Source organism: Pseudoxanthomonas sp. J31 (assembly GCF_000510725.1).
Lineage (GTDB): Bacteria > Pseudomonadota > Gammaproteobacteria > Xanthomonadales > Xanthomonadaceae > Pseudoxanthomonas.
Genome location: NZ_AZNZ01000007.1, coordinates 110,461 through 165,123, shown reverse-complemented (window position 1 = coordinate 165,123; position 54,663 = coordinate 110,461). Strand labels below are relative to the sequence as shown.

Sequence of the window (54,663 nt, the reverse complement as noted above, 5' to 3'; positions counted from 1 at the left end):
AGCCGTGGCCGCCGTGCTACTCGCCGCCGGCCACCGCGCCGACGCCGGTGGTCTGGCCGCGCAGGCTGGCGCGGTAGTGCTCGGCGATCACGTGCGACACGCACTGGGTCACGCGCTTGCCCATGGGGATGTGCAGGAACTCGTTCGGGCCGTGGGCGTTGGAGTGCGGGCCCAGCACGCCAGTGATCATGAACTGCGCGCCGGGGAACTTCTCGCCGAGCATGCCCATGAACGGGATCGAGCCGCCTTCGCCCATGTACATGGCCGGCTTGCCGAACGCGGCCTGCGAGGCCGATTCGATCGCCTCGGTCAGCCACGGCGACTGCGCCGGGGCGTTCCAGCCGGTGGAGGCCTTCTCCAGCTCCAGCTCGACGTGGGCGCCGTTCGGCGGATCCTTCAGCAGCACCTCCTTGAGCAGCTCGCCGGCCTTCTTGCCGTCCAGGGTCGGCGGCAGGCGCAGCGACAGTTTCACCGCGGTGTACGGGCGCAGCACGTTGCCGGCCGAGGCCAGCGGCGGCATGCCGTCCACGCCGGTGACCGACAGCGCCGGGCGCCAGGTGCGGTTGAGCACCAGCTCCGCCGGGTCGTCGGACATGGCGCTCATGCCCTTGAGGAAGGGGAACTTGCTGAAGACCTCGTCGCGCAGGGTCTCGGCGACCTTGCGCGCCTGCTCCACGCGCTCGGCCGGGACCTCCACGTGCAGGCCCTCGAGGATGATGCGGCCGGTGTCCTCGTCCTCGATCCGCGACAGCAGCTGGCGCAGCAGGCGGAAGCTGGAGGGCACCACGCCGGAGGCGTCGCCGGAGTGCACGCCTTCGCTGAGCACCTTGACCGTCAGGTTGCCGCCGGCCAGGCCGCGCAGCGAGGTGGTGCACCACAGCTGCTCGTAGTTGCCGCAGCCCGAATCCAGGCACACCACCAGCGAGGGCTTGCCGATGCGCGCGGCCAGGTGGTCGACGTAGGCCGGCAGGTCGTAGCTGCCGGACTCCTCGCAGGCCTCGATCAGCAGCACGCAGCGCGCGTGCGGGATGTTCTGCTCGCGCAGGGCCAGGATCGCCGCCAGCGAGCCGAAGATCGCGTAGCCGTCGTCGGCGCCGCCGCGGCCGTAGAGCTTGTCGCCGCGCAGCACCGGCTTCCACGGACCCAGGTCCGGATCCCAGCCGGTCATCTCCGGCTGCTTGTCCAGGTGGCCGTACAGCAGCACGGTGTCGTCGCCCGACTCGGGGCCGGTGGCCGGCACTTCCACGTAGATCAGCGGGGTGCGGCCTTCCAGCTCGACCACTTCCACCTGCAGGCCGGGGATCGGCTGGGCGCGCGCCCAGGACTCCATCAGCTTCACCGCCGCGTCCATGTGGCCGTTGGCCTTCCAGTCCTTGTCGAACATCGGCGACTTGTTGGGGATGCGGATGTACTCGACCAGCTGCGGGACGATGTCGTCGTCCCACTTGGCGCCGATGAAACGCGCTGCGGCGGCGGGGTCGAGGCGTGCGATGTCCATGGAAACTCCGGGAAAAATTGGATGGCGCCATTCTACGCCCCGGCGTGGGGCGGGGATTTCCTACAGATGAATGCAGCATTCCCGGTCAACGCAATGCGCTGCGCGGCGATGGCGGCCGCCCACGGCCCGGTCCAGACTGCGGCTACCGGGAACCGGCCGGCAGGACGCCAGCCCCCGGGTGCCATCCAACCGCTACAAGGGAGTGTCGCCATGAAGTTCCTTTCCCATCCGCGTCCGCTGCTGCTGACGCTGCTGCTGATGGTGGCCGCGGTGTTCACCGCCTCGGCCGCCGACAAGGTCGACATCAACACCGCCTCGGCCGCGCAGCTGGAGGCCGTGCTGGTCGGCATCGGCCCGTCCAAGGCCGAGGCCATCGTCGCCCATCGCAAGGCCAATGGTCCGTTCAAGAGCGTGGACGAGCTGGCCCTGGTCAAGGGCATTGGCCTGAAGACGATCGAGCGCAACCGCGACCTGATCACCGTCGGCGCGCCGGCGAAGGCGGCCACCGCTCCGGCCAGGCCCGCCGCGGCCCCGGCTGCAGGCAAGGCACCGGAGCAGGCGCCGGCGAACCCGGCGGTGGCGCGACGCTGAGCACGCCTGCGCCGTGGCGCGGCGCAGGTGTCCGATGTCCGGGCGTCGCAGGGAGGCGCCGTCCGGAAACTGCACGCCAGGCAAGGCGTCAGTGCAGTTGGCCGTCCGCGCCGCACAGGGAGGTGCGGCCGGGCGGCATCTTTTCGCTTGCCTTGTCCGGTGGGGAAGCACCGCCGGGCTGCGATCCGCTGCCATGCGCAGCCGGTGCTGCGGCACAATCGGCGCATGCCCGATTTCGGTCCCGCCAGGCACCTGCCGGCCCACGAGTACGTCCGCGAGCGCTGGCACAACGGCGCCGGCTGGACCCGCCGCATCCTGCGCCTGCCGGCGGAGGGCAACTGGGACCTGAGCCTGTCGATTGCCGATATCGAGGAGGCAGCGGCGTATTCGTCCCTGCCGGGCGTGGAGCGCGAGCAGGTGCTGCTGTCCGGCGACGGGCTGCGCCTGGAATTCGCCGATGGCGGGCAGGCGACCCTGCTGCCGCCGCACCAGCGGTTGCGCTTTGCCGGCGACCGGGCCGTCACCGGGATCCCGCTGGATGGCCCACCCGTGCGCGCCTTCAACGCGATGTGGCGCCCGGACGTGCTGGAGGTGGACCTGCTGCACCGGCCGCTGGTGGGCGGCATGTTCTGCTTCTGCGATGCCGCCACCGCCTGGGCCGTGTACCTGCTGGGCGGGCGGGCGCGGGTGGGCGCGGACGGCGTGGAGTTCGACCTGGAAACCGGCGACAGCGCCTGGCTGGCCGCGCCCGCGCGGCAGCGCTTCCTGCTGGACGGGGCTGGCGAGGCCTTGCTGCTGCGCGTGCGCCGGGCCGGGGCCGCGGCGGCGGCTCAGTAGACGTCGCGGCGGTAGCGTCCCTGCTCGCGCAGGGCGTCGCGCCGTTCCGCGCCCAGGATCGTGGCCAGGGCCGTGTCCACGGCGGGGGCCATGGTGCCGGCACTGCCGCAGACCAGGATGGTCGCGCCCGCGTCCACCCAGGCGGCCAGTTCGGCGGCTGCGGCGCGCAGGCGGTCCTGCACATAGGCGCGGTCGCCCTCGCGGGAGAAGGCCAGGTCCATCCGTTCCAGCCAGCCCGCCTCCTGCCAGCGGCGCAGCTCGTCGCCGAAGAACAGGTCGCAGGCCGCGTTGCGTTCGCCGAACAGCAGCCAGTTGCGGCGCGCGCCGGCGGCGATGCGCGCGGCCAGGTGCGCACGCAGGCCGGCGATGCCGGTGCCATTGCCGACCAGCACCAGCGGGCGGTCCGCGGCCGGCGGGTGGAAGCCGGGGTTGCTGCGCAAGCGCAGGTCCACGGTCCCGCCCACGGGGACGTGGCGGCACAGCCAGCCGCTGCCCAGGCCGGGCGTCCCGTCCTGGCGGTACATCTCGCGCACCAGCAGCTGCAGCCGGCCCTCGGCCGGGATCGAGGCGATCGAGTATTCGCGGTGCGGGAGGCGCTGCAGGCGCGCGGCCAGGGCCTGCGGGGCCAGCCCGCGCACGCCGTCCGGATCGGGCAGCACGCTGCGCGCAAGCAGGCCGGCAAGCGGCTGCGGACCATCGCCGGCGTCCACCTGCGCGGTGCCATCCAGGCCCGTGGCCGCCAGCCACGCGGCAACCTGCTGTGGCGGATGGCCGGGGCCGATCTCGGCGATGTCGCCGGGCTGCCAGGCCGGCAGCGCGCCGGAGGCCGGCTGCAGCGACAGCGCATGCACCGGGCCGCCCTGGCTGCCGGGGTTGAGCAGCTGGCGCGCGGCCAGGCGCCACGGGTGGTAGGCCGGTGCGCTCCAGTCCGCGGCCGCGGCATCGCCGCCGATGCGCGCCACCTCGTACTGCCAGCGGCGCAGCGCGGCCTCGTCGGCGTTGTCCACCTCCACCCGGTCGAACAGCGGGCGCGCGCCGCGGTCGCGCAGCCACGCGTCCAGCTGGCGGCCGAAGCCGCAGAACGCGGCGTAGTTGCGGTCGCCCAGGGCCAGCAGCGCGTATTCCAGGTGGGCCAGGTCGCGGTCGTCCATCCGCCGCAGGAAACCCAGGGCATGGTCGGGCGGATCGCCCTCGCCGGTGGTGCTGGCCACGAACAGGGCACGGCGGGTCGCGGCCAGTCGCGTGGCGTCGACCTGGTCCAGGGGCAGCACCACCACTTCGCGACCGCCCGCGCGCAGCATCGCGGCGCTGCGCTCGGCCAGCGCGGAGGCAAAACCCGTCTGGCTGGCCCAGGCCACCAGCACCGCATCGCCGCCGGTGGAGGCCGCGCTCGCCGGCGCCGCGGACCTGCCGTTGCGCAGGCAAAGCGCGGTGGCCAGCAGCCAGGCGGCGGCGATGGCGGCCGCCAGCCAGCGGCGGTGCGCGGACGGCGCGGCCGGCCACCAGTCGTCGCCATGCAGCGGCAGCAGCAGGCACGCGCCGAGCAGCAACAGGGCCAGCAGCGCCAGCTGGCCGAACAGCGCGGTGCGGCTGGAGCCGGAGGCGGGATTCATGCGGCCAGGTGGCGGCGGAATGCCGGGGTCATCGTTTCCACCGGGCCGGTGGGGGTGCGGCTGACGAAGCGCGCGGCCAGGCCATGCTCCCCGGCGAAGTGCAGTCCGGCCTCGGCGCCCATCACGGTCAGCGCGGTGGCCCAGGCATCGGCGTACATGGCGTCGGCGGCCACCACGGTGACCGCGGCCGCGGCCTGGTGCACCGGCGCGCCGCTGCGCGGGTCGAAGGTGTGGGAATAGCGCTGGCCGGCGTGCTCGAAGTGGTGCCAGCGATCGCCGGAGGTGGCCACTGCCGCGTCCTCCAGCGCCAGCACCCGCGGCGGCAGCTGCGCCACCGGGGTCTCCAGGTCGGGTTCGGCTTCCACCAGCACCTGCCAGGCGTTGCCGTCGGGCTTGCGGCCGTAGGCGCGGATCTCGCCGCCGACTTCCACCAGGGCCGCGGCCACGCCGCCGGCACGCAGGCGCTCGGCCGCCAGGTCGGCACCGAAGCCCTTGGCGATGGCGGAGAAGTCCAGGGCCAGGCCGCCAGGCTGCAGCAGCTCGCGGCCGCCGGCGCGGCGTTGCAGCCGCTGCCAGCCGGTGCGCGCACGGGTTTCGGCCAGCAGCTGCGGCGGTGGCACCCGCGGCGGCCGCCCGCCGGCGCCGAAGCCCCACAGTTCCACCAGCGGGGCGACGGTGGGATCGAACGCGCCGCCGCTGGCCCGGGCCACGTCCAGGGCCGCCTCCAGCACCCGGGCGAAGGCTTCCGGCAGCGCCTGCCAGCTGCCGGCCGCGGCGCGGCGGTAGCGGCTGATGTCCGAATCCGCTTCCCAGGTGCTCATCTGCGCCACCACCTCGTCCAGCGCGCCCTGCACGATGGCGTGCAGGGCGTGCAGGTCGGTGGAGGCGCGCACGGCCACGCGCGCGCTCCAGGACGTGCCCATGGTCTGCCCGCCGAGGCTGGCCAGGCCCGCGGCGGCAGCCGGCTGCGTGGTGCCCATGGACCGGCGCTTACTGCGGCAGGACTTCCAGGGTCGCCACGTACACCAGGCGGCGCTTGCTGGCCTTCGGCACGCGGGTGTTGCCGTCCTCGGTCGACGCTTCCAGCCAGTAGCGGCCCGGCTGCGGGAAGGTGATGGCGATGCTGCCGTCCTGGCCGCTGGTCGCGCGGATCTCTTCCTGGGCGTTGCGGTAGCGGGTGTCGCCGCGCACCACCTCGACCTCCAGGCCGGCGGCCGGCTTGCCGTCGACGTGCAGGACGAACTTCGCCTCCTCGCCGGCGAACAGGTCGTTCGGATGGGTCACCGGCACCAGCTCCAGGCCCTCGCCCAGCGGCCTGATGTCGGTGGTGCGGCCGTTGGTGACGAAGGTCTCCACCCGGCCGAGGGTCTCGGTGACCTGCACGTTCTGCGCGTCGGCCGGGATCTTCGCCGCCAGCTCCTCGGGCCTGGCGTTGCGCAGGAAGCCGCCGCGCGGCGCGCCCGGGCCGGTCACCGGCTTGCCCTCGGCCCTGGCCTTCGCCTTGGCCGCCAGGCTCTCGGCGGTATCCCAGCTGGCCGACACGCCGCGGTTGACGTTGGCGATGCGGTACGTGCCTTCCTGCTGCAGGTGCAGGTCGAAGGTGCTGCGGTACTTGCCGGTGCTGGCGTTCTGCAGCGGCACCTGGCTGCCGTCCGGGGCGGTGGCGACCACGTTGTCCAGGCGCATCGGCACGTGGTCGGGGAAGAACAGCTGGTTGGAGACGGCGGCGTCGAAGGTCACCCACACGTCCTGGCCGGCGACCGTGGCCTGCGAGGGCACGAGCCACTGCTTGTGCGCGGCGGCGGAGAAGGGCAACGCCAGCGCCAGGGCGAGGACGAACGCATGTTTCTTCATCGTTGGGCTCCTTGGATTCACTTGATCGCCAGGCTGACCGCGCCGAGCTCGCTGCTGCCCTGGGCCTTGCCGGACTGGGCGCCGCGGGCCGGCCAGGTAAAGGGGATCTTCAGCAGCTCGCGGCCGCCGACTTCGCGCACCGCCTCCACCACCAGGGTGTATTCGCCGGCGGACAGCTTCTTCAGCTGCGGCGCGTTGGCGTCGACCCTGATCGTGTGCCTGCCGACCGGGCGGGTCGGGCCGGTGACGCCGTCCACCGGCAGGTCGAGGTTGCGCCCCGACTTGCGCCACCACTGGCGCAGGTCCGGCAGCCACTTGGTGCCGTGGCCCTCGGCGGTGTCCTTCAGCTGGTACCACACGGCCAGATCGGCCGCGGCCTTGCCGTCGGCGCCCTCGATCCACACCGCCACGTAGGGGCGGTGGTACTCGGCCACGTTGAGCTTGGGAATCTCCACCGAGACTTCCAGCTCCGCGGCGTAGGCCGGCAGGGTCAGCAGCCCGGTCACCGCGAACAGCAGCTTGGCGCGCATCGGTCGTACCTCGTCAATGGATGAAGATCAGGATCAGCAGCAGCGGCACCACCAGGCCCAGGCCGACCAGCGGCCAGGTCATGCGCCGCTGCCGCGCATGCAGGTGCAGCAGGAACAGGCCGGTGACGCAGAACACCAGGCAGGCGATGGCGAACACGTCGATGAACCAGCCCCAGGCCGGCCCGGCGTTGCGGCCCTTGTGCAGGTCGTTGAGGAACGAGACCAGGCCGCGCTCGGTGCGCTCGAACTCGACCTCGCCGGTGGTGCGGTCGATGCTCAGCCAGGCATCGGCACCGGGCGAGGGCATGGACAGGTAGGCCTCGTCCTGCGACCACTCCGCCGGCCGCCGCCCCGCGCCGACCGACAGTTCCTCGGCCAGCCACGCGGCCACCGCCGGAGGCAGCGGCGCGTTGCCTTCTTCCGGCGCGTCTGCCAGCGCCTGCAGCAGCGGTTCCGGCAGGCGTGCGCTGCGGTTGTCGACCTGCGGCGCGGCCTCGATGCGCGCGGCGTGGTTGAGGGTGATGCCGGTGGCGGTGAACAGCAGCATGCCCACCAGGCACACCGCCGAGCTGATCCAGTGCCACTGGTGCAGCGTGCGCAACCAGAAGCCGCGCCTGCGCTGGGCGGTCACGGGGTCGTTGCGGGTCGGAGTTGCGGGCACGTCTGCAGGGGGTCGGGGAAGGCAGGGGAGTATAGCGGTCGAGAACGATTCTCATCGGTTAACGCTCGCGGGGCCGGATGGTTGACCCAGGCCCCGCCCGCTCAGAACTGCACGTTGAGGCTCATCCAGACGCTGCGGGCCTTGTCCTTGTTGTTGTAGTCGTCCAGGTACAGCACCTCGTTGGTGCCGTCCTCGTACACGCCGTCGCCATCGAGGTCGCGGAACTCGGTGGCGTAGGTGGTGAAGTCGCGGTCCAGCAGGTTGTTGATGCGGGCATTGAGCGTCACCGCCTCGCTGATCCGCCATGCGCCGCCCAGGTGCAGCACGGTGTAGTCGCGGTAGTACAGCGGCTCCTGGGTGATGGCGTGGAGGCCGCGGTAGCGCTTGCCGCGCGATTCGGCCGCCAGGAACAGGCTGAGCGCATCGCTGACCTGCCAGTCGAAGGTGGCGTTGGCCATGTGCCTGGCGCTCTCGCCCAGCGGCAGCCCGGCCTGGGCGCCGCTGCGCTGTTCGCTGTCGGTCCAGGTGTAGTTGCCGCGCAGGGCGAAGGCCTCGCCGACCTGCCAGCGGCCGGCCAGCTCGGCGCCCTGGATCACCACCTTGTCGATGTTCACCGTGCGGGTGCTGTTGGCGTAGCCCAGGCCGGCGTATTCGCCGGTGTCCGAGCAGGCCAGGGCCAGGCCGTTGCCGCAGGGCTGCGAGGAGATCTTGTCGTCGAAGGTGTTGCGGAAGACGGTGGCGTTGAAGTCGTGGCCGTCCGGGTGCTGCCAGTAGGCGGCCAGCTCGTAGCTGGTGCTGGTTTCCGGCTGCAGCGCCGGGTTGCCGAACATCGGCGAGGTGCCCTGGCCGCCGAAGCCGACCACGCCGTCGTACAGCTGGGTGGTCTTGGGCGTCTTGAAGCCGGTGCTGGCCCCGCCCTTCAGCGTCCAGGCCGGGCTCACCGTGTACACCGCGTACAGGCGCGGGCTGACGTGGCTGCCGAACACCTCGTGGTCGTCGTAGCGGATGCCACCGGTCAGCGAAAGCCGCTCGACCGGCTTCCAGGTGTCCTCGGCGAACAGTGAGTGCATGTTGTGTTCCTGCCTGCCGCCCGGGCGTCCGGCCTCCATGCCGAAAACGCCGTCGGTCAGCTCGCCGCGCACGACCTGGGTGCCGACCACGGCCACGTGTTCGCCAGCGGCCTGGAACGGGATGTCGAGCCTGGCGTCGAGGGTGTACTGGCTGCTTTCCAGGGTGCGCGGCGGGCGCGGCAGGTAGGCCAGCAGCTGCCGGTACTGCTCCGGCGAAAGGTTGGCCTGCATGATCGCCAGCTTCTGCGCTTCGGACTGGTTGTTCCAGGCATTGGCGTTGCGGAAGCCGATCGCCGCACCCGGGGCGCAGTAGCCGCCGGCGCCGACGCTGCCGCCCAGGTTGGTGCAGGCGGCGTTCCACAGCTGCTGCAGCTGCCGGCGCTCGGCCACGGTGAAGGGCAGGGTGCGGCCCCTGTTGTCGGTCTCCACGTAGGCCAGCGAGACCAGGCTGTTGCCGAAGGACCAGCTGCCCTCGTGGGTCAGGGCCCAGCTGTCGCGGGTGAATTCCTGGGTCGGGGCGTATCCGGCGCGCGGTTCGATGCGGCCGTTGTTGCCGATGCGCAGCATCGCCCCGTGGTTGTCCACGGTGCCGACAGGGTATTCCTCCACGCCCTCGTCGTTGGTGCGGATGGCGTTGTCGTATTCCTGGCGCGAGGTGTCCACGTCCAGGGTGAGGCCCTGGCTGTCGGTCGGGGCCCAGGCCAGGCTGATGCCGCCGGCCTTGTTGGTGTTGTCCACCGTCTTGCCGCCGCCGCCGAAGCCGAGGGCGCGGCTGTGGCGCTCGCCGGACGGATCGGTCACGTCGCCGTAAACCGGGTTGGAGGCGTCGCGCCTGTACCAGCTCCCGCGCACGGACAGGTCCAGTTTGCCGGGCAGCAGCGGGCCGGTGAGGTGGAAGTCGGCGGTGGAGTCGTCGCCGTAGGCGTGGTCGGTCTCGAAGGTGCGGCCCAGGGTCAGCGAGCCAGCCCAGGTGTCCAGGCCCTTGCGGGTGATGATGTTGATCACCCCGCCCATGGCGTCGGCGCCGTAGAGGGTCGACATCGGGCCGCGGATCACCTCGATCCGCTCGATCGCGTCCAGCGGCGGGATGTGGTTGAACTGGTTGCCGCCAAAGTTGTTGGGGTAGATGTCGCCGTGGTTGTTCTGGCGGCGGCCGTTGATGAGGACCAGGGTGTAGTCCGGGCCCATGCCGCGCATGGAGATCGTGCCCTGGCCGGTCTTGTCGCGGGTCTCGCCGATATCCACGCCTTCCAGGTCGCGGACCGCGTCCAGCAGGGTGATGTAGGGGCGGCGGGCCAGGTCCTCGCGGGTGATGACGCTGATGCTGGCCGGAGCGTCGACGATCTTCTGCTCGAAGCCGGTGGCGGTCACCACGACGGCGTCGAGGTCCTTGGCCGCCGGCGCGGGGGCCGGATCGGCCAGCGCCGCGGGAGCGGCCAGGATCGCGGCCATGGCCAGGGGCAGGGTGGCGGGACGGGACGGGAGCAGTCGTTTCGGCATAAGGGTGGTCTGGTATGTGCCTGGGTGGGCGCATGCCTGGGCGCGGCCGGGACGGCCCGGTGGCGCGTGGGTCTGCAGGAAATGGGGGAGGCGGCCGCCCGGGACGGGTGGCGCCGGGGCATCAGGCCGTGGGCGGGGCCTGGCCGGGGTGCAGGGCCAGCGCGGGATCCGGGTGCGCGGGTCCGGCCGTGCGGGCGGCGGCGGGGCAGGGGCCGGCGGTGCGCGCACGCGCGACGGCCAGGCCTGGCCACGGCAGGGCGGCAGCGTCGCCGGAGACGGTTTGCGCGGAGCCGGTCGGGCGCGGCTTCCTGGCCGGGGCGCGGCGGTGCTCGCCCCGGGTGTCCGGGACGTCCGGGGCGGCATCGACAGCGTGTACCGAAGGGGCGTGGTGCGGGGGAAGGCTGGCGTTGCCCGGGCGGAGAAGGAGGCCGGTGGCCAGCACCAGCATGGCCAGCAGCGCGGTCAGCACCGCCACGGCCGCCGATCCGCTGCGCGGATGCGGCGGAGCCGCCACGGACGGGCGGGCCTGGACGGAGTGCTGGAGCCTGTTCACACATTTCCCCGATGCGCGGCCCTGAGCCGACCGTGGCATCTTAAACGGGAATGGTTCTCAAATGCAACGGAAAACGGGTCCCGTCTGGCTCAGGTTTCGGCCCATTGCCGCAGCAGGTTGTGGTACACGCCGGTCAGCTGCAGTACCGCGGCCTGGTCGGCGCCGCTGCGGCGCAGGGCCTGGATCGAGCTGTCCAGCTCGAACAGCAGGCGGCGGCGGCCGTCGTCGCGGACCATGCTCTGGATCCAGAAGAACGAGGCCAGGCGCGCGCCACGGGTCACCGGGTTGACCTGGTGCAGGCTGGTGGACGGGTACAGGATCAGGTCGCCGGCCGGCAGCTTCACCTCGTGCTCGCCATAGGTATCGCTGACCAACAGCTCGCCGCCGTCGTATTCCTCCGGGTCGCTGAGGAACAGGGTGCAGGACACGTCGCTGCGCAGCTGCTCGCCCTGGCCCAGGTCCATCACCGCGCCGTCGACGTGGAAGCCGTAGGTGCCGCCGCCGGCGTAGCGGTTGAAGCGCGGCGGCAGGTACTTGAGCGGCAGCGCGGCGCTGAAGAACAGCGGATGCTTCGCCAGGGCGGTGAGGATGGCCTCGCCCAGCTCGCGTCGCAGCGGCGAGAACTCGGGCAGCTGCTCGTTGCGCTTCACCTGGGCGCCGAGGTGGCCGACGGTCTCGCGGCCGTCGGTCCAGTCGGCCTGTTCCAGCTTGCGCCGGAATCCGGCGACCTGGTCCCTGGTCAGGACTTCGGGGATATGCAGCAGCATGGCTTACTCCGGTGCATGGGCCGCGACCAGTGTGCGGATTTCGGGATGGGGCGAGGTGGCCAGCTCCGGCCGGATGCGTTCCAGGAACGCCGGGCTGCCATGGGCCAGGGCCTGGCGCAGCAGGGCCACCGCGGCGGCGACCTCGCCCTGATGCAGCAGGATCGAGGCCAGGTTGGCCTGGCCGCGGAAATCGCCGGCCTCTGCGGCGCGGCGGTACCAGTCCAGCGCGGCCTGCGGGTCCGCCGGCACCACGCGGCCTTCCTCGAGGTAGCGGGCCACCAGGTTCATCGACTTGGCATGGCCCAGCGCGGCGGCGCGCGCGTACAGGGCGTAGGCGCCGGCTTCGTCGCGGGGCAGGCCGCGGCCGGTGGCCATCAGGTTGGCCAGGTTGTACATGCCCCAGTCCAGGCCCAGCCCGGCCGCGCGCCGGTACCAGACCGCGGCCAGGGCCGGGTTGGCGGGCGTGCCTTCGCCCAGCTCGTGGCAGCGGCCGAGCATGTTCATCGCCAGGGCGTCGCCGTTGTTGGCGGCCACCTGGTACCAGAGCACGGCCGCCTCCGGGTCGCGCGCGGTGCCGCGGCCTTCCACCAGCATCTGCGCCAGCAGGGTCTGCGCCGCCACCGTGCCGGCCCTGGCCAGGCGGGCGACCTCGGCAAAGGCCTGTTCCGGGGCGTCCTTCAGCAGCCCGGCCAGGGCCTGGGCGTCGAAGGCGGGCGGTGTGGCGCTGGCGGGAGGCGTGTCCATCGGACGGGGGGCGGCAAGTGGCCTGCCGCCCCGCGGGCATCAGAACTTCACGTTGAAGGTCAGGGTCGCCGCGCGGCCCGGCGCGATGCTGGCGTAGTGCGAGGCGTAGGCGCGGGTGAAGTACAGCTCGTCGGTCAGGTTCTGCAGGTTCAGCTGCAGGGTGTAGCGCTGGCCGAAGGCATAGCTGGCCATGGCGTCCCAGCGGGTGTAGCCGGGGATCCACTTGCTGTTGGCCACGTCGCCGTACTGCTTGCTGGAGTAGGTGGCGCCGCCGCCGATGGTCAGGCCGGAGGCGAAGCTGTAGGTGGTCCACAGGTTGGCACTGTGCTCGGCCACGTTCGGGAACACGTTGCCGTTGTACGGCGAGGGCACGTAGACCCCGCCGGGACAGGTGCGGCCAGGCACGGCGCAGACGTAGCCGTTCTCCACCAGTTCGGCGTCCATCCAGGTGTAGCCACCGGACACGTTCCAGTTGTCGGTCAGCCTGCCGTTGAAGCCCAGCTCCACGCCGTCGACTTGCTTCTTGCCGGCGTTCTGCGTGGTGCCGTTGGCGACGGTGATGCGCGCGTTGTCCATCACCGTGTGGAACGCGGCCGCGGTAAGCGACAGGCGGTCGTCGAGCAGGTTCCACTTCAGGCCCAGCTCGATGTTCTCGCTTTCCTGGGGCTCGAGGTCCTGGATCGCGGCGCTGAGGCCGTCGGAGCCGTCGCCGCCGTCCATGCCCGGGGGCGTGGACGAAGTGCCCCAGGACAGGTAGATGCTGCCGTTGCGGGTCGGCTTGAACACCACGCCGGCCTGGTAGTTCAGGTAGTCGGATCCGTGCCGCAGCACGGTCGGCGCGGCGTTGGCCGACGGGGTGACCTGCACGGTCCGGAAGTCGTCGTAGCGCAGGCCCAGGTTGAGCAGCCAGGACGGCGAAAGCTCGATGGTGTCGAACAGGTAGAGCGAGGTAGTCTCGGTGTCCTGGCGCACGTCCAGCGCGCGGTTGCTGCGGGTCACCGTCTGCCCGGCCGACCAGGGGTCGTCCGGGTTGGGATGGCGGAAGTCGGTGCAGTTGTAGCCGGTGGCCGCGCCCGTGGTCGGGCAGCTGGTGTCGCCGGTCAGGAAGTTGTTGGTGCCCGGCGCCAGGATGTAGTTGCCGCGGCGCGTCTTCTCGTCGCTGTACTCGATGCCGGCGCTGTAGCTGTGGACCAGCGCGCCGGTGCGGAAGCTGCCGGTCAGGCTCAGCTGGTCGGCCAGGGTGCGGGTGGTGGTGTCGCGGCTGTTGGTGCGGCGCCACAGGGTGCCGTACAGCAGCGGGTTGCCCTTGCTGTCGTCCGGCTGGGTCCACAGGTAGTCGTTGCGGGTCTCGCCGTAGCGCAGGACCTGGCGCAGCTTGTGCTCGCCCAGGGCGAAGCTGGCGTCGACCGTGGTGATGTCGGCGCGGGTGCGCTGGAAGTCGCGGTCCTTCAGGCCGTAGTAGTTGCTGCGGTCCGGGACCAGCGGGCGGCCGTCGCCGTTGAGCACGGCGTTGGCGCCGGACAGCGGGTTGGAGTACGGGAAGCCGCCGGCGTCGGGCAGGTCGTCGGTTTCCAGGTGGTAGTGCGACAGGATCAGCTGGGCATCGCCGTTGAGGCCGAAGGCGAACGAGGGGGCCACGCCCCAGCGCGAGACGTTGGCCGCGTCGCGGCCGGGGATGTCGGCATCGTGGCGCATCAGGTTCAGGCGCGCGGCGCTGCCTTCGCCGATCTGCACGTTGGCGTCGACCGTGCCGCGGCGGTAGCCGTCGCTGCCCACGCCCAGGCCGATGCTGGTTTCGTCCTTGAGCCTGGGGGTCTTGCTGACCAGGTTGATGCTGCCGCCGCCGGAGTCGCGGCCGCCGTAGGCCGAGCTGGGGCCCTTCACCACCTCGACCTGCTCGAGGTTGAACACCTCGCGGGTCTGCGAGCCCACGTCGCGCAGGCCGTCGATGAAGGTGTTGCTCTGCGCGTCGAAGCCGCGGATGAAGGGGCGGTCGCCGGTCGGGTTGCCGCCTTCGCCGGCGCCGAAGGTGATGCCCGGCACCAGGCGCAGGGCGTCCTGCAGGCTGGTGGCGCCGGTCTGCTCCAGCAGGCCCTGGGGAATGATCGAGACCGACTTGGGCGTGTCCACCAGGTCGGCGGTGAACTTGGACGAGGACGGGTTGAACCAGCTGCCGCGCACGTCGACGCGGTCCAGGTCGGTCGCGGCCGGTTCCGGGTTGGCATCGGCCGGGGTGGCGGCCTGCGCCGGCACGGCGAGCATGGCCAGCGAGGCGCCGGCCAGGACCGAGGCGCCGGGCAGGGCGGAGGTGGAACGTGGGACCGGGTGCTTGCGGGACTTGATGTAGGACACCGATGGATCCTTGGGGACAGGGGGTGGCAGGACGCGCATGGCGGCGGCGGTACGCGGAACGGGGCGGTACGCACCGGCTGGCGGCGGCTGCCGGAATCGGGGAGGGAAGCGGATGGCGCCTGCCGCGGGGCGACCGGCGGTGCGGGCGCGGGCAGTGCAGGCTCAGGCCTGCTGGGGTGGCGCGCCGCCACGCGGTGGCCGGTACCACGGCCGGCTGGCGGCCGGGAACCGGGCCGCGGCCGCCGGTACGGCCCTGGCCGGGGGCGTGGGGGAGGCGGAAGGCTGAGGCAGGGCGGCCGGCTCAGCGCCGGCCGGGTCCGCCACCATGGCAACCGGGAGTGGCGGCAGCAGGCCCGGATCCCCGCCGTGCGCGGGGGCGTGCATGCAGGCGCGCACGAGCAGCGCCAGGGCATGGGCCTGCGCCTGGCCCGCGCTCGCGGCAGCCGCGGCCATGAGGATGGCGGCCAGCACGCCGGCGCGGGCCAGCGTGCGCAGGGGGCGGCAATGGGACTGGATGCGGCGCAAGAGGGCGGGACCGGGAAGGTTGTCCCGCCATCTTAATGAGATTAATTCCCATTCACAAGGTGAATAGGCGCGATTCGTCAGCGGTCGTCGCGGGTCCAGATGCCGGTGGCGTCCAGCTTCACCGGGAACTTGGGGACCGGGGAGTAGGCCGGGGCGCACAGCGCGCGGCCGTCGCGCAGGTCGAAGCGGGCGCCGTGCAGCACGCACTCGATGCTGCCCTCGGCCGGATCCACCGAGCCGGCGGACAGCTCGTAGTCCTCGTGGCTGCAGCGGTCCTCCAGCGCGTACAGCTGGCCGTCGAGGTTGACCACCAGGATCGGGGTATCGGTGACTTCGTCGAACACGGTGCGCATCTCGCCCGGCAGCAGCTCGCCCGGTGCGCAGACGAAGGTCCAGGTCTCGCTCATGCCGCCACCCCGGCGTGCAGCGGCTTCTCCAGCACCTCGAAGCGCAGGTCGTCGCGCAGCGGGATGCCGAAGCGCTCGTCGCCGTAGGGGAAGGGCTTGTGGATGCCGGTGCGGCGGTAGCCGCGGCGCCCGTAGTAGGCGATCAGGCTGTCGCGCACGTCGATCACGGTCATGCGCATCACCGGCAGGTCCCAGTCCTCGCGGGCGATGCGCTCGGCCTCGGCCAGCACCGCCTTGCCCAGGCCGCCGCCCTGCAGCTCCGGGCGCACCGCGAACATGCCGAAGTAGCCGGCGCCGTCCTCCTCGGCCACGTGCGCGCAGGCCAGCAGCGCGCCGCCGCGCTCGGCCAGCAGCACGATGCTGCGCGGGCGGGCGAGGTCGGTGGCGAGGACGTCCGGATCGATGCGCGGGCCGTCCAGCAGGTCGGCCTCGGTGGTCCAGCCTTTGCGGCTGCTCTCGCCGCGGTAGGCGGAGGTGACCAGTTCGACGATGGCGGGGATGTCGGCGTGGGTGGCGTGGCGGAAGGTCAGTGCGTCCATCCGCGCATTCTAGGCCGGGGCGTGCCGGCCGGCAGCCCGCGGGCGGCCGTGCGCGGCGGCCCGGCGGACGGAGCAACGGGCCGGGCGCCGCCGCTCAGGCGAGCAGGCGGCGGGTCTTTTCCAGCGCGGCGACGAAACGGTCGATCTCCTCGTGCGTGTTGTAAAACGCCAGCGAGGCGCGCAGGGTCGCGGCCACGCCGTAGTACTGCAGCAGCGGATGGGCACAGTGCTGGCCCGAGCGCACGGCCACGCCTTCCAGGTCCAGCAGGGTGGCCAGGTCGTGCGCGTGCGCGCCCTCCACGAGGAACGAGATCACCGCGGCCTTGCCCGGCGCGGTGCCGAAGATGCGCAGGCCCGGGATGGCCTGCAGCGCCTCGGTGGCGTGCGCCAGCAGTTCGGCCTCGCGCGCGGCGATCGCGTCCATGCCGATCGCGTCGAGGTAGTCGATGGCCACGCCCAGGCCGACGAAGCCGGCGATGTTGGGGGTGCCGGCCTCGAACTTGTGCGGCGGGTCGTTGAACACCGTGCCGTCGAAGCTGACCTCCTTGATCATCTCGCCGCCGCCGATGAACGGCGGCATCGACTCCAGGTGCTCGCGCCGCGCCCACAGCGCGCCGGTGCCGGTGGGGCCGCACATCTTGTGGCCGGTGACGGCGTAGAAGTCGCAGCCGATGGCGGCCACGTCCAGCTTCAGGTGCGGCGCGGCCTGGGAGCCGTCGACCACGGTGACGATGCCGCGGCGGCGCGCCTCGCGGCAGATCTCGCGCACCGGGTTGACCGTGCCCAGCACGTTGGATACGTGGGCCACGGCCAGCAGCTTCACGTCCGGGGTCATCGCGCGGTGGAGGCCGTCCAGGTCGAGGCTGCCGTCGGGCAGGATCTCGGCGACCTTGATCTTCGCCCCGGTGCGCTGCGCCACCAGCTGCCAGGGGACGATGTTGGCGTGGTGCTCCATGCGCGACACCAGGATGGTGTCGCCTTCCTTCAGCCGCGGCAGCGCCCACGAGTACGCCACCAGGTTGATGGCGAAGGTGGTGCCGCTGCACAGCACGACCTCGTCGGCGCGCACGTTGAGGAAGCGCGCCAGGCGCGCGCGCGAGGCCTCGTACGCCTCGGTGGCCTCGGTGCCAAGGGCGTGCACGGCGCGGCTGACGTTGGCGTTGTGGCGGCGGTAGAACTCGTCCTGCGAGGCAACCACCGGCAGCGGCTTCTGCGAGGTGTTGGCATTGTCCAGGTACACCAGCGGGTGGCCGTGGACCTCGCGCATCAGCAGCGGGAAGTCGGCCCGCACCCGCTCCCAGTCCACCGCGCCGGGGTGGCCGGGCAGGGCAGCGTCGTGCACGGCGGGGATCCCGTTCATGCCGCCACCCCGCCGCCCAGGGCAGTGGCCAGCGCCGCGTCGAGGCGGTCCAGCAGCAGCTGGCGCAGGCCCTCGTCCTCCAGCGCGCCCAGCGGCTCGCGGCAGAAAGCCACGGTCAGCAGGCGCTGCGCCTCGGCCAGCGGTACGCCGCGCGAGCGCAGGTAGAACACCGCGTTGGCGTCGAGCTGGCCGACGGTGGCGCCGTGCGCGGCCTTGACCTCGTCGGCGTCGATCACCAGCACCGGCTGGATGTCGATCTCGGCGTCGGCCGACAGCAGCAGGTTCTTGTTGGACAGGCTGGCGTCGGTGCCGTCGGCGCCGGGGCGGATGTTGATCCCGCCGTGGAACACCACCCGGCTGCGGCCGTCGGCGATGCCGCGCCAGAGCAGGTCGCAGGCGGTGTCGCGGGCGATGTGCTCGATGCCCAGGCGGGTGTCGACATGGCGGCGGCCGCTGCCCAGCAGCACGCCGTTGGCGGTCAGGCGGGCGCCGTCGCCCTCCAGGCGCACGTTGAGTTCGTTGCGGCTGAGCCCGGCGCCCAGCTCCAGGTCGAAGCGGCGGTACTGCGCATCGCGCGCAAGCACCGCGTCGGTGCGGGCGAAGCGGGTGGCCCGGGCGGCGTCGGCCTGGACCCGGACGTGGCGGACCAGCACGCGCTTGCCGGCATGCAGGTGCAGCACGTCGTTGGCCAGGTGGGCGTGGTCGCCGGCGCCGAGCTGGTGCTCGACGATGTCCAGCGCCGCGTCGTCGCGCAAGTCGATGAAGTGGCGCAGGTGCCAGGCGCGGTCGCCGTCCTGCGGCACGCCCACGAACACCAGGTGCAGCGGCGCGGGCAGGCGCACCCCGGCGTCCAGCCGCACCACCGCGCCGTCCTCGGCCAGGGCGGCGTTGGCGCGGGCGAAGACCTCGTCGCGGCGCTCGTAGCGGCGCAGCAGGAAGTTGGCGTCGCGCGGCTGCCCGCGCTCCAGTACCTGCGACAGCGCCTCCACGCTGGCGCCGTCCGGCAGGCCGGACAGGTCGCTGCGGGCGGCGTCGAAGCGTCCGTTGGCGAACACCAGGCGCGGGGCGGGAATACCTTCGACCAGTGCCGGGTCGAACGCCGGCGGGGTGGTATCCGCCGGGGCGAAGCTGCGGCGCTCCAGCGCGCGCAGCGGGGTGTACTTCCAGGCTTCCTCGCGCGGGCCGGGCAGGCCGTCGGCCAGCAGCGCCTCCAGCGCGGCGCGGCGGCCCGGGCCCAGTTCCTGCGCCTCCGGCGCGCGCAGGGCATCGAAGCCCTGGCGGAACGATTCCAGCAGCGCGGCCATTACGCCACCCGTTCCGGGGCGACCCGGTCCTTGAGCCAGGCGTAGCCGTGCTTCTCCAGTTCCAGCGCCAGTTCCGGGCCGCCGGTCTGGACGATGCGGCCGTCGGCCAGCACGTGGACCACGTCCGGCTTGATGTAGTCCAGCAGGCGCTGGTAGTGGGTGATCACCAGGAACGAGCGCTCGGCGGTGCGCAGGGCGTTGACGCCGTCGGCCACGGTCTTGAGCGCGTCGATGTCCAGGCCCGAGTCGGTCTCGTCGAGGATCGCCAGCTTCGGCTCGAGCACGGCCAACTGGAAGATCTCGTTGCGCTTCTTCTCGCCGCCGGAAAAGCCCTCGTTGACGCCGCGGTGCAGCAGTTCGTCCTTCAGGTGCAGCACGGCCAGCTTCTCGCGCACCAGCTTGAGGAACTGCATCGAGTCCAGCTCGTCCTGGCCGCGCACCTTGCGCTGGGCGTTGAGCGCGCTGCGCAGGAAGTAGGTGTTGTTCACGCCCGGGATCTCCACCGGGTACTGGAAGGCGAGGAACAGGCCGGCGGCGGCGCGCTCCTCCGGCTCCAGTTCCAGCAGGGCCTGGCCGTCGAACTCGACCGAGCCGGCGGTGACCTCGTAGCCGTCGCGGCCGGCGAGGATGTTGCCGAGCGTCGACTTGCCGGCGCCGTTGGGGCCCATGATGGCGTGCACCTGGCCCGGCTTCACCTCCAGCGAGAGGCCCTTGAGGATTTCCTTGCCGGCGACGCTGGCGTGGAGGTTTTCGATCTTGAGCATGGGATTGGGGATTCGGGATTGGGGATTCGGTATTCGGGATTGGATCCGGAAGGCGCCGGGGGCCGGAGGAAGGGGACACTCGCGCGGTCCCCGGCTCCCCGGATCGACCCCCGGAAGCGGCGGCCTCAGCCGACGCTGCCTTCGAGCGAGACTTCCAGCAGCTTCTTGGCCTCCACCGCGAACTCCATGGGCAGCTCGCGGAAGACCTGCTTGCAGAAGCCGTCGACGATCAGCGAGACCGCGTCCTCCTCGGAGATGCCGCGGCTGCGGCAGTAGAACAGCTGGTCCTCGCTGATCTTGGAGGTGGTGGCCTCGTGCTCGACCGTGGCGCCGGGATTCCTCACCTCGATGTAGGGGAAGGTGTGGGCACCGCACTGCTTGCCGATCAGCAGGCTGTCGCACTGGGTGTAGTTGCGCGCGCCGTCGGCGTTGCGGTCGACCTTCACCAGGCCGCGGTAGGTGTTCTGGCCGCGGCCGGCGCTGATGCCCTTGGACACGATCTTGGACTTGGTGCGCTTGCCGACGTGGACCATCTTGGTGCCGGTGTCGGCCTGCTGGCGGTGGTGGGTCAGGGCCACGGAGTGGAACTCGCCCACCGAGTCGTCGCCCAGCAGCACGCAGGACGGGTACTTCCAGGTGATGGCCGAGCCGGTCTCCACCTGGGTCCAGGTCACCTTGCTGCGCGCGCCGCGGCATTCGGCGCGCTTGGTCACGAAGTTGTAGATGCCGCCGCGGCCTTCCTCGTCGCCCGGGTACCAGTTCTGCACGGTCGAGTACTTGATCTCCGCGTCGTCCAGCGCGACCAGCTCGACCACCGCCGCGTGCAGCTGGTTTTCGTCGCGCATCGGCGCGGTGCAGCCCTCCAGGTAGGAGACGTAGGCGCCTTCCTCGGCCACGATCAGGGTGCGCTCGAACTGGCCGGTGTGGCCGGCGTTGATCCGGAAGTAGGTGGACAGCTCCATCGGGCAGCGCACGCCCTTCGGGATGAACACGAAGCTGCCGTCGGAGAACACCGCCGAGTTGAGCGCGGCGAAGTAGTTGTCGCCGTGCGGCACCACGCTGCCCAGGTACTTGCGCACCAGGTCCGGATGCTCGCGGATGGCCTCGGACATCGAGCAGAAGATGATGCCCTTCTCGGCCAGCTCCTTGCGGAAGGTGGTGCCCACGGAGACCGAGTCGAACACCGCGTCCACGGCCACGCCGGCCAGCTTGGCGCGCTCGTGCAGCGGCACGCCGAGCTTGTCGTAGGTCTCGATCAGCTCCGGCGGCACCTCGTCCAGCGACTTGTACTTCGGGCCCTTGGGCGCGGAGTAGTAGCTGATGGACTGGAAGTCGATCGGCGCGATCTGCAGCTTGGCCCAGTTGGGCATGGGCATCTGCAGCCAGCGGCGGTAGGCCTCAAGGCGCCATTCGGTCATCCAGTCCGGCTCCTCCTTCTTGGCCGAGAGCTGGCGGATGACGTCCTCGTCCAGGCCCGGGGGCAGGGAATCGGACTCGATCGGGGTGACGAAGCCGGCGTCGTAGCGACGGCCCAGGCGCTCGAGGATCTCGGCGTTCTGCGGCGCGGCTTCGGCGGTGGGGGTCTGCATGTCGGTGGCCATGGGGCTGCCTGGGGAATTCAGCTGGCTACCTGCACGGCGATCTGCCGGCGGGTGGCGGTGGAGGGGGGAGGAAGCGGGCGCAGCATCTGCGCCAGGGTCACGCCGCGCAGGGCATCGGCGACCACGTCGTTGATCAGGCGCCAGTTGGAGCGCACGCCGCACTGGTGGGCGATGCCGCACTGGTTGCTGCCGGCCTGGCTGCACTCGGTCATCGCCAGCGGGCCTTCCATCGCCTCGACGATCTCGATCAGGGTGATGCGGTCGGCGTCGCGGGCGAGGCGGTAGCCGCCGCGAACGCCGCGCAGGCCCTCGACCAGTCCGGCCTGGGCCAGCGGCTTGAGCAGCTTGCTGACGGTGGGTTGTTCCAGGCCGGAGTGCTCGGCCAGCTCGGCTGCACTGAGCACCTCGCCGGGACGGGAGGCCATGACGGTCAGGACGACCGTGGCGTAATCAGTCAGCTTGGTGACACGGAGCATGGCAGAGGGCCGGGTGAAAACGTACCGAAATTGTACGCTTTCGCCCGCCCCGAGGCCAAGCCGGCACGGGTGGAACGCTTCAGCGCGGGTTGTCGGCGCCTGGCGCAGGCCCGGTCCCAGGTAGGGCGGGGGCGGCGCCTTCCCCGGCGGCAGTGCATCGGGGGCCGGCAAGCCGGCCGCGCCGGGGCTGCGGAGGTAGCGGTAGATCGCGCGGCGGTCCTGCCCGTCCATGGCGCGCACGGCGATGTCCGGCATCATCGGACGGGTATGCAGGTGGGCGGGCTTGGGATGCGCGGCGGCATGGGCGAGAATCGCGTTCCAGTCGCCGCCCCGGAACGTCCATGCCCCGCAAGATCGTCGCCCGCAAGTCCCCCATCCACGGCAATGGCGTGTTCGCGGTGGAGCCCATCCGCAAGGGCGAGCGCATCATCGAGTACAAGGGCCTGCGCCGGACCCACGCCGAGGTCGACGCCGACAGCGCCGGCGACGTCGAGAGCGGGCACACCTTCCTGTTCACGCTCAACGACGACTACGTGATCGACGCCAACCACAAAGGCAACGACGCGCGCTGGATCAACCACAGCTGCGACCCGAACTGCGAGGCCGTGGTGGTCGAGCACGAGGGCGACGACCGCAGCAAGGACCGCATCTTCATCGAGGCGATCCGCGACATCCGCCCCGGCGAGGAGCTGACCTACAACTACGGCATCACCCTGGCCGAGCGGCATACGCCGCGGCTGAAGAAGATCTGGGCCTGCCGCTGCGGCTCGCCCAAGTGCACCGGGACCATGCTCCAGCCCAAGCGCTGAGGCGGGGTCACTCCGACGCCGGCAGCGCCGGGTCGCGGTCCAGCAGCACGTAGAGCTGGCCGTCGCGCACGCCGGCCGCTTCCACCTGCACCCCGCCCAGCAGGGCCGCCAGCGGCGGCTCGATGCGGTACACCGGCTCGCTGCGCGCGTAGTCGGCCAGCCAGGCGTTGAGCAGGCCGCGGGTGCCCTCGTCCAGGGCCAGGCCGGCCTGCGCGGGGCGGAAGTCCTCGATCGCTGGCTGCTCCAGGAAGAACGCCTTGCGCGCCGGGTCGTAGCGCAACGCGCTGCTCAGCTGCACCCGGCCGACCGGCGTGGGGGTGCCGCCGGCAGTGGCCGCGGCCAGGTCCAGGCCCAGGCGCATGCGCGTGCCCGGCGGCAGTTCCAGGCGCGGGTTGGACACGGTCAGTTCGAGCAGGCCGCCGAGGGCGCTGTGCCGTTGCGGGAACCGGCCCTGGAGGAAGGCCTGGGCGTCGGCCGCCTGCACGCTGACCTGGCGGCCCTCGAAACGGGGCGCGGCCAGCGCCGGCGGCAAGGCCAGCAGCGCGGCCAGCAGGACGAGAAGAGGGCGGGACAGGCGCATCGCGGATTCCTCGCGGATCGGAAGCACCATCCTGGCGCGGCGCGGTGAACCGGTCGTTAGCAGCGCACCGCCGGCGCGACGCTCAGCTCTCCTCGCGCGGATCCAGTCGCGCCAGCAGGCGCGACAGCGGCGCGGGCAGGCCGTCGAGCAGGCCATCGGCCACCGCCGGGTGGCGGCGGACGATGCCGTCGAGCAGGCGGGCGCCGATCACCAGGGCGGTGCGTTCGTCGGCGCTGAGGCCGGGGAGGCGCTGGTTGGACTCGATCACGCGCATCCAGTCGTCGCAGCAGGGCTGCTCGAACTCGATCGCGCAGCGCCCCTGGCACGGCAGTCCGCCGTTCTCCACCGGGGTCACGGTGATGCGGTAGCGCTGTGGGGATGAAGCCATTGTTGCGGGGTCCTGAAGGGGGTGTGGCCACGATAGGCCTGCCGCCACCCGGGAACGAGGCCCCTGGCCACGATGGACCGTTCCACCGCCTCAGCGCGGCGCTTGCCCCGCGCGCAGCCGCGGCAGCGGGTCGACCGCCCCGCCGCGGCCGTAGATCCCGTAGTGCAGGTGCGGCGGGGTGCCGCGCGCGTTGCCGCTGTCGCCGACGCTGCCCAGCACGGTGCCGGCCTCGACCAGGTCGCCGGGTGCCAGGCCCGGCGCCCAGTCCTCGAGGTGGGCGTAGTAGTGGGATTCGTTGCCGGGCCCGCGCACCCAGACCTGGCGCCCGCCAAGGCCGCGCTCGCGCACCGCGGTGACGATGCCGCGGGTGGTGCTGGCCACCGGCGTGCCGCGCGGGGCGAAGATGTCCGCGCCTTCGTGGCGGCGGCCGGTGCCGCGCGGCGCGCCCCAGGTCGGAGCGATGCTGCCGGCGGCCACGCCCTGCACCGGGACCGGCAGCGCCTGTGGCGCCGGTTCGCGCGCCAGTTCAAGGGCCAGCCGCGCGCGCTGCACCGCCGGGTGCTGCCAGGCCCAGGCCAGCGCCAGGCCCAGCACGGCCAGCCAGAGCAGGGTCCAGGCAAGGCCGGCCAGGCGCCGGGCGCGGGTGGGGCGGTGCGATCCCATGCGCCGAGCATGGCCCGGCGCGCGTGCCCGCAATGGCAAGGCCGGCGCCAACGAAAACGGGGCGGCCTTGCGGCCACCCCGTCGGAAGAAGCTGGTAAGCCCGTCGCGCCGATCAGGCGGCAGCGTCCTTGAGCTTCTTCAGCGGGCGCACCTTGACCTTGACCGAAGCCGGCTTGGCGGCGAACCACTGCTCTTCCTTGGTGAACGGATTGATGCCCTTGCGGCGCGGCTTGGCCGGGACCTTGACGGCGGTGACCTTGAACAGGCCCGGCAGGGTGAAGCTGCCGACGCCCTTCTTGCTGATCGCGCCGGAGACCGCATCCTCGACGGCGGCCAGCACGGCCTTGACGTCCTTGGCGACGACGCCGCTGGTTTCGGACAGGTGCTTGATCAGGGCGGACTTGCCCAGGACTTCCTTCAGCGGGGCGGCCTTCTTCGGAGCAGCGGCAGCCTTCTTCGGAGCAGCAGCCTTCTTCACTGCGGTCGTCTTCGCCGCTTTGGTCGCGGCCTTCTTGGCGGCCGGCTTCTTGGTGGTCTTCGCCATAAATTTCCTGTTCCGTACGTATTGGATGGTGGGCCGAGAGCATCGGCACGGCGAATGTAGGCGATGCGCGGGGCGTCGCCAAGAGGAAAAGCGCGGAAAAGCGGCAAAAAATGCCGCCTGGCGGACGGACGGAGCGCCCCGGGGCGGGTCAGCCCCCGGCCGGCGCCCCCGCGCGGCGGGCCTGCTTGCGCTCGGCGACCTTCTGCCCGGCCTCGCGCTCGCGCGCCGCACGCACCATTTCCCCCAGCCAGCCGGCCAGGACCTCGGTATAGGCCTGCTGCTCGGGCTTGCCGGAAAAGGCGTGGTCCGCGCCGGCGATGCGGCGCTTGGTCAGGGAGCGGGCGCTGGAGAACGCGGCGGCGTAGTTCTCACCGACCATGTGCGGCACGGTCTGGTCGTGCTCGGCCTCCACCAGCAGCACGTCGCCCTGGAAGTCGTGGCAGGCGCGCAGGGCGCGGTTTTCCTGCCAGGGTACGCGGCGGCGGCGGAACGCGGGCAGGTCGGGGTCGGCGTGCAGCTGGCGCTTGGGCAGTTCCCAGCCCTCGTCCTTGTAGATCGCCGGCGAGCGCAGGGCCAGCCAGCGCACCGGGCGCAGCCCGGTCAGCAGGGTCGACAGGTAGCCGCCGTAGCTGATGCCGACCACGGCGATGGCCGACGCGTCCACGTCCGGGCGCGCGGCGAACCAGTCGTAGGCGGCGACCAGGTCGGCCAGGTTCTGCGGGCGGCTGACCGTTTCCCACTGCGCCGCGGTTTCCTCGTGGCCGCGCAGGTCGAAGGTCAGGCAGACGCAGCCGATGCCGGCGATGCGGCGGGCGCGGCCGAGGTCGTGGTCCTGGCTGCCGCCCCAGCCGTGCACGAACAGCACGCCGGGAAGCGCGGGCGGCGGCGACAGCACGGTGCCGCGGACGACCTCGTCGTCGACCCTGATGTCGACCGGGTCAAGGCGGATTTCCATGGACCACAGCGTACTTCAGCACCGGTCCACGTCTTGCGAACGGATCGTGGAAGTGGACCTGCGCATGCGGCGGCGGGCGGTGGGCCAGGTCGTGGCTCTCGTGGCAGGAGGCGGTGAGCGCGCCGCGCGGCACGCGCCCGGACAGGAACGCGTCCAGCGCCACGACTTCCGCCGGCGAGGCCCCGCCCAGGCGCCAGGACTGCTCCAGCACGCCGCAGCGCCAGCGGCCGCGGGCGTCGCGCCCGGCGATGACGTCGTAGTTGCGGCGCGAGGCGTAGAAGCCCGGGTGCACCTCCGCCACCGCGGCGTCGTAGCGGCGCGCGCAGTCCAGGGCCTCGCGCTGGAGTGCGTCGCCGGCCACGGCCTCCAGCGCCTCGTAGCCGCCGGTGACCACCTGCAGGCGCGAGCCGGTGTAGACCTCAAGGCCCTCGCGGTCCGGGGCCTGCTGCTGGGTGCCCAGGTAGGACAGGACCAGGCCGGCGATGCGGACCTGGCCCACGCTGCAGGTGGTCGCCTCGACCAGGTCCTGCTCCAGCACCATGCCGTGCTGCTGCAGCTGCAGCAGGTCGAGCGCGGCCACCGCCTGTTCCAGGTGGTCGGGGTGCTCGACCCGCTGCTGCCCCTGGCCGCCGCGGGCCTGGGCCGGCTTCAGCCGGATCGCGCCGCCGCGCGCCAGCAGCTCGCGCCCGGCGCTGCCGGCCGAGTGCGGGCAGAAGGCGCTGAAGCCGTCCAGTACCACCGGGCGCAGGCGCTCACCCAGCTCCGCGCGCCAGCCCTCGGGGGCCGAGGCGCACTCGCGCGGCAGGCCGTGGGTGATCACCTTGCTGGCGATGAAGGCGTGCGGGACCACCCCGCCGAACAGGTCGTCCTCGCCAGCGATGCCCAGCCGAGCCGCCTGGGCGGCGGTAAGGGTGTCGTCGGGCACGAAGTAGGGGCGCAGCGCCGGCGGATGCGCGGGGTCGTACTCGCCGGCGTACTCCCAGCCGGCCAGTTCGGCCAGGCGCCGCGCCACCCAGGCCTGCGAGGCGCGTTCGTGGTCGCTGCGCGGCTGCCCGCCCGCGCACACCGTGACCACCGCGCGACGGCACCGGTTCGTGGGGGAAGGCATGCCGCTGGCTCTCCGCGGAAGGACGCAGGCAAGCTGCGGCCTTCGCGGTGAAACGGGCGCGAAGGATCGCCGCCCCGCTGCCACGGCGCGTGCGCGGGGTCGTGAAGCGTGCCTGTGTCCGTTTCCGGCGCTGGACCACGGGCACAAAAAAGCCGGGGCATCGTTGATGCCCCGGCCCGACCGCGGCTGAGGGAGGGATCAGCCAGCGAGTGCGAACAACACGCCCCATGCCGGCAGCGTGGCCTGGCCGCCATCGATGCCGACCGCGGCGTAGCCGGGGATGGCCTGCGGCTGCCACTGGCCGTCCGGCAGCGACAGCGTGGCGGCGTTGGCGGAAAGGTTGAACGCCGCCAGCATGCGCTGGCCCTCGTGCTCGCGCACGAACGCCAGCACCGGCTCGGCGGTGTCCAGGAAGCGGATCGAGCCGCGCACCAGGGCCGGCTGCTGCTTGCGCCAGCGCATGAAGGCGCGGAACGCGTGCAGCACCGAATCCGGGTCGGCTTCCTGGCGCTCCACCGCCAGGGCGCGGTGCTCGTCCGGCACCGGCAGCCATGGCTGCACCGGGCTGAAACCGGCGTCGGGCGCGTCCTTCCACGGCATCGGCGTGCGGCAGCCGTCGCGGCCCTTGAAGGTCGGCCAGAAGGTGATGCCGTAGGGGTCGCGCAGCGCCTCGAACGGGACGTCGGCCTCGGGCAGGCCCAGTTCCTCGCCCTGGTAGATGCAGACCGAGCCGCGCAGCGAGCAGACCATCGCCGCCAGCATGCGCGCTAGCTGCGGCGGGGCTTCGGCGCCGCCCCAGCGGGTGACCGCGCGGCGCACGTCGTGGTTGGACACGGCCCAGCACGGCCAGCCCTCGGTCATTGCCGCTTCCAGGCGCTCGACCGTGCCGCGGATGTAGCCGGCGCTGAAGTCGTCCACCAGCAGCTCGAAGCTGTAGCCCATGTCCAGGCGCTTGCCGGAGGTGTACTCGGCGGTGGTGGCCAGCGAGTCCTCCGAGGAGATCTCGCCCAGGGTCACCACGCCGGGGTACTGGTCCATCAGCCGGCGCAGGTCCTCGAGGAAGCCGATGTTCTCCGGGCGGGTGTTGTTGTAGTAGTGGTACTGGAACGCGTACGGGTTGTCCGGGCTGAAGCCGCGGCCCACGCGCTTGTCCGCCGGCTTGGGCGGGTTGTCGCGCAGCTGCGCGTCGTGGAAGCAGAAGTTGATCGCGTCCAGGCGGAAGCCGTCGACGCCGCGGTCCAGCCAGAAGCGCACGTTGTCCAGCGTGGCCTGGCGAACTTCCGGGTTGTGGAAGTTCAGGTCCGGCTGCGAGGACAGGAAGTTGTGCAGGTAGTACTGGCAGCGGCGCGGCTCCCAGCGCCAGGCCACGCCGCCGAAGATCGACATCCAGTTGTTGGGCGGGGTGCCGTCTTCCCTGGCATCGGCCCACACGTACCAGTCGGACTTGGGGTTGTCGCGGCTCTGCCGGCTTTCCAGGAACCAGGGGTGCTGGTCGGAGGTATGGCTCAGCACCTGGTCGATCATCACCTTCAGGCCCAGGCGGTGGGCCTTGGCCAGCAGGCGGTCGAAGTCGTCCAGGGTGCCGAACAGCGGGTCGACGTCGCGGTAGTCGGCGATGTCGTAGCCGTAGTCGGCCATCGGCGACTTGAAGAACGGCGAGATCCAGATCGCGTCCACGCCCAGCGAGGCCACGTAGTCCAGCCGCTCGGTGATGCCCGGGAGGTCGCCGATGCCGTCGCCGTTGGTGTCGAGGAAGCTGCGGGGGTAGATCTGGTAGATGACGGCGCCGCGCCACCACTGGGTATCGGACATACGGGAACCATTACGGATGGGAAGCCGCACCGACGGGCGCGGCGGGGATGGAGGGCCGGGGTGGGCAATCCCTTGCCCGGGCCACCGGCGGTTCCGGTCGCGGCAGGGCTTGCCCGGCGCGCTTCCATTGGCCGCGGCTATGGTAGTGGCGCCCCCTCGCGGCCGAGCGGGGGCGCATACGTATTCATCGGGAGCGCCTTACAGCGGCACGAACCGCACGGCCTGGCCACCGCCGCGGCCCAGGCGCAGCTCCAGCACGTCGCCGGCGCCGACTTCGCGGGTTTCGTGGACGAAGGCGAAGGGCTTGTGCTCCCAGTCCGCGCCGTCGCCGTCGCGATAGATCTCGGCGCGATAGCGGCGGCCGGCATCGAGGAAGGACAGTGGCGCCTGCAGCACGCGCGGGGTGTCGTCGCCGACCGCGCCGAGGAACCACTCCCCGCCGCCGCGCGCCTTGCGTGCCAGCACCGCGTACTCGCCGACCGAACCGTCGACCATGCGGCTTTCCTCCCAGTCCACCGCCACGTCGCGGATGAACTTCAGCGCCTGCGGCTGCCTGGCGTAGTGCTCGGGCAGGTCGGCGACCATCTGGATCGGGCTGTACAGGACCACGTACAGCGCCAGCTGCTTGGCCAGGGTGCTGCGCAGCTTCTGGCCGTTGCGGCCGACCAGGCTGACGATGCCCGGGGTGAAGTCCATCGGCCCGGCCAGCATGCGGGTGAACACCAGGGTGGCCTCGTGCTCCGGCGGGTTCGGCGGATCGGCCCAGGCGGCGAATTCCATGCCGCGCGCACCCTCGCGCGAGACCCAGTTCGGGTACGTGCGGCGCAGGCCGGTGTCCTTGATCGGCTCGTGGGCGTTGACCGCGATCTTCCGCTCCGCCGCGGCCTGGACCACGCGCAGGTGGTGGTTGCTCATCCACTGGCCCTCGTGCCACTCGCGCACCACCGGGCCGCCAGGCTGGTCCTGGCGCTGGATGTCACCGGCGTCGCAGACGTAGCCGGTCTTGACCACGTCCACGCCGTTGCGCGCGTACAGGTCGAAGGCCGCCTCCAGCTGGCGTTCGTAATGGCTGACCGCGCAGGCGGTTTCGTGGTGGCCGATCAGGTGCACGCCCTTGCCGGCGGCGTACTTGGCCAGTTTCGGCAGGTCGAAGTCCGGGGTGGAGCGGGTGAAGTCGAAGCCCCAGCCGTTGGCGAACCAGTTGCCGTCCCAGCCCGGGTTCCAGCCTTCCACCAGCACGCCGCGGAAGCCGTTCTTCGCGGCGAAGTCGATGTAGCGGCGGGTATTGGCGGTGGTCGCGCCGTGCCTGGGGCCGGTGCCCCAGGTCTCCTTCTCCAGGTGCAGCGACCACCACACGCCCACGTACTTGGCCGGCTTGAACCAGCTGACGTCGCCGATGGCGTTGGGCTCGTTGAGGTTGAGGATCAGGCTGGACTCGACCAGGTCACCGGCACGCTCGCCGATCTGGATCGTGCGCCACGGGGTGGCGAACGGGGTGGTGCGGTTCACCGCGCCGCCCTCGCTGGACGGGGTCAGCGCGGCGCGCAGCACGTTGCCGTCGCCACGGGCCAGGTTCATGCCGGCGTAGTCGACCAGCGCCGCCTCGTGGATGGAGACGTGCAGCCCGTCGCCGGTGCGCAGGGTCAGCGGCGTCTGCGCGGTGCCGATCTCGCGCAGCGGGGTGCGCGAGTACAGGTATTCCTCGCGGTTCCATTCGAACGCGGGGATCCACCAGGCGGTGGTGTTGTCCGCATCGGCCAGGGCGAACTCGGTCAGCTCCTGGCGGATGCGCACCTGGCGCGGTCCCGGCTCGGCCGGGAACTCGTAGCGGAAACCGACGCCGTCGTCGTAGACGCGGAACACCACGTCGATCCGCCGTGGCGGCTGGCCCGGCTCGGCCGGACGCTCGGCGAAGCGCGCGCGCAGCTCGTTGTAGCGGTTGCGGGTCAGGCGGCGCTCGCCCCAGGGCTGCTCCCAGGTCTCGTCGAAGCTGCGGCTGGAGTGGTCGATCAGCTCCAGGTTGCGCTCCAGGCGGCCGTCGCCAAGCAGGAAGCCCAGGCGCGAGGAGGCGATCACGGGCTTGCCACGGCGTTCGACGCGGTAGGCCAGGCGGTCCTCGTGCTGGGCTTCGATGGTCACCGCCAGCACCTGGCCGGGGGACTCGATCCGTGCCAGGTCGCGGGCGTGGAGGGGCAGGGCGGCTGCTGCAAGGAGCAGCAGGGCGAGCAGGGCGCGGGGGCGGCGCGGGAGACGTCGTGCGGGCATGGGGGCTTACTCCAGGACGTAGACGAGGACGGTGCGCGGCGGCACGGTGAAGCGGCCGCGCGCGGGTTCGTGGCCTGCTTCGCGCACGCGTGGATCGGCGGCGTGCGGGCCGCGCTGCAGCGGATGCAGGCGCCAGCGCTGGCCGCGCAGCTCCGGCAGTTCCAGTACCTGCGCCTGCGGCGAGGCATTGAGCAGGTAGAGGATGCCGGCGAAGCCGGCGCCCGGATGGCCGCGGCCGTCGAGCAGGCCGGCGACCACCAGCGGGTTCTGGCCAGGGCCGCTATTGGGGAAGCTGAGCCGGCGCGCGACCTCTTCGGCGGTGCGCAGCCGGAACAGGCTGGAGCTGGCGCGGATTGCCAGCAGCTCGCGCAGGGCGGCGCGGGCGAAGGCGATGTCTTCCGGGGCCGGGCGGATGGAGGGATCGGCCAGGCGCGGCGCGATCCACGGCCAGTCGGCTTCGTTGCCGCTGGCCGGCGGCAGGCCGCTGCCGAAGAAATTGTCCCCGCCGCTCCAGTCGATGCGGTTGAACCAGTCGCCGGAGTCATAGCTGTTGCGGTCCATGGACTTGGAGCGCAGCAGGTCGATGCCGGCGTGGAAGTAGGCCACGCCCTGGCTGAGCGCGGTGGTGGCCATGCCCAGCACCTGCACCCGCGCCCGCTCGCTGGCCGGCGTGCCGGCGGGCAGGCGGTAGGCGTTGAGGTCGTAGAGGGTCTCGTTGTCGTGGTTCTCGACGTAGTTGACCACCTCGCCCGGTGCGGGGGCATAGCCGGCCGGCTGGCCGTTGTAGTCCACCTCGTGCAGCGGGCGGGGGCCGTCGACGGTATCCAGCACGTAGTCACGCAGGGTGCCGGCCAGGCCGGCACGGACCAGGTCGGCTGCGCGCAGCAAGGCGGCGCGGCTGGCCACCGGGTCGTCGCCGGCAGTGGCCTCGTTCGGCGCGTAGCCGAGGCCGTTGAGCCAGCCCTGGCGCGCCAGCTTGTCGCGGCCGCTGTCGCCCGGGCCGCCGCCGCGCAGGGCATCGCGCGCGCGGTCGCTGAAGGTGCCGATGCCGCTGCCGCCCAGGGACAGCTGCGAGGCCTGGACGAAGCGGGCGCCATCGGCCACCTCGCCGAAGTTCCAGCCCTCGCCGATCAGCGGCACGTGGCGGCCGGCGACGGCGTCGACCCGGCGCTGCAGGGCTTCCATCGCCGCGCGCGGCTGGTGGCCCATCAGGTCGAAGCGGAACGAGTCGATCCGGTAGTGCCGCACCCACAGCCCGGCCGAGTCGATCATCAGCCGCGCCATCATCGCGTGCTCGGTGGCGGTGTTGCTGCAGCAGGTACTGGTCTCCACCGTGCCGCTGGCGTCGAGGCGGTGGTAGTAGCCGGGCACGATGCGGTCCAGCACCGAGCCGGGGTCCTGGCCGGCGGCATAGGTGTGGTTGTAGACCACGTCCATGCCCACGCGCAGGCCCAGGGCGTGCAGGGCCATGACCATGGCCCGGAACTCGCGGATGCGCACCGCGCCGTCGGACGGATCGGTGGCGTAGCTGCCCTCGGGCGCATTGAAGTGGAACGGGTCGTAGCCCCAGTTGAAGCAGTCGCGCGCGGCTTCGGCCATCACCGCGGCCTGCTGCAGCGGGCTGTCCGCCGGTGCATCGGGCACCTGCGGGGTGGTGCAGCCGGCTTCGGGCACGGAGGCGAAGTCGTACACCGGCAGCAGGTGCACGTCGGTCAGGCCGGCCCGGGCGAGGGCGCGCAGGTGGGCCATGCCGGCGCTGCCGGCGGCGGTGAACGCCAGGTAGCGGCCGCGCAGCGGTTCCGGCACGGTGGCATCACCGATGGAGAAGTCGCGCACGTGCAGTTCGTACACCGACATGTCCACCTGCGCCTGCAGCGCGGGCGGGCGCGGGGCCTGGTCCCAGCCGTCGGGCTTGAGCGCCGGGTCGTCCAGGTCGGCCACGTAGCTGCGGCGCGAATCGGTGCCGAGGCTGGCCGAGTACGGATCGGTGACGCGGTTGCGCACCAGGCCGGTGCCCGGCACGTACACGTCCACCAGCCAGGTGTAATAAGCGCCGCGCAGGTCCTGCGGCAGGCGCGCGGTCCACATGCCGGTGGCCGGATCGGCCGCGACGGCCACGCGGCGGGTGGCCGCGGCATGGTCGCCGGGGTACAGGCACAGCGAGACCTCGCGCGCGGTCGGTGCCCATACGCTGAAGCGGGTGCCGTCCGGCGCGGGGTGCGCGCCGGGCATCGGCGCATCGACCGCGGCGGCATACAGGTCGTCCAGTGCGCCGGGCAGCTGGATCCGGGTGGCGTCCAGCACGCGGCCGCGCGGGTCCTCGCGCACCAGCAGCAGGGCCTGGCGGTAAAGCGCGCGCAGGGCCTGGTCGTCCAGGTCCAGGGCCAGGGTGGCGCCGGGGGCGACATGGCGGAAGCGCCGTGCGACCGTTTCCGCCACGGTGGCGCCGGCCAGCGCTACCTGGCCCTCGGCGCCGCGCACGCGCTGGCCGGGGATGGCCTGCGGCAGCACCTTGCCGTGGTAGAGGCGGTAACGGCCAGGGTCCGGGGCGCCGGGCCAGCGCAGGGTGCGCCGGTCCAGCCAGATCGCGCGTGCGTCGGGAACGGTGCCGGCCTCGGCGGCGAGGACCACGGCCTCGCCGGCGTCGCAGGCTGCGATGGGCAGCACCGCCGCATGCGCGGGCAGGGCGGCAAGCAGCAGGGCACAGCCGCCGGCCGCGCCAAAGGCATGGAACATGGCGCGCACGGTGCGCCGCCGCAGGCTTCGTAGCATCGCCCCTCCCAGAACGCTCCGCGTCCACGGCAGCCGGCCGCGGCGCGAGGGGCCGCACTATCCCACGGGTGCAGTGCAGCATGGGCGCACATGCCGATGAATACGTATGCATGCGCTGTCCGCCGCGTACGGCCGCCGCCTACCATGCCCCGGTACCGCCGGCCGGCGGATCGCGACGCAACGGTTCCCGGAGGGGGGATACAGCGTGATTGAACGCAAACCACGCCTGTCGTTCTGGCAGATCTGGAACATGTGCTTCGGCTTCCTGGGCATCCAGTTCGGGTTTGCCCTGCAGAACGCCAACGTCAGCCGCATCTTCCAGACCCTGGGCGCGGACATGGAGCAGGTGCCGGGGCTGTGGATCGCCGCACCGCTGACCGGCCTGCTGGTGCAGCCGGTGGTGGGCTATCTCTCCGACCGCACCTGGACCCCGCTGGGCCGGCGCCGCCCGTACTTCCTCGCCGGCGCGGTGCTGGCGACCCTGGCCCTGTTCTTCATGCCGCACTCCCCGGCGCTGTGGATCGCCGCCGGCATGCTGTGGATCCTCGATGCCTCGATCAACATCTCGATGGAGCCGTTCCGCGCCTTCGTCGGCGACCAGCTGCCACAGGAGCAGCGTGCCAGCGGCTACGCCATGCAGAGCTTCTTCATCGGCGTGGGCGCGATCGTGGCCAGCCTGCTGCCGTGGCTGCTGGCCAAGGCAGGCGTGGCAAACACCGCCGGCCCGGGCGAAGTGCCGGACACCGTGCGCTACGCGTTCTACGTCGGCGGCGTGGTGCTGCTGGGCGCGATCGGCTGGACCGTGCTGCGCACCCGCGAGTACCCGCCGGAGGACCTGGCCCGCTTCGAACAGGCCGAGTCGCCGGAGCCGGCCCCTGTCATGGCCTCCGTGCCCGGCCCGCTGCCGGCGCTGGCCTGGCTGGTGGCCGGCCTGGGCCTGGCGGCGCTGATCGCGGCCAACGGCTGGGACCGCATGCTCTACGTGCTGGCCGGCATGGCCGCGGCCTACGGCGTGCTGCTGCTGGTGGCGCGGGTGCTGCCGGCCGGGAGCATGCTGCCGGCCATCGCCGCCGACCTGCGCGCCATGCCGCGCACCATGCGCCGCCTGGCCGTGGTCCAGTTCTTCTCCTGGTTCGCCCTGTTCGCGATGTGGATCTACACCACCGCGGCGGTGGCCGGCACCCACTTCGGCAGCAACGACCCGACCTCGGCCGCCTACAACGAAGGCGCCAACTGGGTCGGCGTGCTGTTCGCCGCCTACAACGGCTTCGCCGCGGTGGCGGCCATCGCCATCCCATGGCTGGCCGCACGCATCGGCCTGCGCGGCACCCACGTGCTCAACCTGTGCCTGGGCGCGCTGGGCCTGCTGTCCTTCCTGTGGGTGCGCGATCCGCAGTGGCTGCTGCTGTCGATGGTCGGCGTGGGCTTCGCCTGGGCCTCGATCCTTTCCCTGCCGTACGCGATGCTGTCCGACAGCCTGCCGGCGGCCAAGATGGGCGTTTACATGGGCATCTTCAATTTCTTCATCGTGATCCCGCAGCTGGTCGCGGCCAGCCTGCTGGGCTTCCTGCTGCGTGCGCTGTTCGGCGGCCAGCCGCTGTGGGCCCTGGCCCTGGGTGGCGCCAGCCTGGTGCTGGCCGCGGCCTGCGTGCTGGCGGTGCCGCGCACCGCGGAGGCGCGCGCATGAATCGCTTCCTGCACAAGGCCCTGCTGGGCACGGCGCTGGCGGTCGCCGCCGCACCGGCCTTCGCCCAGTCCATCTACGGCACCCGCGAACCGTTCGCCAGCGAGGCGGTGTACTTCGTGATGACCGATCGCTTCGTCAACGGCGATCCGGCCAACGACCACCGCGACCAGGGCGGCGAGCACCACACCTTCGACCGGCCGCTGGAGCCCTGCGACGGCGTGGTCGGCAACGTCGGCTACCTGGGCGGCGACTTCCGCGGCCTGCTCGACAACGCCGGCTACATCGCCGACATGGGCTTCACCGCGGTGTGGATCACGCCGATCGTGGACAACCCGGACCAGGCCTTCACCGGTGGCGACCCGATCACCTGCGACGGCTTCCTCACCGACCAGGGCAAGACCGGCTTCCACGGCTACTGGGGCGTCAATTTCTACCGCCTGGACGAGCACCTGCCCAGCGAGGGCCTGGACTTCGCCGGCCTGACCGCCGGCCTGCGCGGCCATGGCCTGAAGACCGTGCTGGACGTCGTCGCCAACCACGGTTCGCCGGGCTGGACCATGCCGGTGGCGCAGCCGCAGTACGGCCAGATCTTCGACGCCGAGGGGCGGCTGGTGGCCGACCACCAGAACCTGCCGCCGGAACGGCTGGACCCGGCCGGCAACCCGCTGCACGCCTTCTACAACGACAAGCCCGACCTGGCCCAGCTGGCCGACCTCAATGCCGACAACCCGGCGGTGATGGACTACCTGGTTGGCGCCTACCTGCAGTGGATCGGCCAAGGCGTGGACGCGCTGCGCATCGACACCATCCGCCACCAGCCGCTGGCGTTCTGGAAGGCCTTCACCGACCGCATCCGCGAGCGCCACCCGGGCATGTTCATGTTCGGCGAATCGTTCGACTACGAGGCGGCCAACATCGCCCAGTTCACCCGCCCGGAGAACGGCGGGGTGAGCGTGCTCGACTTCCCGATGAAGAAGGCCATGGACGAGGTGTTCTCGCGCCAGGCCAGCGCCGGGTTCGAACGCCTGGCCGAAGCGCTGTACCTGGAGGACGGCCCGTACGCCAACCCGTACGAGCTGGCCACCTTCTACGACAACCACGACATGCCGCGCATGGACGCCAGCGACGAGGGCTTCATCGACGCGCACAACTGGCTGTTCACCGCACGCGGCATCCCGGTGGTCTACTACGGCTCGGAGACCGGGTTCATGCGCGGCCAGGGCGAGCACGGCGGCAACCGCGCCTACTACGGCGTGGAGAACATCCAGGCCGCCCCCGCGCACCCGATCCACGCCAGCCTGCGGCGCATCGCCAACCTGCGCAAGGCCTCGCCGGCGCTGCAGCGCGGGGTGCAGCTGAACGTCGAACTGCAGGGCGACAGCGCGGTGTTCTACCGGGTCTACGAGGACGCCGGCCAGGCCCAGACCGCCCTGGTCCTGCTCAACAAGGGCGACCGTCCGCGCACGGCGACGGTCACCCGCATGCTCCAGCCCGGGCGCTGGCGCGACGGCTTCAGCGGCCAGGAGGTCAGTGTCGGGCGCAAGCTCCGGGTCGAGGTGCCGGCGCACGGCGTGCGCGTGTTCCTGTACGACGGCCCGGTGACCCGCGCCGACCTGCGCCAGGCCGCGCTGAAGGCCACGCCGCGGCAGTAAGCAGGGCAGGGGCGCCGGTTGCCGGGCGCCCTGCGGCGGTGCTCAGCCGGGCCGCCGGCTGGACTCGCGCAGCACCAGCCGCACCGGCAGCCGCTGGCTCTCCACCGGTTCGCGCTGGATCAGCCGGATCAGGCTGTCCACCAGTACTTCGCCGGCCTGCTTGGTGTCCTGCTGCACGGTCGACAGCGGCGGCTGGGCGAAGCTGGCCATGGCGATGTCGTCGAAGCCGACCACCGCCACGTCCTCGGGCATGGCCAGTCCGTCCTCGCGCAGGGCCTTCATCGCGCCCAGGGCGATCAGGTCGCTGGCCCCGAACACGCCGTCGAAGGACTGGCCGGCGTCCAGCAGGGCGCGCGCGGCCTGGTAGCCGGACTGCTCGGTGGTGATGGCATCGGCCTGCAGCTCCGGTTCCGGCTCGATCCCGGCCTCGCGTAGCGCAGCCTGGTACCCGCGCCAGCGCTCGCGGAACTCGGGGTAGTGCTCGGAGGCGTGGCCGAGGAAGGCGATCCGGCGGCAGCCGCGTTCCAGCAGGTGGGCGGTGATGTCGTGCCCGCCCTGGAAGTTGTCGCAGCCGATCGACACCCCCGGCTCCCCGGGCAGGGCCGCGCCCCAGCGCACGAAGTGGGTGCCCTGTTCGACCAGCTGCTGCAGTCGCGACTGCGATTCCAGGTAGTCGCCGTAGCCCAGCAGGATGATGCCGTCGGCCTTGTGGCTGTCGGCGAAGTCCGCGTGCCAGTTGGTCGACAGCTGCTGGAAGGAGACCAGCAGGTCGTAGCCGCACCGCGCGCAGGCCCGGGTGATCGACCCGAGCATGGAGTGGAAGAACGGGTTGATCAGCGAGTCGTCCGGGGTCGGGTCCTCGAAGAACAGCAGGGCCAGGGTCCCGGACTGCTGGGCGCGCAGGTTGGAGGCGTTCTTGTCGACCTTGTAGTTGAGCTCGCGGGCAATGGCCAGGATCCGGCGCCGGGTCTCGGGGTTGACCGACGGGTGCCCGCGCAGGGCGCGCGAGACGGTCGGCTGGGATACCCCGGCCAGGTGGGCGATGTCGAGGGACGTGGCCTTGCCCCGGATGGTCATGCGAAACCGGCTCCTCCGAGCCCGGAACGGTGCTGCAACGGCGGGACATGATGCCACGGGGCCCGCCACTACGTCCGTCCGCCCGGCTGCGCTAGAATCGGGGGCCTCGCCGCCGGCACGGTGCCGGCGCGCCCCAGGACAAGGTGGCCCGCGGAAGACGCCGGCCGAGCGTGCGACATGAGCACTACCACCGCCTACCGCTGACCGCCCCCCAGGCTGCCACGTCTGCAGGCGCCTGGTGGCGCTTTTTTTGCGGTTCGTGATTGGTGATTCGTAGTTGGGGATTCGAAGCGGCCGCCCTGGCCCCGGTCCCGATGCCATCCCAATCACGAATCACCAATCACCAATCACGGCTTCTTCCCCAATGATCACCATCACCCTCCCCGACGGCAGCCAGCGCCAGTTCGAAGGTCCCGTCACCGTCATGCAGGTCGCGCAGTCGATCGGCGCCGGCCTGGCCAAGGCCACGGTCGCCGGCCAGGTCGACGGCAAGCTGGTCGACGCCTGCGACGTCATCGACCACGACGCCACCCTGCGCATCATCACCCCCAAGGACGAGGAGGGCGTGGAGATCATCCGCCACTCCTGCGCCCACCTGGTCGGCCACGCGGTCAAGCAGCTGTACCCGGACGTGAAGATGGTGATCGGCCCGGTGATCGCGGAAGGGTTCTACTACGACATCTATTCCGAGCGCCCGTTCACCCCCGAGGACCTGGCCGCGATCGAGCAGCGCATGCGCGAGCTGATCGCCCAGGACTACGACGTCATCAAGAAGATGACCCCGCGCGAGGAGGTCATCGAGGTGTTCAAGGCCCGCGGCGAGGACTACAAGCTGCGCCTGATCGAGGACATGGGCCCGGAAGTGACCCACATGGGCCTGTACTACCACCAGGAATACGTGGACATGTGCCGCGGCCCGCACGTGCCCAACACCCGCTTCCTGAAGGCCTTCAAGCTGACCCGCATCTCCGGCGCGTACTGGCGCGGCGACTCGAAGAACGAGCAGCTGCAGCGCATCTACGGCACCGCCTGGGCCGACGAGAAGCAGCTGAAGGCCTACATCCAGCGCATGGAGGAGGCCGAGAAGCGCGACCACCGCCGCATCGGCAAGCAGCAGGACCTGTTCCACCTGCAGGAAGAGGCCCCGGGCCTGGTGTTCTGGCACCCCAAGGGCTGGGCGGTGTGGCAGGTGGTCGAGCAGTACATGCGCCGCGTCTACCGCGAGACCGGCTACGGCGAGGTGCGCTGCCCGCAGATCCTGGACGTGACCCTGTGGAAGAAGTCCGGCCACTGGGACAACTACCAAGACAACATGTTCTTCACCGAGTCCGAGAAGCGGACCTACGCGGTGAAGCCGATGAACTGCCCCGGCCACGTGCAGATCTTCAACCAGGGCCTGCACAGCTACCGCGACCTGCCGATCCGCTACGGCGAGTTCGGCTCCTGCCACCGCAACGAGCCCTCCGGCGCGCTGCACGGCATCCTGCGCGTGCGCGGCTTCACCCAGGACGACGGCCACATCTTCTGCACCGAGGAGCAGATCGAGTCCGAGGTCCGCGCCTTCCACCAGCAGGCGCTGAAGGTCTACGGCGACTTCGGCTTCGACGACATCCAGGTCAAGATCGCCCTGCGCCCGGACAACCGCCTGGGCGACGACGCCACCTGGGACAAGGCCGAGGAGGCCCTGCGCTCGGCCCTGCGCGCCTCCGGCGTGGAGTGGCAGGAGCTGCCGGGCGAGGGCGCGTTCTACGGCCCGAAGATCGAGTACCACCTGAAGGACGCCCTGGGCCGCACCTGGCAGCTGGGCACGGTGCAGGTGGACTTCATGATGCCGGTGCGCCTGGGCGCCGAGTACGTGGACGAGCACAGCCAGCGCCGGCACCCGGTCATGCTCCACCGCGCCATCGTCGGCTCGATGGAGCGCTTCATCGGCATCCTGATCGAGCACCATGCCGGCGCCTTCCCGGCCTGGCTGGCGCCGGTCCAGGCGGTGGTGATGAACATCACCGACGCCCAGGCTGAATACGTGAACGAGGTTAGGAAAAGCCTTACAAATCAAGGCTTCCGGGTCGAGGCTGATTTGCGGAACGAAAAGATCGGCTTTAAGATCCGCGAGCACACGCTGCAGCGCGTGCCGTACCTGCTGGTGGTCGGCGACCGCGAGAAGGAGAACGGCGCCGTGGCGGTGCGCACGCGTACCGGCGAAGATTTGGGCACAATGTCCGTGTCCGCCTTTGCCGATACCTTGCGTTCGCAGCAGCTGGCGTAAAAACAGATGCGTGCCGGCCCCGCGCCGGCACGTGGCCTAGACCACCCCCGGAGACTGGAATATCAGCACCCCCGAGAAGCAAAACCGGAAGAACCACGAGATCCGTGTCCCGCGCGTGCGCGTGATCGGGTCCGATGGCGAAATGATCGGCGTCCTTTCGCGCGACGAGGCCCTGCGCCTTGCCGAAGAGGAGGACCTGGACCTGGTCGAGATCCAGCCCAACGCGGATCCGCCGGTCTGCAAGATCATGGACTTCGGCAAGTTCAAGTTCGAACAGCAGAAGCGGGCCAGCGAGGCCAAGAAGAAGTCCAAGCAGGTCGAGATCAAGGAAGTGAAGTTCCGCCCGGTCACCGACGAGGGCGACTACCAGATCAAGCTGCGCAACATGCGCCGCTTCCTGGAGGATGGCGACAAGGTCAAGGTCAACATCCGCTTCCGCGGGCGCGAGATGAGCCACCAGGAGCTGGGCCGGCAGATGGCCGCCCGGATCGAGGCCGACCTGGGCGAGGACATCGTGATCGAGTCGCGGCCGCGCCTGGAAGGCCGGCAGATGGTCATGATGATCGCGCCGAAGAAGAAGTAAGCCGCGACGCGGCAGGGGGGCGGCCCGGTGGCCGACCCCGGCGAAGGGCGCCCCATGGCGCCCTTCGCCGTATCCGGTCCTGGCGTTGCCACGCCGGCGGCCCCATCGTGCTCCGGTTGGCCGGGCCTGTGCTGGCCGGTGCCGGCCGGAAGCAAGCCGGCGGCCTGCCCGGGCGGTGCCGCCGGCCTTCCGTTGGCCTGCGCACGGCTCTTGCGCCCGCCCGGCGAAACCCGCTGATTTGCAAAAGGAAAGCCAGCCGGGGCATAATGCGCGGCTCCGGTTTGCCGGAGGGCTGGCAACAGCTACAGGACCCGTCGCGGTTTCCCCTGGGGACTCAGCGACTTACCGACCGGTATGGGCAAGGATGGAAAGCGCGGGGCAACCCGCCGCCCGTGCCAGTGACAGTTCCCATCAAGGACATTCGCAATGCCCAAGATCAAGACCAACCGGGCGGCGGCCAAGCGTTTCCGCAAGACCGCCTCCGGCAAGTACAAGGCCGGCCACGCCAACCGTAGCCACATCCTCACCAAGAAGGCCACCAAGCGGAAGCGCAACCTGCGGCAGACGAACCACGTCCGCGCCGAGGATGCCGGCCGCCTGGACCGCATGCTGCCGTATCTCTGAGGAGGACTGAACAATGGCACGAGTCAAGCGTGGCGTGCAGGCGCGCCGCCGTCACAAGAAGGTCCTGAGCCAGGCCAAGGGTTACTACAACGCCCGCCGCAAGGTCTTCCGCGTCGCCAAGCAGGCGGTCATCAAGGCGCAGCAGTACGCCTACATCGGCCGCAAGCAGAAGAAGCGCAACTTCCGTTCGCTGTGGATCACCCGCATCAACGCGGCTGCCCGCGCCAACGGCCTGAGCTACAGCCGCTTCATCAACGGCCTGCTGAAGGCCGGCATCACCCTGGACCGCAAGGTGCTGGCGGACATCGCCGTGCACGACGCGGCCGGGTTTACCGCGCTGGCGGAGAAGGCGAAGAGCGCTCTGGCGGCATAAGTTGCGAACCGCACCGGGCCCGTCCGCGGGCCTGGCGCCGGTCACCGCATGCATGCATGGGGAAGGGCGCAAGTCCTTCCCCATTTGTTTTTCCGAGGGCCCGTTTTCCATGAGCGATATCCAAACCCTGGCGGCGCAGGCGCTGGCCGACATCGCCGCGGCGCAGACTCCCGAGGCGCTGGAGGCGCTGCGCGTGGGCCTGCTGGGCAAGCAGGGCGCCATCACCGCCCAGCTCAAGCAGCTCGGCGCGTTGCCGCCGGAGCAGCGCAAGGCCGCCGGCGAGGCGATCAACCGCGTACGCGACGAAGTCTCGACCGCGCTGTCGGCGCGCCGCGCGCTGCTGGAGGAGGCCGCGCTCGACGCGCGCCTGGCCGGCGAGGCGGTGGACGTGACCCTGCCGGGCCGGCTGGCCCAGCGCGGCGGGATCCACCCGATCTCCCGCACCCTGGAGCGGATCGCCACCATCTTCGGCAACCTCGGCTACGAACTGGCCGACGGTCCGGAGATCGAGGACGACTGGCACAACTTCGAGGCGCTGAACTTCCCGCCGCACCACCCGGCGCGCGCCATGCACGACACCTTCTACTTCGGCGACGGCCACCTGCTGCGCACCCATACCTCGGGCGTGCAGGTGCGCTACATGGGCGACCACCGCCCGCCGTTGCGCATGATCGCCGCCGGCAAGGTGTACCGTTCCGACTCCGACCAGACCCATTCGCCGATGTTCCACCAGGTCGAGGGCCTGCTGGTCGACGAGACCTCGACCTTCGCCGACCTCAAGGGCACGCTCTCCGAGTTCGTGCGCGCCTTCTTCGAGCGCGACTTCCAGATGCGCTTCCGCCCGAGCTACTTCCCGTTCGTGGAGCCGGGCGCGGAGGTCGACATCGCCTGGCAACAGCCGGACGGCAGCGTGCGCTGGCTGGAGGTGCTCGGTTGCGGCATGGTCCACCCGAACGTGCTGCGCAACTGCGGCATCGATCCGGAGCGCTACACCGGCTTCGCCTTCGGCCTGGGCGTGGAGCGCTTCGCGATGCTGCGCTACGGCGTCAACGACCTGCGCGCCTTCTTCGAGAACGATGTGCGGTTCCTCAGGCAGTTCGCCTGAGGGCCGTGGCTGGTGATTGGCAACTGGTGATCCGGAAGAGCGTGTACGGCCAGCCGGCCACGCAGGATCAGCAACAGGGCCATCACCGTCGCGGCACTTCCAATCACGAATCACGAACCACGAATCACGGCACCCCATGAAATTTTCCGAGAACTGGCTGCGCAGCCACGTGTCGACCCTGGCCAACCGCGACGCGCTCGCGGCGACGCTGACCGCCATCGGCCTGGAGGTCGAGGAAGTCACCGCACTGGGCGACGGCCTGGCCGGCGTGGTGGTCGGCCGCATCGTGGAAGCCGTCCGCCATCCGGAGGCCGACCGCCTGCAGGTGTGCAAGGTCGACATCGGCAACGGCGAGCCGCTGCAGATCGTGTGCGGCGCGCCCAACGCGCGCGTCGGCCTGGCCGCGCCGCTGGCGACGGTCGGTTCCAACGTCGGCGGCATGTCGATCAAGCCGGCGAAGCTGCGCGGGGTGGAGTCGTTCGGCATGCTCTGCTCGGCGAAGGAGCTGGGCCTGGACGCCGACGCTTCCGGCCTGCTGGAACTGCCGGCCGACGCGCCGGTGGGCGTGCCGCTGGCCGGGTACCTGGGCCTGCCGGACGCCAGCATCGAGATCAAGCTGACCCCCAACCGCGCCGACTGCTTCAGCGTGCGCGGCATTGCCTACGACGTGGCCGCCGCGCTGGGCAGCGAGGTGGCGCCGATGGACAACGCGCCGGTGCCGGCCGCGACCGACGCCACCGTCGAGGTCGCGCTGGAGGCCGGCGAGCGCGTGCCGCGCTTCGTCGGCCGCGTGATCGAGGGCGTGGACCCGGCGGCGCCGACCCCGGTGTGGATGGCCGAGCGCCTGCGCCGTTCCGGCGTGCGCCCGATCAGCCTGCTGGTCGACGTCACCCAGTACGTGATGCTGGAGCTGGGCCAGCCGATGCACGCCTTCGACCTGGACAAGCTGGAGGCGCCGGTGGTCGTGCGCCCGGCGCGCCAGGGCGAGACCCTGCAGCTGCTGGACGGCCGCGAGGCCACCCTGGACGGGGAGTTCCTGGTCGTGTCCGACAGCCGCGGCGGCCGCGGCGCGCGCGCCGTGGCGGTGGGCGGCATCATGGGCGGCGAGGCCACCAAGGTCGGCGCCAGTACCACGCGTGTGTTCCTCGAGGCCGCGCACTGGGTGCCTTCGGCCATCATCGGCCGCAGCCGCCGCCTGGGCCTGCACACCGACGCCGGCCATCGCTTCGAGCGCGGCGTGGACCCGGAACTGCCGCGCACGGCGATCGAGTACGCCACGCGCCTGATCCTGGATATCGCCGGCGGTCGTCCCGGTCCGGTCACCGAAGCCACCGTGCCCGGCGCGCTGGCCGCGCCGCAGCCGATCGCCCTGCGCCGCGCGCGCATCGCCCGGGTGCTGGGCACCACCATCGCCGACGCCGAGGTCGAGCGCATCCTGCGCGCGCTGGGCATGCAGGTGGTCGCCACCGGTGAGGGCTGGCAGGTCACCGCGCCCAGCCGCCGCTTCGACATCGCGATCGAGGAAGACCTGGTCGAGGAGCTGGCGCGCATCCACGGCTACGACCGCATCCCGGCGACCATTCCCGCCGGCCCGGCGCGGGTGGCCGCGCCCAGCGAGGGCGTGCTGCCGGAAGGTGACCTGCGCCGCCACCTGGTCGCGCGCGACTACCTGGAGGCGGTGTGCTTCGCCTTCGTCGACCAGAAACTGCTGCAGGCCTGGGGCTGCGAGTCCGGCACCGTGCCGCTGGCCAATCCGCTCAGCGCGGAGCTGGCGGTGATGCGCCCGCGCCTGCTGCCGGGCCTGGTCGACGCGCTGGCGCGCAACGCCGCGCGCCAGGCCGGCCGCGTGCGCCTGTTCGAGCTGGGCCGCGTGTTCGCCGAGGCCGATCCGGGCGACCGCCAGCCCGGCGCGCCCCTGCCGGCGCCGCGCGAGACGCGGCGCATCGCCGCCGTGGCCTGCGGCGAAGCGGTGGCTGAACAGTGGGGCCTGCAGGCGCGCCCGGTCGATTTCCACGACCTGAAGGGCGACCTGGAATCGCTGGCCGCCCTGGCCGGCGCGAAGCTGGCGTTCCGGCCCTCGGGCGCGCCGTTCGGCCACCCGGGCCGCAGCGCCGATGTGTACCGCACCGACCTGGAGGGCGGCGAGGTCCTGCTGGGCTGGATCGGCCAGCTGCATCCGCGCCTGGCGAAGGCGCTGGAGCTGGACGTGGACGCCTACGGCTTCGAGCTGGAGCTGGAGCCCCTGCAGCAGCGCCCGCTGCCGCGCGCCCAGGCCCTGTCCCGCTACCCGGCCGTGCGCCGCGACCTGGCCTTCGTGGTCGCCGAACAGGTGGCCTGGGCGGAGCTGGCCGCCAGCGTCCGCGAGGCCGCCGGCGAGGTCCTGCGCGACCTGCAGCTGTTCGACCGCTACCAGGGCCCGGGCGTGGAATCCGGCTTCAAGAGTCTGGCTATGGGCTTGATTTTGCAGGACAACACGCGCACTCTCACGGACCAGGACGCCGATGCCGTGGTCGCGCGCGTGGTCGCCGCACTGGGCAACAACCACGGCGCGAGGATCCGCGGCTGATACGGGAACAAGGGACATGGCACTGACCAAGGCGGAGATGGCCGAGCGTCTGTTCGACGAAGTCGGCCTGAACAAGCGCGAGGCGAAGGAATTCGTCGACGCGTTCTTCGACGTGCTGCGCGAGGCGCTGCAGGGCGGGCGGCAGGTGAAGCTGTCCGGCTTCGGCAACTTCGACCTGCGCCGCAAGAACCAGCGCCCGGGCCGCAACCCCAAGACCGGCGAGGAGATCCCGATCTCCGCGCGCACCGTGGTCACCTTCCGCCCCGGCCAGAAGCTCAAGGAGCGCGTGGAAGCCTTCGCGGGAGTGGCGCCGAATGCTTGATCCGGGCAGCAACCGCGAGCTTCCGCCGATCCCCGCCAAGCGTTACTTCACCATCGGCGAGGTCAGCGAGCTGTGCGACGTCAAGCCGCACGTGCTGCGCTACTGGGAGACCGAGTTCCCCAGCCTCAGCCCGGTCAAGCGCCGCGGCAACCGCCGCTACTACCAGCGCCACGACGTGCTGATGGTCCGCCAGATCCGCAGCCTGCTGTACGAACACGGCTACACCATCGGCGGCGCGCGCCTGCGCCTGGAAGGCGAGGGCGCCAAGCAGGAGTCGGCGCTGAGCAGCCAGATCGTGCGCCAGGTGCGCATGGAGCTGGAGGAAGTGCTGCAGCTGCTGCGCCGCTGAACGCGGACTCGCGGTTGCGCCGGGCAACCGGTATAATCGCCAGCCCGCCATGGCGGGAAGCTTTCCCGGGGTATAGCGCAGCCTGGTAGCGCACTTGTCTGGGGGACAAGTGGTCGTCGGTTCGAATCCGGCTACCCCGACCAAATTCAGGTACCCGAAAAGCGGCTGCCGGTAACGGCAGCCGCTTTTCGTCGTGGCCCCCGCCGCGCCACGGCAGGCGCCGGGGGCCAGGCGCGATCAGGAGCGCGGGCGGTCCCTGTGGTGGCAGGGAAGCCCTGCGGCACCTTGCCGTCCTCGTCCAGGAACTCGAGCGAGGGCGCTGCGTCGGGACCGGGTTGCATCCTGATCCGCGGGCGGCCCTGCTTGTCGGCAAGGGCCACCGGGGAAGAGTCACCCGGGGTGCGGCCGACGAACAGCCGTCGGCTCTGGTGGCCGCCGGCCTGGCGCCACTTTGCAGCCAGCGCGTCGCGCTCCGGCCCGGGTGGCAGCCTGCTGGAGGCTTCCTCCGGTGGCTACCGGGGCCGGCAGGCACTCGCCGTTGGCCGGCACCAGGGTACGCGACCCATCGGCGTTGGCCATGTTGATCCGTTCCACGGTGATCCCGGTGAACTCGGCCTTGCCCTTGCGGTCTGATGCGCCAGTGAGCGCCACGGCGACGGCGACCACGGTCGTGGCGGCCAGGCAGCGCCTGGGCAGGCGGTTCTGTGCGGGCAGCTGCGCGACGGACTGCTGCATCGATCCTCCATGTCGGTGGTTGGGCGCCGACCGCGGCGGCCGCCGCGAGGGCCGACCGCGCATGAGCGTGGGTGCCGGTGCGTGACTCAAGTGCTGCTGGGCGGCGTGGACGGTATCCCGGCATGGCGCATGGCCGCGGCCGGGCGGGTTTTCGAAGTTCAACCATGGAGGGATTCGGATGCGACGCATGCTGGGCTGGTGGATGTCATTCCTGCTGGGGGCGGTGCCCGGCGCGGCGATGGCGCAGGCCGAACCACCCGTGCCGCTGGATGGCGACGGGGAGGTGGTGGACATGGCCCCGGTGCTGGTCGCCGGTGTCCAGCCCGGTCCGGGGCTGTGGCGGGTCAGCAAGGACGACCATGTGCTCTACATCCTCGGTACGCAGTCGCCGCTGCCGCGCGACATCGACTGGGACGCGCGCGAGGTGCGCGAGGTACTGGACGAAGCCGGCGCGGTGCTGGGCTCGCCGGGCCTGTCGGTCGACGCCGATGTCGGTTTCTTCCGCGGCCTCACCCTGGTGCCATCGGCGATGAAGGCGATGCGCAATCCCGGCGGCGCCACGCTCGACAAGGTGCTGCCGCCGGAGCTGTACGCGCGCTGGTTGCCATTGAAGCAGCAGTACATGGGGCGCGACCGCGGGGTGGAGAAGAAGCGCCCGCTGATTGCCGTATATGAGCTCTACAAGGCCGCGCTGGACCACAGCCGGCTGCGCCAGGGTGGTGTGGTGGGCCCGGTGCTGGCCAAGGAGTTGAAGGCGCGCGGCCTGGAGTCCACCTCGACCGTGCTCGAGCTGAAGATCGAGGACCCGCGCCAGGCCCTGGCCGACTTCCGCGGCGAGGCGCTCAAGCCGCAGGACCTGCAGTGCTTTGCCGCCACGCTCGACGTGATCGAGCAGGACCTGCCGCGGATCGCGGCGCGTGCCAACGCCTGGGCGGTGGGTGACGTGGCCGCGCTGCGGGCGATGCCGCGCAACCGCCGGCAGCTGGCCGACTGCATGGATGCCTGGGTGCAGGCCGAGGCCGCGCGCAAGCGTGGTTTCACCGACATCGAGGCCCGGATGCGCGAGCGCTGGCTGGCCGCGGTGGAGAAGGCGCTGGCCGGGCACAGGGTCTCGTTCGCCACGATGAGCATCGACACCCTGCTGTACGACCGCGAGGGCTATCTGGCAGCGCTTGCCGCGAAGGGCTACCGCATCCAGGCGCCGGACGAGCTGGTGGAGGGTGACGGGGAATCGCCGTCGGAAGAGGCGCCGGAGGCTGCGGCCACCCGCTGATACGGCAACGGCCGCTTTCGCGGCCGTCGTCGGCACCCGACCGGCATCGGGAAGGCCAGGGGGGGGCGGGGCCCCTTCCGGGATCAGCCGCCCGCTGCCAGCGGCAGGATGCCCGCGCCCGCGGCCAGCTGCGGCCAACGGCGCAGCACCGAGGCGTGGATGCCGGCGGCGTCGATGCCGGCCTCGGCCAGCAGGTCCTCGCGGCTGGCGTGGTGCTGGAACGCGTCCGGCAGGCCCAGCTGCAGCACCGCCATGGCGATGCCTTCGGCGTTGAGCAGCTCGGCCACGGCCGAGCCGGCGCCGCCGGCGACCACGTTGTCCTCGATCGTCACCAGGCCGTCGTGGCTGCGTGCCAGTTCCAGCACCAGGTCGCGGTCCAGCGGCTTGATGAAGCGCATGTTGGCCACGGTCAGGTCCAGCTCCGCGGCCACCTCCTCGGCGGCCGGCACGGTGGCGCCGAACGCCAGCAAGGCCACCTTCTTGCCCTTGCGGCGCAGCTGGCCGCGGCCGATCGGCAGGGTCTCCAGGGCCGGCTCCACCGCCACCCCGGGGCCGGTGCCGCGCGGGTAGCGCACCGCGGCCGGGCCGGGGTAGCGCAGGCCGGTGGTGAGCATCTGCCGGCACTCGTTCTCGTCGGCCGGGGCCATGACCACCATGTTCGGCACGCAGCGCAGGTAGCTGAGGTCCAGGTTGCCGGCGTGGGTGGCGCCGTCGGGCCCGACCACGCCGCCCCGGTCGATCGCGAACAGCACGTCCAGGTTCTGGGTGGCCACGTCGTGCACCAGCTGGTCGTAGGCGCGCTGCAGGAAGGTGGAGTAGATCGCCACCACCGGCTTGGCGCCCTGGGTGGCCATGCCGGCGGCCAGGGTCACCGCGTGCTGCTCGGCGATGGCCACGTCGAAGTAGCGCTGCGGGTATTCCTTCGAGAAGCGCACCAGGCCCGAGCCCTCGCGCATGGCCGGGGTGATGCCCATCAGCCGCGGCTCGGCGGCGGCCATGTCGCACAGCCAGTCGCTGAAGACGTCGGTGTAGGTGGGCTTCTTCGCGCCGGGCTTGGCGACCAGGCCCTTGGCCGGGTCGAACGGGCCGACCGCGTGGTAGCCGATCTGGTCGCCCTCGGCCAGCTCGTAGCCCTTGCCCTTGGTGGTGATCACGTGCAGCAGCTGCGGGCCCTTGAGGGTCTTGAGCGTGCGCAGCGCGCCGAGCAGGGTGGGCAGGTCGTGGCCGTCGATCGGGCCGGTGTAGTGGAAGCCCATTTCCTCGAACAGGGTGGAGGGCACGAACATGCCCTTCCAGTGCTCTTCCCAGCGCTTGACGAAGCGCGCCGGCGGCTTGTTCTTGTCGCCCAGCAGCTTCTTGCCGCCCTCGCGGATCCGGTTGAAGGTGGCGCTGCCGGTCATCCGGCCCAGCATCTTGGTCAGGCCGCCAACCGCCTCGGAGATCGACATGCGGTTGTCGTTGAGGATCACCAGCAGGTTCGGCTCCTCGTCCATGCCGCCGGCGTGGTTGAGGGCCTCGTAGGCCATGCCGGCGGTCATCGCGCCGTCGCCGATCACCGCCACCACCTTGCGGTCGTCGCCGGCCTGTTGCAGGGCGATGGCCATGCCCAGGGCGGCGGAGATCGAGGTGGAGGAATGGCCGACGCCGAAGGTGTCGTACTCGCTTTCCTCGCGCTTGGGGAACGGCGCGATGCCGTCCTTCTGCTTGACCGTGTGGATGCGGTCGCGGCGGCCGGTGAGGATCTTGTGCGGGTAGGTCTGGTGGCCCACGTCCCACACCAGCTGGTCCACCGGCGTCTGGTACAGGTAGTGCAGGGCCACGGTCAGCTCGACCACGCCCAGGCCGGCGCCGAAGTGGCCGCCGCTGCGGCCGACCGACTCGATCAGGTAGGCGCGCAGTTCCTGGGCGACTGCCGGCAGCTCGGCCTCGTCGAAGCGGCGCAGGTCCGCGGGCGAGTCGATGCGCGCGAGGCGCGGGTAGCGTTGGGAGTCGATCATCGGGGCCGGAAAACCGTACGGTGGCCCATTTTCCTCCCCGGGGACGTGACGGGGCAAGCAAGGCTTGCGCCGCGGCCCCCGGTGGTGGGCCGGGCGGGACTAGACCGGACGCCGCGAACGGCGCGGCAGCTGCGCGCGCAGGAAGGCCATCTGGTCGGCCAGGATGTTGCGGTTGGACAGGATCAGGTGCTCGATCCAGCTCGGGCGGTAGGGCACGGCCAGCAGCGGCATGTTGGCCTGGTGCGGAGTGCGGTTGCCCTTGCGCGAGTTGCACTGGAAGCAGGCGCTGACCACGTTCTCCCAGATGTCCAGCCCGCCGCGCGAAAGGGGGATGACGTGGTCGCGGGTCAGCTGCGGCCGCGGGAACTGCTGGCCGCAGTACAGGCACAGGTAGGAATCGCGCGCGAACAGGGCGGCGTTGGACAGCGCCGGGGTGGGATCCAGCGCCCGCGCCCGGGCGTGGCCGCGGGTGGCGATGATCGGGTGCAGCTCGATCACGCTGCGGCTGCCGGTGTCGCGGTTGACGCCGCCGTGCACGCGCATGCACGGCTGGCCCAAGGTCCAGGCGACCGCGCCGCGTGCGTAGAGGCAGGTCGCGTCCTGCCAGTGGATCCAGTCCATGGCCCGGCCGTGGGCGTCCAGCGAGAGCACGCGCGGCGCGTTGGCCAGGCCTCGGAGCGAAGGGGACGCGTCCGCCGGTACCGGGGTCCCGGCGAAGATCGGATCAAGCATCGCCGTATCCGTCTCCATCGGGTTCCAGCTTATACCCGAAAGATGACGGTCGGGGTCAAGCCCTCAGCGCAGCACGCCCTGCAGGCCGGGCGCGGGATTGAGCGAACTGCGCGCATCCAGCTCGAAGCTGCGCGGCTTGCTGGCCTCCTCGGGCGTGGCGCTGACATTGCCCTGCAGGCGGTAGGACAGGGCGCGGCGCCCGGCCAGCGCATCGGCCACCGCCAGGCGCGCCATCGGTTGCGGGCGCAGGGTGGCGCGCACCGTGTCCGCGGCGGAGGGGCCGATGGAGATGGCGGGCGTGGCCTCGAGGGTGCCGGCCTCGTGCTCGTCCACGCTGACCGCCAGCGAAACCCGCTCGAAGCGCATGGACATGCTGCTGTAGTTGTGCAGGCGCAGGTCCACGGTCCAGCTGCCGTCGCTCTCCACCGTCAGCTGCTGGATCGAGGCGGCCGGCGCGGACACGCGCTTGACCTTGCCGCCGCAGCCGGCGAGCAGGGCCATGGCCAAGGCCAGGGCAAGGACCGGAAGGAACCGTCGCGGGAAGTTCATGCCGCCTCCATCGTGTGGGCGGCTGATATTACGGGGTTTGCGCATCGTCTTCGCCGTCCCCGGGGGCCTGGCCGCCATGCAGCGGCGCGGCCACCACCAGCTCGGAGAGGTCGTAGCCCATCCGTTCGGCCGCCGCCTTCAGCCGCGCGAACAGCATCGCGTCCATCGACGGCTCCCGCGCCAGGATCCACAGGTACCTGCGCCCGGGCTCACCGACCATCGCCCACTGGTAGTCCGGATCCAGCGCCAGCACCCAGTAGTCGGCCCAGACCAGCGGCAGCCAGCCCAGCCAGTCCGGGGCGAAGCGCACCTGCAGCCGTGCCGGGTGGCCCTCGACCTGGCGCGCCACGCCATCGGCCGCCAGGTATTCGCCTTCCCGGGTGCGGCAGGCGTTGCGCACGCCGATGCGGCCATCGCTGCGCAGGGTGTAGTGCGCGGTGGCGTCGCTGGCACAGCGGCGCTGGTGCGAGACCGGCAAGCGCGCGATCTCGTGCCAGTGGCCGGCGTAGCGGGTCAGGTCCAGGGTCTCGACCGGCACCACCCGTGGACGTTCCTGGGCCAGGGCGGGCACCAGGCCGGCGCACAGCAGCAGCGTGGTCAGGACGAGGAAGCGCATGCGGTCTCCTGGGGCGCGGCTGGGCCGGATGCTAGCACCGACGCCGCAAGAGGCCGTTGTTGCGCTGCCGCGCGCGGAGGTGCCTCGCGCGGCGCATTCGGCGCCGCTGCCGGGCGCGTGGGCGCACGTCCCCATGCCGTGGTGGTTGCCGGGGGCACGCCGGCCCGGGCCGGCGTCGGCGAAGCCCTGCGCGGGCAGGTGCGCGCAGGCCGTGGCGCAGGGCGCCGCGCTGCCCTCCCGGGCGGATGCGCTGGCCTCAGTCGAGGCGGACCCGCCGCGGGTGCCGGCCGTAGTGGCGGACCTCCACTACCAGCGGAGGCCCGGCGCGCAGGTGGTGGGCCACGGCGAGGGTGCGCGCCAGTTCCAGCGCCTTGCCGATGGATGGAAAGGAAGTAATGGGGTGGTCGCCGTCGAACAGGACGCACCCCCTATGGTCCTTCTGAACGGTCAGTCGTCTGCAGTCCATGCGACAGGGCCCCCTCCGCTCCCCGCGGTCTTGCCGTCCCCTGCACCGGCGCACTTTGCCGCCTCGCCGTGGGCCTGGCAATCAGGGATCGGCGAGGCGGCGTATAGGAAAAGCGGCCACGCGCCGCCATCCTGGTGGCGCTAGTCCCGCGCCTCGATCCGGGCCTCGCGCAGGGCGTCCCCGGCCTGCCGGAGCGCGGCGGTGTCCAGCGGGCGGATGGTTTCGATCCGGCACGGGACCCGGCCCACCTGACCGACCATCGGGCCCAGCGGCAGGACACTGTCGAAGCGCGCCTGCACGCGCGAGCCGGTGCTGGTGAGGGACAACGCGGTGGCATGGCGCAGGTCGTTGCACGGGCCGGCCAGCTCCAGCAGCCAGGCCTCGCGCGGCCGGGTCCAGACCACCAGCGCCTCGTCGCCCAGCGCGGTCCAGCCGTTGAGCTGGCCGGGCAGGTGGAAGCCGGGCACCGGCTCGCCCGCGTGCGAACGGTGCAGTTGCAGGCGTTCGGCGTCGCTCATGCGCGGGGTGCCGGCGCAGGCGGAAAGCAGGGCCGTGGCCAGCAGGGCCGCAAGGCATGTCCGTTTCCGTTTCATTGCAAGCTCCGCAAGTGGACGTAACCCCATCATGACGCAGGCCGCGGATGCGGCAAGGGCGGGGCCGATGCACGTTCATCGAACGGGATGCTTGTCGGATCGCGAAAGGCCCGTTATGATGCCGCCCCTCGCAGCGGCCAAGCCGCAGCGCAGATGGCCGGGTAGCTCAGTTGGTAGAGCAGGGGATTGAAAATCCCCGTGTCGGGGGTTCGATTCCCTCCCCGGCCACCATCCTTCGGAAGCCTGCATGGGCTTCGCCGCAAACGGACCTTCGGGTCCGTTTTCTGTTTCCGGCTTCCGCCAGGCCGCGCCGATGGCCCGGCCGCCACGCACGCCTCGCGCCGCGGTTAAAGGAATCGCTCCGCGCGTCGCTATCCCGGTAAGCGGACTGTCCACCGACGGCCACGCATGTGCCCGCGGTTGCCGACGCATTCTTCATGGGCTGCGCGCGAGCATCGGGTCCGCGGGCTGCAGATGGCGCCCGTCCGTACCGCCCGGTACCCTGGAATGCCGAGCGCGTTGCCGCGCGTGTAGGTTTTTTCCTACCCCACGACGCAAGGTTTCCCGACTTACAGGCTTTGCCGGATTTGGCATCCTGCGCGTGCCCCGGCAGTTACGGCATGCGAAGGACAGGATGACCGCTCTGCAAGGACCAGGCCACCGGCAGGACGCCGGGCCGGGGCATTAACAGGATCCGCGCCGCCAGGGCGCGGTTTTTGTTTGTGTCGCCGCATGGCCCCGCGCGACGCGGAGCGGGCGCTCAGCCTGCCGAAGGCGGCACGTAGCCGGCCGGCTTCTCGGCATCGCCACCGAACAGGAACTTCTCCATCTGCTGCTCGAGGAAGGCGCGGTGCTGCGGGTCGCGCGGCGACAGCCGGTTCTCGTTGATCAGCATGGTCTGGTGCGCCAGCCAGGCGTTCCAGGCGTTCTTGCCGATGTGGGCGTGGATGCGCTTGCCCAGCTCGCCAGGCCAGGGGATGAAATCCAGGCCCTCGGCCTCGCGTTGTTCGTACTGGCAGAAGATCGTGCGGGACATGGGCGTTGGTCGCTTCAGAGTGAGTCGAGCAGCTTGCGGATGGGCGCGGGCAGGCCGAGTCCGGCCAGTTCCGCCCGCGCCACCCAGCGCTGGGCCTCATTGTCGCCCACGCGGGCGCGCGGGGCGACCTTGCGCAGGCGCATCGGCTGCAGGTGCAGGCGGTAGTGGCTGAAGGTGTGGACGATGGCCGGCAGGGCTTCGGCGGCGTCGAAGTCGCCGTCCAGCTCGCGCCCGAACCATTCGCGCAGCTCGGCCTCGGTTTCCGCCTGCGGCAGGGTCCACAGCGAGGCCCAGATCCCGGTGGACGGGCGCCGCTGCAGCAGCAGGCGGCCCTCGGCATCCTCCAGCAGCAGGGCGATTGCCTCGCGTTCGGGCAGGGTCTTGCCCGGGCGCGGGGTGGGCAGGGCGTCGACCAGGCCTTCGCGCAGGGCGGTGCAGCCGCCGGCCAGCGGACAGGCCAGGCAGGCCGGCGCGGCGCGGGTGCACTGGGTGGCGCCGAAATCCATCTGCGCCTGGGTGTAGTCGGCCATGCGTCCGGCCGGGACGTGGCGCACGTGGTCGGCGGCCAGCGCCCACATCCGTTTCTCCACCGCCGGCGTGCCGGGCCAGCCGTGGAT

The 54,663-nt window shown here is 71.5% G+C and carries 51 protein-coding genes and 2 tRNA genes (1 of these 53 only partly in view); 16 read left to right on the top strand and 37 right to left on the bottom strand.

The genetic code is table 11. The features are described 5' to 3' along the window. Positions 1–16 precede the first annotated feature (16 nt). The gene (locus PSEJ31_RS0109665; RefSeq protein WP_028915336.1) at positions 17–1,498 is read right to left on the bottom strand and encodes a M20 family metallopeptidase; all 1,482 of its coding nucleotides are present in this window, start codon (positions 1,496–1,498) and stop codon (positions 17–19) included. Between the two features lie 210 nt (positions 1,499–1,708). On the opposite strand from PSEJ31_RS0109665, the gene PSEJ31_RS0109660 reads away from it, so the two are divergent. Next, the gene (locus PSEJ31_RS0109660; protein WP_019398137.1) at positions 1,709–2,089 is read left to right on the top strand and encodes a helix-hairpin-helix domain-containing protein; all 381 of its coding nucleotides are present in this window, start codon (positions 1,709–1,711) and stop codon (positions 2,087–2,089) included. Positions 2,090–2,314: 225 nt separating this feature from the next. Continuing rightward, positions 2,315–2,926: a HutD family protein gene (locus PSEJ31_RS0109655; RefSeq protein ID WP_028915335.1), complete on the top strand. Its 612-nt coding sequence runs from the start codon at positions 2,315–2,317 to the stop codon at positions 2,924–2,926. On the opposite strand, the gene PSEJ31_RS0109650 is transcribed toward PSEJ31_RS0109655, so the two are convergent. The 17 genes from PSEJ31_RS0109650 to PSEJ31_RS0109565 all read right to left on the bottom strand — a co-directional run bounded on the left by PSEJ31_RS0109650 (position 2,920) and on the right by PSEJ31_RS0109565 (position 21,546). Next, positions 2,920–4,539, bottom strand: a complete 1,620-nt coding sequence (locus PSEJ31_RS0109650) for a sulfite reductase flavoprotein subunit alpha (RefSeq protein WP_051403710.1) — start codon at positions 4,537–4,539, stop codon at positions 2,920–2,922. The two genes, PSEJ31_RS0109655 and PSEJ31_RS0109650, sit on opposite strands and share 7 nt — an antisense overlap. Continuing rightward, entirely contained in the window at positions 4,536–5,519 is a 984-nt protein-coding gene (locus PSEJ31_RS0109645; protein ID WP_028915333.1) for an FAD:protein FMN transferase, read from the bottom strand. The genes PSEJ31_RS0109650 and PSEJ31_RS0109645 overlap by 4 nt, the downstream gene beginning before the upstream one ends. Positions 5,520–5,529: 10 nt before the next feature. After that, the gene (locus tag PSEJ31_RS0109640) at positions 5,530–6,393 is read right to left on the bottom strand and encodes a DUF4198 domain-containing protein (RefSeq protein WP_019398133.1); all 864 of its coding nucleotides are present in this window, start codon (positions 6,391–6,393) and stop codon (positions 5,530–5,532) included. 17 nt (positions 6,394–6,410) lie between these two features. Next, complete coding sequence (locus PSEJ31_RS0109635) at positions 6,411–6,923, bottom strand: DUF2271 domain-containing protein (protein WP_019398132.1); 513 nt, start codon at positions 6,921–6,923, stop codon at positions 6,411–6,413. Positions 6,924–6,936: 13 nt separating this feature from the next. Continuing rightward, positions 6,937–7,554 (bottom strand): PepSY-associated TM helix domain-containing protein, encoded by a 618-nt coding sequence (locus PSEJ31_RS0109630; protein WP_232211010.1) that lies wholly within the window; start codon positions 7,552–7,554, stop codon positions 6,937–6,939. A 131-nt stretch (positions 7,555–7,685) separates the two neighbouring features. Beyond that, positions 7,686–10,154 (bottom strand): TonB-dependent receptor, encoded by a 2,469-nt coding sequence (locus PSEJ31_RS0109625; RefSeq protein ID WP_037034941.1) that lies wholly within the window; start codon positions 10,152–10,154, stop codon positions 7,686–7,688. A gap of 121 nt (positions 10,155–10,275) precedes the next feature. Then, complete coding sequence (locus tag PSEJ31_RS0109620; RefSeq protein ID WP_028915331.1) at positions 10,276–10,629, bottom strand: hypothetical protein; 354 nt, start codon at positions 10,627–10,629, stop codon at positions 10,276–10,278. Between the two features lie 167 nt (positions 10,630–10,796). Next, a complete protein-coding gene (locus tag PSEJ31_RS0109615; protein ID WP_019397574.1) occupies positions 10,797–11,474 on the bottom strand; it encodes a Fe2+-dependent dioxygenase in 678 nt (225 codons plus the stop codon). A gap of 3 nt (positions 11,475–11,477) precedes the next feature. Further along, positions 11,478–12,218: a tetratricopeptide repeat protein gene (locus PSEJ31_RS0109610; protein WP_037034940.1), complete on the bottom strand. Its 741-nt coding sequence runs from the start codon at positions 12,216–12,218 to the stop codon at positions 11,478–11,480. Between the two features lie 39 nt (positions 12,219–12,257). After that, the gene (locus tag PSEJ31_RS0109605; RefSeq protein WP_232211012.1) at positions 12,258–14,480 is read right to left on the bottom strand and encodes a TonB-dependent receptor; all 2,223 of its coding nucleotides are present in this window, start codon (positions 14,478–14,480) and stop codon (positions 12,258–12,260) included. Positions 14,481–15,172: 692 nt separating this feature from the next. Beyond that, positions 15,173–15,502, bottom strand: a complete 330-nt coding sequence (locus PSEJ31_RS0109595) for a non-heme iron oxygenase ferredoxin subunit (RefSeq protein WP_028915328.1) — start codon at positions 15,500–15,502, stop codon at positions 15,173–15,175. Continuing rightward, the gene (locus PSEJ31_RS0109590) at positions 15,499–16,041 is read right to left on the bottom strand and encodes a GNAT family N-acetyltransferase (RefSeq protein WP_019397569.1); all 543 of its coding nucleotides are present in this window, start codon (positions 16,039–16,041) and stop codon (positions 15,499–15,501) included. Before PSEJ31_RS0109590 ends, PSEJ31_RS0109595 begins: the two co-directional genes overlap by 4 nt. Positions 16,042–16,135: 94 nt before the next feature. After that, positions 16,136–17,401, bottom strand: a complete 1,266-nt coding sequence (locus tag PSEJ31_RS0109585; RefSeq protein WP_028915327.1) for a cysteine desulfurase — start codon at positions 17,399–17,401, stop codon at positions 16,136–16,138. Further along, positions 17,398–18,705: a Fe-S cluster assembly protein SufD gene (gene sufD, locus PSEJ31_RS0109580; protein ID WP_028915326.1), complete on the bottom strand. Its 1,308-nt coding sequence runs from the start codon at positions 18,703–18,705 to the stop codon at positions 17,398–17,400. The genes PSEJ31_RS0109585 and sufD overlap by 4 nt, the downstream gene beginning before the upstream one ends. Continuing rightward, positions 18,705–19,469 carry a Fe-S cluster assembly ATPase SufC gene (gene sufC, locus PSEJ31_RS0109575; protein WP_019397566.1) on the bottom strand — a complete coding sequence of 255 codons (765 nt, stop codon included), beginning with the start codon at positions 19,467–19,469 and terminating at the stop codon, positions 18,705–18,707. Before sufC ends, sufD begins: the two co-directional genes overlap by 1 nt. A 125-nt stretch (positions 19,470–19,594) precedes the next feature. Next, positions 19,595–21,070, bottom strand: a complete 1,476-nt coding sequence (gene sufB, locus PSEJ31_RS0109570; RefSeq protein WP_019397565.1) for a Fe-S cluster assembly protein SufB — start codon at positions 21,068–21,070, stop codon at positions 19,595–19,597. Between the two features lie 17 nt (positions 21,071–21,087). Then, the gene (locus PSEJ31_RS0109565) at positions 21,088–21,546 is read right to left on the bottom strand and encodes an SUF system Fe-S cluster assembly regulator (protein WP_028915325.1); all 459 of its coding nucleotides are present in this window, start codon (positions 21,544–21,546) and stop codon (positions 21,088–21,090) included. A 341-nt stretch (positions 21,547–21,887) separates the two neighbouring features. Here PSEJ31_RS0109565 and PSEJ31_RS0109560 point away from each other — a divergent pair, with 341 nt between their 5' ends. After that, a complete protein-coding gene (locus tag PSEJ31_RS0109560; RefSeq protein ID WP_019397563.1) occupies positions 21,888–22,355 on the top strand; it encodes an SET domain-containing protein-lysine N-methyltransferase in 468 nt (155 codons plus the stop codon). Positions 22,356–22,362: 7 nt separating this feature from the next. On the opposite strand, the gene PSEJ31_RS0109555 is transcribed toward PSEJ31_RS0109560, so the two are convergent. From PSEJ31_RS0109555 to pulA, 9 genes are all read right to left on the bottom strand, one after another. Further along, positions 22,363–22,935, bottom strand: coding sequence for a DUF1439 domain-containing protein (locus PSEJ31_RS0109555; RefSeq protein WP_028915324.1), 573 nt, complete (start codon positions 22,933–22,935; stop codon positions 22,363–22,365). 82 nt (positions 22,936–23,017) lie between these two features. Then, the gene (locus PSEJ31_RS0109550; RefSeq protein WP_028915323.1) at positions 23,018–23,323 is read right to left on the bottom strand and encodes a DUF3861 family protein; all 306 of its coding nucleotides are present in this window, start codon (positions 23,321–23,323) and stop codon (positions 23,018–23,020) included. A 90-nt stretch (positions 23,324–23,413) separates the two neighbouring features. Then, positions 23,414–23,986 carry a M23 family metallopeptidase gene (locus PSEJ31_RS0109545; RefSeq protein WP_028915322.1) on the bottom strand — a complete coding sequence of 191 codons (573 nt, stop codon included), beginning with the start codon at positions 23,984–23,986 and terminating at the stop codon, positions 23,414–23,416. A 112-nt stretch (positions 23,987–24,098) separates the two neighbouring features. Continuing rightward, positions 24,099–24,530: an HU family DNA-binding protein gene (locus tag PSEJ31_RS0109540; RefSeq protein ID WP_019397559.1), complete on the bottom strand. Its 432-nt coding sequence runs from the start codon at positions 24,528–24,530 to the stop codon at positions 24,099–24,101. 148 nt (positions 24,531–24,678) lie between these two features. Then, a complete protein-coding gene (locus PSEJ31_RS0109535; protein WP_019397558.1) occupies positions 24,679–25,485 on the bottom strand; it encodes an alpha/beta fold hydrolase in 807 nt (268 codons plus the stop codon). Next, positions 25,469–26,593 carry a DUF3182 family protein gene (locus PSEJ31_RS15945; protein ID WP_037034939.1) on the bottom strand — a complete coding sequence of 375 codons (1,125 nt, stop codon included), beginning with the start codon at positions 26,591–26,593 and terminating at the stop codon, positions 25,469–25,471. The genes PSEJ31_RS0109535 and PSEJ31_RS15945 overlap by 17 nt, the downstream gene beginning before the upstream one ends. Positions 26,594–26,791: 198 nt before the next feature. Further along, positions 26,792–28,405, bottom strand: coding sequence for an alpha-glucosidase family protein (locus PSEJ31_RS0109525; protein WP_028915321.1), 1,614 nt, complete (start codon positions 28,403–28,405; stop codon positions 26,792–26,794). Positions 28,406–28,603: 198 nt separating this feature from the next. Further along, positions 28,604–30,670: a glycoside hydrolase family 97 protein gene (locus PSEJ31_RS0109520; protein WP_028915320.1), complete on the bottom strand. Its 2,067-nt coding sequence runs from the start codon at positions 30,668–30,670 to the stop codon at positions 28,604–28,606. A 6-nt stretch (positions 30,671–30,676) separates the two neighbouring features. Beyond that, positions 30,677–33,442: a pullulanase-type alpha-1,6-glucosidase gene (pulA, locus tag PSEJ31_RS0109515; RefSeq protein ID WP_232211009.1), complete on the bottom strand. Its 2,766-nt coding sequence runs from the start codon at positions 33,440–33,442 to the stop codon at positions 30,677–30,679. Positions 33,443–33,650: 208 nt separating this feature from the next. Between pulA and PSEJ31_RS0109510 the strand changes: the two genes are divergently transcribed. Both PSEJ31_RS0109510 and PSEJ31_RS0109505 read left to right on the top strand, forming a co-directional pair. Continuing rightward, positions 33,651–35,129 carry an MFS transporter gene (locus PSEJ31_RS0109510; protein WP_026010276.1) on the top strand — a complete coding sequence of 493 codons (1,479 nt, stop codon included), beginning with the start codon at positions 33,651–33,653 and terminating at the stop codon, positions 35,127–35,129. Continuing rightward, positions 35,126–36,781 (top strand): alpha-amylase family glycosyl hydrolase, encoded by a 1,656-nt coding sequence (locus tag PSEJ31_RS0109505; protein WP_028915318.1) that lies wholly within the window; start codon positions 35,126–35,128, stop codon positions 36,779–36,781. Before PSEJ31_RS0109510 ends, PSEJ31_RS0109505 begins: the two co-directional genes overlap by 4 nt. Before the next feature lie 42 nt (positions 36,782–36,823). Here the strand turns inward: PSEJ31_RS0109505 and PSEJ31_RS0109500 are convergent, their stop codons facing one another. Further along, on the bottom strand, positions 36,824–37,858 hold the full coding sequence (locus PSEJ31_RS0109500; protein WP_028915317.1) for a LacI family DNA-binding transcriptional regulator: 1,035 nt from the start codon (positions 37,856–37,858) through the stop codon (positions 36,824–36,826). 364 nt (positions 37,859–38,222) lie between these two features. On the opposite strand from PSEJ31_RS0109500, the gene thrS reads away from it, so the two are divergent. From thrS to PSEJ31_RS0109455, 9 genes are all read left to right on the top strand, one after another. Beyond that, positions 38,223–40,127 carry a threonine--tRNA ligase gene (gene thrS / locus PSEJ31_RS0109495; RefSeq protein ID WP_028915316.1) on the top strand — a complete coding sequence of 635 codons (1,905 nt, stop codon included), beginning with the start codon at positions 38,223–38,225 and terminating at the stop codon, positions 40,125–40,127. 61 nt (positions 40,128–40,188) lie between these two features. After that, positions 40,189–40,710 carry a translation initiation factor IF-3 gene (infC, locus tag PSEJ31_RS0109490; RefSeq protein ID WP_083852379.1) on the top strand — a complete coding sequence of 174 codons (522 nt, stop codon included), beginning with the start codon at positions 40,189–40,191 and terminating at the stop codon, positions 40,708–40,710. Between the two features lie 426 nt (positions 40,711–41,136). Further along, positions 41,137–41,334 carry a 50S ribosomal protein L35 gene (rpmI, locus tag PSEJ31_RS0109485; RefSeq protein WP_010342861.1) on the top strand — a complete coding sequence of 66 codons (198 nt, stop codon included), beginning with the start codon at positions 41,137–41,139 and terminating at the stop codon, positions 41,332–41,334. Positions 41,335–41,347: 13 nt separating this feature from the next. Next, positions 41,348–41,707 (top strand): 50S ribosomal protein L20, encoded by a 360-nt coding sequence (gene rplT, locus PSEJ31_RS0109480; RefSeq protein WP_019397548.1) that lies wholly within the window; start codon positions 41,348–41,350, stop codon positions 41,705–41,707. Positions 41,708–41,816: 109 nt separating this feature from the next. Further along, on the top strand, positions 41,817–42,812 hold the full coding sequence (gene pheS / locus PSEJ31_RS0109475) for a phenylalanine--tRNA ligase subunit alpha (protein ID WP_028915315.1): 996 nt from the start codon (positions 41,817–41,819) through the stop codon (positions 42,810–42,812). A 136-nt stretch (positions 42,813–42,948) separates the two neighbouring features. Next, a complete protein-coding gene (pheT, locus tag PSEJ31_RS0109470; RefSeq protein ID WP_028915314.1) occupies positions 42,949–45,378 on the top strand; it encodes a phenylalanine--tRNA ligase subunit beta in 2,430 nt (809 codons plus the stop codon). Positions 45,379–45,394: 16 nt separating this feature from the next. Further along, positions 45,395–45,700 (top strand): integration host factor subunit alpha, encoded by a 306-nt coding sequence (locus PSEJ31_RS0109465; RefSeq protein ID WP_019398504.1) that lies wholly within the window; start codon positions 45,395–45,397, stop codon positions 45,698–45,700. Beyond that, on the top strand, positions 45,693–46,049 hold the full coding sequence (locus PSEJ31_RS0109460; RefSeq protein WP_013534801.1) for a MerR family transcriptional regulator: 357 nt from the start codon (positions 45,693–45,695) through the stop codon (positions 46,047–46,049). Before PSEJ31_RS0109465 ends, PSEJ31_RS0109460 begins: the two co-directional genes overlap by 8 nt. Positions 46,050–46,115: 66 nt before the next feature. After that, a tRNA-Pro gene (locus PSEJ31_RS0109455) sits at positions 46,116–46,192 on the top strand. Between the two features lie 247 nt (positions 46,193–46,439). On the opposite strand, the gene PSEJ31_RS16910 is transcribed toward PSEJ31_RS0109455, so the two are convergent. Continuing rightward, the gene (locus PSEJ31_RS16910) at positions 46,440–46,784 is read right to left on the bottom strand and encodes a hypothetical protein (protein ID WP_147208590.1); all 345 of its coding nucleotides are present in this window, start codon (positions 46,782–46,784) and stop codon (positions 46,440–46,442) included. 178 nt (positions 46,785–46,962) lie between these two features. On the opposite strand from PSEJ31_RS16910, the gene PSEJ31_RS0109450 reads away from it, so the two are divergent. Further along, positions 46,963–48,057 (top strand): TraB/GumN family protein, encoded by a 1,095-nt coding sequence (locus PSEJ31_RS0109450; RefSeq protein WP_037034937.1) that lies wholly within the window; start codon positions 46,963–46,965, stop codon positions 48,055–48,057. A gap of 83 nt (positions 48,058–48,140) precedes the next feature. Here the strand turns inward: PSEJ31_RS0109450 and dxs are convergent, their stop codons facing one another. The 6 genes from dxs to PSEJ31_RS0109420 all read right to left on the bottom strand — a co-directional run bounded on the left by dxs (position 48,141) and on the right by PSEJ31_RS0109420 (position 53,010). Next, positions 48,141–50,054, bottom strand: coding sequence for a 1-deoxy-D-xylulose-5-phosphate synthase (gene dxs, locus PSEJ31_RS0109445; RefSeq protein WP_028915312.1), 1,914 nt, complete (start codon positions 50,052–50,054; stop codon positions 48,141–48,143). Positions 50,055–50,153: 99 nt separating this feature from the next. Beyond that, positions 50,154–50,804 carry an HNH endonuclease gene (locus tag PSEJ31_RS0109440; RefSeq protein ID WP_019398499.1) on the bottom strand — a complete coding sequence of 217 codons (651 nt, stop codon included), beginning with the start codon at positions 50,802–50,804 and terminating at the stop codon, positions 50,154–50,156. A gap of 45 nt (positions 50,805–50,849) precedes the next feature. Further along, the gene (locus PSEJ31_RS0109435) at positions 50,850–51,335 is read right to left on the bottom strand and encodes an LEA type 2 family protein (RefSeq protein WP_037034935.1); all 486 of its coding nucleotides are present in this window, start codon (positions 51,333–51,335) and stop codon (positions 50,850–50,852) included. Between the two features lie 28 nt (positions 51,336–51,363). Beyond that, on the bottom strand, positions 51,364–51,951 hold the full coding sequence (locus tag PSEJ31_RS15940) for a lipocalin family protein (protein ID WP_037034933.1): 588 nt from the start codon (positions 51,949–51,951) through the stop codon (positions 51,364–51,366). A 256-nt stretch (positions 51,952–52,207) separates the two neighbouring features. Continuing rightward, positions 52,208–52,417 (bottom strand): hypothetical protein, encoded by a 210-nt coding sequence (locus PSEJ31_RS0109425; protein ID WP_019398496.1) that lies wholly within the window; start codon positions 52,415–52,417, stop codon positions 52,208–52,210. A 140-nt stretch (positions 52,418–52,557) separates the two neighbouring features. Then, complete coding sequence (locus PSEJ31_RS0109420; protein ID WP_037034932.1) at positions 52,558–53,010, bottom strand: DUF6491 family protein; 453 nt, start codon at positions 53,008–53,010, stop codon at positions 52,558–52,560. Positions 53,011–53,165: 155 nt separating this feature from the next. On the opposite strand from PSEJ31_RS0109420, the gene PSEJ31_RS0109415 reads away from it, so the two are divergent. Further along, positions 53,166–53,241: transfer RNA gene (locus tag PSEJ31_RS0109415), tRNA-Phe, on the top strand. 529 nt (positions 53,242–53,770) lie between these two features. Here the strand turns inward: PSEJ31_RS0109415 and PSEJ31_RS0109410 are convergent. Both PSEJ31_RS0109410 and mutY read right to left on the bottom strand, forming a co-directional pair. Further along, the gene (locus tag PSEJ31_RS0109410) at positions 53,771–54,046 is read right to left on the bottom strand and encodes an oxidative damage protection protein (RefSeq protein ID WP_019398490.1); all 276 of its coding nucleotides are present in this window, start codon (positions 54,044–54,046) and stop codon (positions 53,771–53,773) included. Positions 54,047–54,060: 14 nt separating this feature from the next. Continuing rightward, positions 54,061–54,663, bottom strand: partial view of an A/G-specific adenine glycosylase gene (gene mutY / locus PSEJ31_RS0109405; RefSeq protein WP_028915310.1) — the 3' portion only. It continues 459 nt past the right edge of the window; 603 of the gene's 1,062 nt are visible here — the last part of the coding sequence; its start codon lies off the right edge, out of view — the gene reads right to left on this strand; it ends in the stop codon at positions 54,061–54,063.

Bases quoted from the DNA above. Each gene is read 5' to 3' on its own strand.
- PSEJ31_RS0109665 (WP_028915336.1), bottom strand. From the start codon at position 1,498: ATGGACATCGCACGCCTCGACCCCGCCGCCGCAGCGCGTTTCATCGGC.
- PSEJ31_RS0109660 (WP_019398137.1), top strand. From the start codon at position 1,709: ATGAAGTTCCTTTCCCATCCGCGTCCGCTGCTGCTGACGCTGCTGCTG.
- PSEJ31_RS0109655 (WP_028915335.1), top strand. From the start codon at position 2,315: ATGCCCGATTTCGGTCCCGCCAGGCACCTGCCGGCCCACGAGTACGTC.
- PSEJ31_RS0109650 (WP_051403710.1), bottom strand. From the start codon at position 4,539: ATGAATCCCGCCTCCGGCTCCAGCCGCACCGCGCTGTTCGGCCAGCTG.
- PSEJ31_RS0109645 (WP_028915333.1), bottom strand. From the start codon at position 5,519: ATGGGCACCACGCAGCCGGCTGCCGCCGCGGGCCTGGCCAGCCTCGGC.
- PSEJ31_RS0109640 (WP_019398133.1), bottom strand. From the start codon at position 6,393: ATGAAGAAACATGCGTTCGTCCTCGCCCTGGCGCTGGCGTTGCCCTTC.
- PSEJ31_RS0109635 (WP_019398132.1), bottom strand. From the start codon at position 6,923: ATGCGCGCCAAGCTGCTGTTCGCGGTGACCGGGCTGCTGACCCTGCCG.
- PSEJ31_RS0109625 (WP_037034941.1), bottom strand. From the start codon at position 10,154: ATGCCGAAACGACTGCTCCCGTCCCGTCCCGCCACCCTGCCCCTGGCC.
- PSEJ31_RS0109615 (WP_019397574.1), bottom strand. From the start codon at position 11,474: ATGCTGCTGCATATCCCCGAAGTCCTGACCAGGGACCAGGTCGCCGGA.
- PSEJ31_RS0109610 (WP_037034940.1), bottom strand. From the start codon at position 12,218: ATGGACACGCCTCCCGCCAGCGCCACACCGCCCGCCTTCGACGCCCAG.
- PSEJ31_RS0109605 (WP_232211012.1), bottom strand. From the start codon at position 14,480: ATGCTCGCCGTGCCGGCGCAGGCCGCCACCCCGGCCGATGCCAACCCG.
- PSEJ31_RS0109595 (WP_028915328.1), bottom strand. From the start codon at position 15,502: ATGAGCGAGACCTGGACCTTCGTCTGCGCACCGGGCGAGCTGCTGCCG.
- PSEJ31_RS0109590 (WP_019397569.1), bottom strand. From the start codon at position 16,041: ATGGACGCACTGACCTTCCGCCACGCCACCCACGCCGACATCCCCGCC.
- PSEJ31_RS0109585 (WP_028915327.1), bottom strand. From the start codon at position 17,401: ATGAACGGGATCCCCGCCGTGCACGACGCTGCCCTGCCCGGCCACCCC.
- sufD (WP_028915326.1), bottom strand. From the start codon at position 18,705: ATGGCCGCGCTGCTGGAATCGTTCCGCCAGGGCTTCGATGCCCTGCGC.
- sufC (WP_019397566.1), bottom strand. From the start codon at position 19,469: ATGCTCAAGATCGAAAACCTCCACGCCAGCGTCGCCGGCAAGGAAATC.
- sufB (WP_019397565.1), bottom strand. From the start codon at position 21,070: ATGGCCACCGACATGCAGACCCCCACCGCCGAAGCCGCGCCGCAGAAC.
- PSEJ31_RS0109565 (WP_028915325.1), bottom strand. From the start codon at position 21,546: ATGCTCCGTGTCACCAAGCTGACTGATTACGCCACGGTCGTCCTGACC.
- PSEJ31_RS0109560 (WP_019397563.1), top strand. From the start codon at position 21,888: ATGCCCCGCAAGATCGTCGCCCGCAAGTCCCCCATCCACGGCAATGGC.
- PSEJ31_RS0109555 (WP_028915324.1), bottom strand. From the start codon at position 22,935: ATGCGCCTGTCCCGCCCTCTTCTCGTCCTGCTGGCCGCGCTGCTGGCC.
- PSEJ31_RS0109550 (WP_028915323.1), bottom strand. From the start codon at position 23,323: ATGGCTTCATCCCCACAGCGCTACCGCATCACCGTGACCCCGGTGGAG.
- PSEJ31_RS0109545 (WP_028915322.1), bottom strand. From the start codon at position 23,986: ATGGGATCGCACCGCCCCACCCGCGCCCGGCGCCTGGCCGGCCTTGCC.
- PSEJ31_RS0109540 (WP_019397559.1), bottom strand. From the start codon at position 24,530: ATGGCGAAGACCACCAAGAAGCCGGCCGCCAAGAAGGCCGCGACCAAA.
- PSEJ31_RS0109535 (WP_019397558.1), bottom strand. From the start codon at position 25,485: ATGGAAATCCGCCTTGACCCGGTCGACATCAGGGTCGACGACGAGGTC.
- PSEJ31_RS15945 (WP_037034939.1), bottom strand. From the start codon at position 26,593: ATGCCTTCCCCCACGAACCGGTGCCGTCGCGCGGTGGTCACGGTGTGC.
- PSEJ31_RS0109525 (WP_028915321.1), bottom strand. From the start codon at position 28,405: ATGTCCGATACCCAGTGGTGGCGCGGCGCCGTCATCTACCAGATCTAC.
- PSEJ31_RS0109520 (WP_028915320.1), bottom strand. From the start codon at position 30,670: ATGCCCGCACGACGTCTCCCGCGCCGCCCCCGCGCCCTGCTCGCCCTG.
- pulA (WP_232211009.1), bottom strand. From the start codon at position 33,442: ATGCTACGAAGCCTGCGGCGGCGCACCGTGCGCGCCATGTTCCATGCC.
- PSEJ31_RS0109505 (WP_028915318.1), top strand. From the start codon at position 35,126: ATGAATCGCTTCCTGCACAAGGCCCTGCTGGGCACGGCGCTGGCGGTC.
- PSEJ31_RS0109500 (WP_028915317.1), bottom strand. From the start codon at position 37,858: ATGACCATCCGGGGCAAGGCCACGTCCCTCGACATCGCCCACCTGGCC.
- thrS (WP_028915316.1), top strand. From the start codon at position 38,223: ATGATCACCATCACCCTCCCCGACGGCAGCCAGCGCCAGTTCGAAGGT.
- rpmI (WP_010342861.1), top strand. From the start codon at position 41,137: ATGCCCAAGATCAAGACCAACCGGGCGGCGGCCAAGCGTTTCCGCAAG.
- rplT (WP_019397548.1), top strand. From the start codon at position 41,348: ATGGCACGAGTCAAGCGTGGCGTGCAGGCGCGCCGCCGTCACAAGAAG.
- pheS (WP_028915315.1), top strand. From the start codon at position 41,817: ATGAGCGATATCCAAACCCTGGCGGCGCAGGCGCTGGCCGACATCGCC.
- pheT (WP_028915314.1), top strand. From the start codon at position 42,949: ATGAAATTTTCCGAGAACTGGCTGCGCAGCCACGTGTCGACCCTGGCC.
- PSEJ31_RS0109465 (WP_019398504.1), top strand. From the start codon at position 45,395: ATGGCACTGACCAAGGCGGAGATGGCCGAGCGTCTGTTCGACGAAGTC.
- PSEJ31_RS0109460 (WP_013534801.1), top strand. From the start codon at position 45,693: ATGCTTGATCCGGGCAGCAACCGCGAGCTTCCGCCGATCCCCGCCAAG.
- PSEJ31_RS16910 (WP_147208590.1), bottom strand. From the start codon at position 46,784: ATGCAGCAGTCCGTCGCGCAGCTGCCCGCACAGAACCGCCTGCCCAGG.
- PSEJ31_RS0109450 (WP_037034937.1), top strand. From the start codon at position 46,963: ATGCGACGCATGCTGGGCTGGTGGATGTCATTCCTGCTGGGGGCGGTG.
- dxs (WP_028915312.1), bottom strand. From the start codon at position 50,054: ATGATCGACTCCCAACGCTACCCGCGCCTCGCGCGCATCGACTCGCCC.
- PSEJ31_RS0109440 (WP_019398499.1), bottom strand. From the start codon at position 50,804: ATGGAGACGGATACGGCGATGCTTGATCCGATCTTCGCCGGGACCCCG.
- PSEJ31_RS0109435 (WP_037034935.1), bottom strand. From the start codon at position 51,335: ATGAACTTCCCGCGACGGTTCCTTCCGGTCCTTGCCCTGGCCTTGGCC.
- PSEJ31_RS15940 (WP_037034933.1), bottom strand. From the start codon at position 51,951: ATGCGCTTCCTCGTCCTGACCACGCTGCTGCTGTGCGCCGGCCTGGTG.
- PSEJ31_RS0109425 (WP_019398496.1), bottom strand. From the start codon at position 52,417: ATGGACTGCAGACGACTGACCGTTCAGAAGGACCATAGGGGGTGCGTC.
- PSEJ31_RS0109420 (WP_037034932.1), bottom strand. From the start codon at position 53,010: ATGAAACGGAAACGGACATGCCTTGCGGCCCTGCTGGCCACGGCCCTG.
- PSEJ31_RS0109410 (WP_019398490.1), bottom strand. From the start codon at position 54,046: ATGTCCCGCACGATCTTCTGCCAGTACGAACAACGCGAGGCCGAGGGC.